General features: G+C 50.8%; 35 protein-coding genes (2 of these 35 running past the window's edge). 16 read left to right on the forward strand and 19 right to left on the reverse strand.

Features of this window, described 5'->3' with window-relative positions; genetic code table 11:
- The 6 genes from EXU85_RS26425 to EXU85_RS26450 form a co-directional block, all read left to right on the forward strand.
- Positions 1-1,524: the 3' portion of a TonB-dependent receptor gene (locus tag EXU85_RS26425; protein WP_142774962.1), read on the forward strand. The gene continues 768 nt to the left of window position 1, outside the view; the window shows 1,524 of its 2,292 coding nt (coding positions 769-2,292); its start codon lies off the left edge, out of view; it ends in the stop codon at positions 1,522-1,524.
- 156 nt (positions 1,525-1,680) lie between these two features.
- Positions 1,681-3,048, forward strand: a complete 1,368-nt coding sequence (locus EXU85_RS26430; protein WP_246859253.1) for an HmuY family protein — start codon at positions 1,681-1,683, stop codon at positions 3,046-3,048.
- Positions 3,049-3,059: 11 nt separating this feature from the next.
- Entirely contained in the window at positions 3,060-3,935 is an 876-nt protein-coding gene (locus tag EXU85_RS26435; protein ID WP_142774964.1) for a hemin ABC transporter substrate-binding protein, read from the forward strand.
- Between the two features lie 5 nt (positions 3,936-3,940).
- The gene (locus tag EXU85_RS26440) at positions 3,941-5,041 is read left to right on the forward strand and encodes an iron ABC transporter permease (RefSeq protein ID WP_142774965.1); all 1,101 of its coding nucleotides are present in this window, start codon (positions 3,941-3,943) and stop codon (positions 5,039-5,041) included.
- Positions 5,042-5,227: 186 nt separating this feature from the next.
- On the forward strand, positions 5,228-6,025 hold the full coding sequence (locus EXU85_RS26445; RefSeq protein WP_142774966.1) for a heme ABC transporter ATP-binding protein: 798 nt from the start codon (positions 5,228-5,230) through the stop codon (positions 6,023-6,025).
- A gap of 20 nt (positions 6,026-6,045) precedes the next feature.
- Positions 6,046-7,071, forward strand: coding sequence for a hemin-degrading factor (locus tag EXU85_RS26450; protein WP_142774967.1), 1,026 nt, complete (start codon positions 6,046-6,048; stop codon positions 7,069-7,071).
- A 176-nt stretch (positions 7,072-7,247) separates the two neighbouring features.
- Here the strand turns inward: EXU85_RS26450 and EXU85_RS26455 are convergent, their stop codons facing one another.
- From EXU85_RS26455 to EXU85_RS26540, 18 genes are all read right to left on the reverse strand, one after another.
- Complete coding sequence (locus EXU85_RS26455; RefSeq protein WP_210422409.1) at positions 7,248-7,442, reverse strand: hypothetical protein; 195 nt, start codon at positions 7,440-7,442, stop codon at positions 7,248-7,250.
- Complete coding sequence (locus EXU85_RS26460) at positions 7,435-8,646, reverse strand: PepSY domain-containing protein (RefSeq protein WP_142774969.1); 1,212 nt, start codon at positions 8,644-8,646, stop codon at positions 7,435-7,437. Before EXU85_RS26460 ends, EXU85_RS26455 begins: the two co-directional genes overlap by 8 nt.
- Before the next feature lie 68 nt (positions 8,647-8,714).
- Complete coding sequence (locus EXU85_RS26465; protein ID WP_142774970.1) at positions 8,715-11,144, reverse strand: TonB-dependent receptor; 2,430 nt, start codon at positions 11,142-11,144, stop codon at positions 8,715-8,717.
- Positions 11,145-11,355: 211 nt separating this feature from the next.
- Complete coding sequence (locus EXU85_RS26470) at positions 11,356-12,213, reverse strand: FHA domain-containing protein (RefSeq protein ID WP_142774971.1); 858 nt, start codon at positions 12,211-12,213, stop codon at positions 11,356-11,358.
- Positions 12,214-12,431: 218 nt separating this feature from the next.
- The gene (locus EXU85_RS26475; protein WP_142774972.1) at positions 12,432-16,412 is read right to left on the reverse strand and encodes an FtsW/RodA/SpoVE family cell cycle protein; all 3,981 of its coding nucleotides are present in this window, start codon (positions 16,410-16,412) and stop codon (positions 12,432-12,434) included.
- A 185-nt stretch (positions 16,413-16,597) separates the two neighbouring features.
- Positions 16,598-17,878, reverse strand: a complete 1,281-nt coding sequence (locus EXU85_RS26480) for a serine/threonine-protein kinase (RefSeq protein ID WP_142774973.1) — start codon at positions 17,876-17,878, stop codon at positions 16,598-16,600.
- Positions 17,879-18,003: 125 nt separating this feature from the next.
- Positions 18,004-19,557, reverse strand: a complete 1,554-nt coding sequence (locus EXU85_RS26485) for a serine/threonine-protein kinase (RefSeq protein WP_142774974.1) — start codon at positions 19,555-19,557, stop codon at positions 18,004-18,006.
- Between the two features lie 2 nt (positions 19,558-19,559).
- Positions 19,560-21,008 (reverse strand): PP2C family serine/threonine-protein phosphatase, encoded by a 1,449-nt coding sequence (locus tag EXU85_RS26490; protein ID WP_142774975.1) that lies wholly within the window; start codon positions 21,006-21,008, stop codon positions 19,560-19,562.
- Between the two features lie 190 nt (positions 21,009-21,198).
- Positions 21,199-22,200 (reverse strand): FHA domain-containing protein, encoded by a 1,002-nt coding sequence (locus EXU85_RS26495; protein ID WP_142774976.1) that lies wholly within the window; start codon positions 22,198-22,200, stop codon positions 21,199-21,201.
- A 158-nt stretch (positions 22,201-22,358) separates the two neighbouring features.
- Positions 22,359-26,690 carry a T9SS type A sorting domain-containing protein gene (locus EXU85_RS26500; protein ID WP_142774977.1) on the reverse strand — a complete coding sequence of 1,444 codons (4,332 nt, stop codon included), beginning with the start codon at positions 26,688-26,690 and terminating at the stop codon, positions 22,359-22,361.
- Positions 26,690-30,982: a T9SS type A sorting domain-containing protein gene (locus tag EXU85_RS26505; RefSeq protein ID WP_168207873.1), complete on the reverse strand. Its 4,293-nt coding sequence runs from the start codon at positions 30,980-30,982 to the stop codon at positions 26,690-26,692. Before EXU85_RS26505 ends, EXU85_RS26500 begins: the two co-directional genes overlap by 1 nt.
- Positions 30,983-31,224: 242 nt before the next feature.
- Positions 31,225-33,300, reverse strand: a complete 2,076-nt coding sequence (locus EXU85_RS26510) for an alpha-galactosidase (protein WP_142774979.1) — start codon at positions 33,298-33,300, stop codon at positions 31,225-31,227.
- Between the two features lie 286 nt (positions 33,301-33,586).
- A complete protein-coding gene (locus EXU85_RS26515; RefSeq protein WP_142774980.1) occupies positions 33,587-35,038 on the reverse strand; it encodes a RagB/SusD family nutrient uptake outer membrane protein in 1,452 nt (483 codons plus the stop codon).
- A 12-nt stretch (positions 35,039-35,050) separates the two neighbouring features.
- Positions 35,051-38,551, reverse strand: a complete 3,501-nt coding sequence (locus EXU85_RS26520) for a TonB-dependent receptor (RefSeq protein WP_246859254.1) — start codon at positions 38,549-38,551, stop codon at positions 35,051-35,053.
- A 34-nt stretch (positions 38,552-38,585) separates the two neighbouring features.
- Positions 38,586-39,689 carry a FecR family protein gene (locus tag EXU85_RS26525; RefSeq protein WP_142774981.1) on the reverse strand — a complete coding sequence of 368 codons (1,104 nt, stop codon included), beginning with the start codon at positions 39,687-39,689 and terminating at the stop codon, positions 38,586-38,588.
- Between the two features lie 118 nt (positions 39,690-39,807).
- Complete coding sequence (locus EXU85_RS26530; RefSeq protein WP_142774982.1) at positions 39,808-40,407, reverse strand: RNA polymerase sigma factor; 600 nt, start codon at positions 40,405-40,407, stop codon at positions 39,808-39,810.
- Positions 40,408-40,558: 151 nt separating this feature from the next.
- Entirely contained in the window at positions 40,559-41,392 is an 834-nt protein-coding gene (locus tag EXU85_RS26535) for an IS982 family transposase (RefSeq protein ID WP_142772998.1), read from the reverse strand.
- Positions 41,393-41,516: 124 nt separating this feature from the next.
- A complete protein-coding gene (locus EXU85_RS26540; protein WP_142774983.1) occupies positions 41,517-42,992 on the reverse strand; it encodes a M48 family metalloprotease in 1,476 nt (491 codons plus the stop codon).
- Positions 42,993-43,472: 480 nt separating this feature from the next.
- On the opposite strand from EXU85_RS26540, the gene EXU85_RS26545 reads away from it, so the two are divergent.
- From EXU85_RS26545 to EXU85_RS26570, 6 genes are all read left to right on the forward strand, one after another.
- A complete protein-coding gene (locus tag EXU85_RS26545) occupies positions 43,473-44,141 on the forward strand; it encodes an RNA polymerase sigma factor (RefSeq protein WP_142774984.1) in 669 nt (222 codons plus the stop codon).
- A gap of 49 nt (positions 44,142-44,190) precedes the next feature.
- Positions 44,191-45,195, forward strand: coding sequence for a FecR domain-containing protein (locus EXU85_RS26550; RefSeq protein ID WP_142774985.1), 1,005 nt, complete (start codon positions 44,191-44,193; stop codon positions 45,193-45,195).
- Positions 45,196-45,226: 31 nt separating this feature from the next.
- On the forward strand, positions 45,227-48,610 hold the full coding sequence (locus EXU85_RS26555; protein WP_142774986.1) for a SusC/RagA family TonB-linked outer membrane protein: 3,384 nt from the start codon (positions 45,227-45,229) through the stop codon (positions 48,608-48,610).
- A gap of 39 nt (positions 48,611-48,649) precedes the next feature.
- Positions 48,650-50,314: a RagB/SusD family nutrient uptake outer membrane protein gene (locus EXU85_RS26560; protein WP_142774987.1), complete on the forward strand. Its 1,665-nt coding sequence runs from the start codon at positions 48,650-48,652 to the stop codon at positions 50,312-50,314.
- 220 nt (positions 50,315-50,534) lie between these two features.
- A complete protein-coding gene (locus tag EXU85_RS26565) occupies positions 50,535-52,295 on the forward strand; it encodes an FAD-dependent oxidoreductase (protein ID WP_142774988.1) in 1,761 nt (586 codons plus the stop codon).
- A gap of 95 nt (positions 52,296-52,390) precedes the next feature.
- Complete coding sequence (locus EXU85_RS26570) at positions 52,391-54,391, forward strand: FAD-dependent oxidoreductase (RefSeq protein WP_142774989.1); 2,001 nt, start codon at positions 52,391-52,393, stop codon at positions 54,389-54,391.
- Between the two features lie 184 nt (positions 54,392-54,575).
- Here EXU85_RS26570 and EXU85_RS26575 read toward each other — a convergent pair whose 3' ends face one another.
- Positions 54,576-54,932: a helix-turn-helix domain-containing protein gene (locus EXU85_RS26575; RefSeq protein WP_142774990.1), complete on the reverse strand. Its 357-nt coding sequence runs from the start codon at positions 54,930-54,932 to the stop codon at positions 54,576-54,578.
- Positions 54,933-55,036: 104 nt separating this feature from the next.
- On the opposite strand from EXU85_RS26575, the gene EXU85_RS26580 reads away from it, so the two are divergent.
- From EXU85_RS26580 to EXU85_RS26595, 4 genes are all read left to right on the forward strand, one after another.
- On the forward strand, positions 55,037-55,447 hold the full coding sequence (locus EXU85_RS26580) for a DoxX family protein (protein WP_142774991.1): 411 nt from the start codon (positions 55,037-55,039) through the stop codon (positions 55,445-55,447).
- A gap of 70 nt (positions 55,448-55,517) precedes the next feature.
- Positions 55,518-56,150, forward strand: a complete 633-nt coding sequence (locus tag EXU85_RS26585) for a cupin domain-containing protein (RefSeq protein WP_246859255.1) — start codon at positions 55,518-55,520, stop codon at positions 56,148-56,150.
- A gap of 84 nt (positions 56,151-56,234) precedes the next feature.
- Positions 56,235-57,278, forward strand: a complete 1,044-nt coding sequence (locus EXU85_RS26590) for a cupin domain-containing protein (RefSeq protein ID WP_142774992.1) — start codon at positions 56,235-56,237, stop codon at positions 57,276-57,278.
- A gap of 19 nt (positions 57,279-57,297) precedes the next feature.
- Positions 57,298-57,671: the start of an alpha/beta hydrolase gene (locus tag EXU85_RS26595; protein ID WP_142774993.1), read on the forward strand. 442 nt of this gene lie beyond the right edge of the window; 374 of the gene's 816 nt are visible here — the first part of the coding sequence; its start codon is at positions 57,298-57,300; its stop codon lies beyond the right edge, outside the window.

Below are 57,671 nucleotides of genomic sequence, written 5' to 3' on the forward strand. Positions count from 1 at the left end.
GCTGGCTCAGACTATAATCTATTGACCAAGCAAGGTGTTCACCTGCAAAATGTAGGGGCCACCTGGCAAAAGAACGGCTGGAACGTATCGGCTGGCGTGACCAACAATACCTTTGGGGGCTGGCAGGGGCTATCGGAAGGACGCGTAAATGACTGGTTACCCAAAGATCAATTGTTTGGTCATGGCAAATTCGGTTACCGGTCAGCAAGAGCTAACGTGTACTATCGGCTGGATGCCCTGAAGGAAAATCTGCTCAGTCAGGGAGCCGAAAATGTTAACACAAATCAGGCGCGTGACCAGAAATACATCACCAACCGCTATGTACATCAGCTACAGGGCGACTGGAAAGTAAACGACCGATTCCAGCTTACCGGGCAGGCTTCTTACACGGATTACCAGCGCCGGACACAAACCACAATTCTGGATGTAAGCACGGGCTTACGCACCCTATCGCTCGGTACGGGTGAACAGGATGTATCGAAATTTACGAGTCAGACATACCGGGCCACTACTCAATACACGGCATCATCGGCATTTTCCCTGCAATCTGGCATCGACATCAACCTGGATGGAGCGTCTGGTGCCCGGATTTCAGGATCACCTACCATTAACGACTATGCGCTTTTCGTTTCGTCAACCATCAGCCCTACGGCCCGCATCAGTATTCGTCCGGGTTTGCGTTTCATCAGGAACTCGGTCTACGACGCGCCACCGGTCATTCCGTCCCTTAACGCCAAATTCGCACTGACCAGCAAGCTTGACCTTCGGGTAGCCTATGCTCGTGGCTTTCGCTCCCCCGCCCTGCGCGAATTGTATTTCAACTTTTTCGACGCCAGCCATTCGATTCGCGGGAATCCGGATCTGAAAGCCGAGACCTCCAACAGTTTTAACGGATCGCTGGCGCTGCAAACCAGTTCGAAAGTCAAATCGACACTCGGCTTTTTCTACAACGACTTCAATAACCTGATCAGCTACGGTGTCGATCCAACGAACCCGAGTATCTCGATGACCATCAACATCGACAAATTCAAAACGACGGGTGCCACCCTGGAGAACGTCTTTACCTGGAAAGATCTGCAAGCTACCGTGGGGTTCTCCTACATCGGTCGTTACAATAGCCTGCTGTCCGACACCACGGCTTATGGCTCGTTACCCACGTTTATCTGGTCGCCGGAGGTCAATACGAACCTGACGTACAGCCTGAAAAAGATTGGTACGAAACTGAGCGTTTTCTACAAATACACCGGCAAACGACCCAGCTACACCGCTACGGTAACCGCCGACAATCAGGTATCGGCCACCTTGACGGAGATCGCGGCTTTCCATTGGGCTGATGCTACGCTCACGAAAACGCTCAATAAATTCCTGATCCTCAACGCGGGTGTTAAAAACCTGCTCAACATTACCCGCCTGGCCAATACCTCAACCGATACAGGCAGTGCGCACAGTACGGCTGGGCCTGTGCCCTACAGTTATGGGCGTTCTTATTTCCTTGGGATCAGCTTTCAATGGTATAAAAACTAAATAATGAATAATGAATAATGACAAAACACTGACTATCAGACATTATCCATCCTCCATTATACATTATTCATTATAAATCAGCTTTGCCAACAAACCTCCTCCATGTTTTTTAATCCTTCAAATTCCAACAATCAAATGAAAAGAGTCTTCATAATCATGTTCGCCCTAGCGGTAAGTACACTGAATGCCTGTAAAGAATCCGATCCCCCACTTCCAGACAATTTAGTGCAATTCGAAAGCGCGGAACAGGGTCTGGATGCAGCCACTAAAGAAGCGACCATTAAACTCAAACTATCACGGGCGGTTGATGCCGCTACACCCGTAACCATACAAGTGACGCCTACGGGCATTGCCAGTGGAACCCAGTTCACGACAACACCAGCGCTAACCTCGAATACATTGTCTCTGACAGTGCCAGCGGGTGCCAGCGAAACCTCCTTTAAACTGACCAAAGCCGACAATATTTTTCTCTCCGGCACGGAAACCATTGCATTCGCCATAGCCTCGGCAGGTAGCCCGGTTTTGGTTGGAACGACGAAACAGCTGACGGTTAAGTTCACCTCCATTGTATCGGCGGGCACGACACTGACGCTGGATGGTGGAACGGGGGGCTCCAGTGCCATCAATGCCGTATTCGTCGATTTGAGCAACAATACCCAAAACGCGGTGAAGCGCGCAAGCTGGGATTTAGGCTTCTCTTCGGGCACTGACTTCCGGGTTATTATCAACAATATGACTGGTGCGGCTGCCATTGCCCTGACCAAAACCGATCTGACACAGGTAACGGCTGCCGATACCGTTGGTCTTGTACTGAGCACAAGTGATTTCAGTCCAGCCGGATTGAAATTGATAGACGATGTATCGGGGGATCTGACGAAAACAGTAATTCCGGCTATCTCGGCTACCGACGCTGACAACAAAGTGTACATTCTTAACCGGGGTACAGGTGGTGCAACACCCGCCAAAGGTTGGATAAAGCTCAGAGTATTGCGGAATGGCACCACGGGTTATACGCTTCAGTATGCAGGGATTAAAGAAACGACGTTCAAGACCGTTTCAATCACGAAAGACGCGGCCTATAATTTTAACTACGTATCGTTTGATACCGGAGCGGCTGTAGCCGTTGAACCGGCCAAAGCCAAGTGGGATATTGAATGGACCGGCGGCATCTACCTAACCAGCGATGGCACCAACAACATCCCCTACTACTTCTCCGATCAGGTCTATATCAACTTTCTGGCGGGTGTAACAGCGGCCGAAGTACTGACCAGTACAGTTACGTATGATGCGTATGTCGAAACCAATATTGCAACAACCACCTTCAAAAGCGATCGCTCTGTCATTGGGTCAAACTGGCGGGCAACTACGGGAACACCCATCGGCGTAAAAACCGACCGGTTCTACGTGATTAAGGATGCTGCGGGCAACGTTTACAAACTGAAATTCATCAGCTTCATCTCCAACGATGGTGGCGTACGGGGCAACCCGAAATTCGAATTCAAACTGGTTAAACAAGGTAGCTAATCAAGATAATCATGACGAAATCAATCCTATCCACAACGGGGCTTATGTGCCTTTTGTGGAGCCTGCTGATCGGAAATCATCCGATATATGCAGCCAAACCGCCTAAAGAGGAACCGGTTCGTATTGTGTCACTTGATGGCACAGTCAGTGAAATTCTGTGCGAATTAGGCTTACAATCCCATTTGATCGGGGTCGATGTAACGAGTACGTATCCCGAATTGCTGAAAAGCCTGCCGAAAGTGGGCCATAACCGCAGCATTTCGGCCGAAGGCGTTATTTCGCTAAAGCCAACGCTTGTACTCACGACCCAAACTGCGGGAACGAAACCAGAAGTGATCGACCAGATTAAAGCTGCGGGCATCAAGGTTATTTCGTTCCAGCAGGAATACAGTGTTGCCGGAGCTAAAAAACTGATTCAGGATGTAGCCACTACCTGCCAGGTTGGTTCGAAAGCCAAGTCAATACTCAAAAAACTGGACGCCGATCTGGCGCAGGTCAGGAAGGCACCAACCAGCCCAAAAGTGCTCTTTATTTACGCTCGGGGTACGGGTACCATGATGGTATCGGGCCGGGGCACGCAGGTTGCCAAAATGATTGAACTGGCGGGCGGTGTCAATGCCACACCTGACTTCGAGAATTACAAACCCCTCACCGCCGAAGCCCTGGTGACGGCCAATCCCGACGTGATTTTGCTGTTCGACAGTGGACTCGAAAGTCTGGGGGGTAACGAAGGCTTATTGAAAGTGCAGGGTATTGCCCAAACGAATGCGGGCAAAAACGGCTGGATCATCGATATGGATGGCCATTTGCTGAGCGGCTTTTCACCCCGTTTAGGAAAAGCATTACAGGAGTTAGCGCAGAAACTTACCCAAAAACCCAAAGCGTAAGCAGCATGACCAGCACCACGATCGATCCGCCAGAAACACTAAAGCTAACCCAGAAATCAGTGCTGAGAACAACCCTCAATCCGTGGTTGCTGCCTACGCTGATTGCCGTATTGGTGGTAACGGTTATCCTGTCGGTAGGGATTGGTGCCGTGCAGGTAACGCCCTATGAAATCGGGCTCATTCTCCGCAAGGCGTTGGGAGAATCGGTGGACGTAGATGGGACGAAAGAGGCCATTCTGCTGGTCATTCGGTTGCCCCGCGTCTGTCTGGCTGTGCTGATCGGTGCAGGATTGGCCATCTCTGGAGCCGCTATCCAGGGGTTGTTCCGGAATCCCCTTGCCGACCCCGGTCTGATTGGGATTTCGGCAGGCGCTTCACTGGCCGCAGTCACAATGATTGTGCTGGAAGTGAAATTCTTCCAAACCCTCACGGGTGTGTTGGGCATGTATGCGTTGTCGGTGGTGGCGTTTGCGGGGGCCTGTGTAACGGCTTTTTTCGTGTACCGGATTGCCCGCATGGCGGGTAAAGACCTAATCACAACCATGTTGCTAACAGGTATTGCCATCAACGCACTGTCGGGCGCGTTAACCGGCATTATGACCTATCTGGCGACCGATGAACAACTTCGCAACATTACGTTCTGGAGTCTGGGTAGTCTGGGAGGGGCCAGCTGGACATCGGTACTGGGAATTTTACCCTTTACGGTTGTGGCGTTAGCGGGTATTCCACGCCTGGCAAAGTCCCTCAATCTGCTGGCTCTGGGCGAGAGTCAGGCCAGTATGCTGGGGGTGAATTTAAAAAGCGTCAAACGACAGGTCATTATTTTCGCCACAATGGCCGTGGGTACATCGGTAGCGGTTGCGGGCATCATTGGTTTCGTTGGGTTGGTCATTCCGCACCTGATCCGGATGGGCGTCGGTTCCGACCACCGCCGGGTACTAACCGGCTCAGCTTTAGGTGGTGCCATCGTACTGACGTTAGCGGATTCGCTCGCCCGAACGCTGGTTGCCCCGGCAGAACTGCCCATTGGCATCTTGACTGCGCTGGTCGGAACACCCGTTTTCTTATGGATTTTGTTTCGGGACAGACGCAGGACAGGTGCTTAACTTATCATGACTCACGTTCTCGCTTGGCTGTGCCGAGTGAGGACTATTAGTTCAAGGGCCTCTGGCCCGTGTGATAAAAAATAATCTCTAAAACGGGCCAGAGGCCCTTGAACCAATACCCCTCACTCGGCACAGCCAAGCGAGAACATAGAAGCACATAGGGAAGGCACTTAACGTATCACGACTATGCTAGAGGTCAACAATTTGTCGTATCGAATTCGGAATCGGAAACTGCTCGATGGGGTTTCGTTCCAGGCTAAACCGGGTGAATTGCTGGCCATCGTTGGGGCAAATGGCGCGGGGAAATCAACCTTGCTCAAGTTGTGCACCCGTGAACTAACGGCTTCGGAAGGTGGAATCCAGCTCTACAGCCGGGCGATTAATACATATTCCGAAAAAGAGCTTTCCCTGTTTCGGGCGGTATTGCCGCAACAGAACTCGGTGGTGTTTCCGTTTCTGGTCAGCGAGTTAGTCCTGATGGGTCGGTATCCTCATTTCGAGTTTCATCCGTCTGAACAGGATTATCTGATTGCCGAAATGGCGCTTAAAAAAGTGGGTATGTGGGCGTTTGCCAGCCGCATTTTCACGACCTTATCGGGTGGGGAACAACAGCGGGTACAATTGGCGCGGGTGCTGGCCCAAATCTGGGATGTGGAGCAGGGAATTCTATTTTTAGATGAACCCACCACCGGTCTCGATCTGCTGCATCAGCAGCAGATGCTGGAACTCGCCCGTGAATTCACCCAACGAGGCTTTTGCGTCGTCGTGATTTTGCACGACCTGAATCTGGCCGCACAGTATGCCGATCAGATCATTATGCTACGGGCCGGTCAGGTGGAAGCCGCCGGGACACCCCGAGATGTTATCACGGAGGCCACAATTCTCCGCGTATTCAACTTGAAAGTATGGCTCCTTTCACATCCCGAAATGGACTGCCCTATGGTAGTCCCTCAACATCACCAATTCTCTGACAATCAACTTTAACATTAACAGATCAATACGCCATGACAACAACACAAAGTCTCAAAGAACGCTGGGCTGCGTTCAACCTGGAAAATCCAAAAACCAGAATCCGCGATGCGGCAAAACAACTGGGCGTCAGTGAAGCTGAACTCCTACAAACGCAGGTTGGCGAAACGGTGCAGCGACTGGACGGTGATTTTCGCGACTTACTGAAAGGGGTGACAACCCTGGGCCATGTGATGGCGCTGACCCGTAATGACAACATCGTTCACGAACGCAAGGGCGTCTACGAAAAAGTATCCTTCAACGATCAGACAGGACTCGTTCTCGGGCCAGACATTGATCTGCGCCTGTTTATGTCGCACTGGCATTTTGGGTTTGCAGTCGATGAAAACGGCCGGAAGAGCCTTCAGTTCTTTGATCTGGATGGCACCGCTGTGCATAAGATCTATCTGACGGATAAATCCGACACTGCTGCCTATGATGCCTTGGTTCAAAAATACCTGGCGGTTGACCAGACGAGCCCGATTGTTACGGTAGCCTACCCCGAAAAAGAAGCCGGTATATCCGACGCGGACGTTGACGTACAGGCATTTCAGGAAGCCTGGTTGGCGATGGAAGATACGCACCAGTTTTTCGGCCTTCTGCGCAAACACAAACTCGAACGGGAACAGGGACTTCGGCTGGCTCCTGAAGGGTACGCGCAGTTGATATCGGCAGAGCAACTACAAAAGCTATTCGAAACCGTGGCTGAACGGGCGCTCCCCATCATGATTTTTGCCTCAAGCCCAGGGTGCATTCAGATTCATACCGGGCCGGTTAAGAAGTTAGTCACCACAGGTCCCTGGTACAATGTACTAGACCCCGAGTTCAACATGCATTTGCGTTTAGATCAGGTTCACCATATCTGGGTAACCCGCAAACCAACGAAAGATGGTATCGTAACGGGACTCGATTTATTCGATAGCGAGGGCAACAATATTGCGTTAGTATTCGGGAAACGTAAACCGGGCGTTCCTGAACTAAAAGAGTGGCAGGAAGCTGTAAGCGAAGTGGTTAGCGCATAGCACACTCCCTGTATTTTGTGATGTTTTTGTGGTGTCAGATGCTTTCATCTGACACTTTTAGGTTTCTCAAAACCTACTAACACTAGGTTTTGAGAATCGCAACCGGTACGCCGGGGCGGGCGAACCGTCCTAAGTTGTCGGTTATCAGTAACCGACATCACGGCATGCTATATCGGTTACCGAACTCGCTCCTTTTTAGGGCCCGTTGGTTTGATCACAAACCGGGCAATTACAAGGAGTGGAATACCGAGGGTGAGCCAGGAAAGCGCATCCCAACTACCGTCGCCGACCAGGGCCGATATAAGCCCGACGAGGCTGCTGATTCCCAGTAAAATAGGTATTGTCCAGGTATGTCCGAATGGCTTAGTCACGGTAGTCTCCCTCCTGGGCATTTAGGGTTAAAATTTCGGTTTCCTCCAACTGCTGACTGGTTTTAGCCGTTTTGGTTTTCTCCATACGCGCCATCTGCGCTTTGGTGGCTTTGTTTCGGGCAAACCACAAATACAGCCCACTGATCAGGACCACAATCGTGATGATATCGAATATAGCCCAGATGATTTTCAGGGGCAGTCCGCCGTAATCGCCGAAGTGCAGCGGTTGCGAAAGAAATACGGCATTGACGTACCAGGGCATACTTCGCATATCGGTTAATTTGCCCGTTTTAGCGTCAATCAGAGCCGGTTTAGCCAGCCGTTCGGTTAGGGGTGTGCTCCCTTTCATAAAAACGGCGTAGTGGTGCTGACTGGAATATAAGGTGCCCGGATAGGCCACAAACGAGGGTTCCATATCGGGAGCGGCTTGCTGGGCCACCTTAAGCGCCTGATCGAGCGGGCTCAATTTACCTTCTAACGGAGCGGCATCTTTGTAGGGAGCGACCATCTCGGCGAGTTGCCCCTGCTGCCATAGTCCCTGTACCACTTCGGCCAGGGTGTTTACTACCCCCGTGAAGCCAACAACCGTGGCCCAGACGACTGTTACCACGCCAAGCAGGTTATGCAAATCGAGCCACTTCAGCCGGGTTGATTTTTCAGTGCGGACCATCCCGAAATTAAACCGACGCATGATCGGACTGTAGAGCATGAGTCCAGACACAATCGCGACCACAAACAAAAGCCCCATCAGACCAAGAAATAGCTCCCCCTTGAGCCCCATGAACATATTGATGTGCAGTTGCAGCATCACGTACATAAAGCCTTCCTGCAACTTGGGCACCTCCAATACGCGAGCCGTCCGGTTATCAAAAATCACCAGCTTATAGTTATCCGCCGGAGCGGTCATCGAATCCGACAACGTAAAAGTGGTGGTATTGGGCTCGTGCTCGTCCCAGTACACAAAGCGGATAACATTTTTTGGAAATTTCTGACGAACCGTTTCCGCCAGTCGCTCCAGTGGTACAGATGGCGTTCCCGCGGGCATGGCTGGAGCCAGCGGGGGCTTGCCTTCCAGCCGCTCAATCTCTTCCGTAAAAATTAGCGGCAAGCCTGTCAGGCAGAGCATGAGCAGGAACGCCGTGCAGATCAGACTTGTCCATTTGTGGATTTGAAACCAGGTTTTGACTTGTTTGGCGGTACTCATACTGACAGGTGATATAGGCTAAACGAACGAATTAAGCCCCCGGCATGTGCTTACCGGGGGCTACTTTTCTAGAATTTATACGCAACACTGCCCACAAAGCTCCGCAGTTTCTGCGCGTTCATGGTGGTATAGCCAATCCAGTAGTGCTGGTTGGTCAGGTTATCTACTTTAGCCGCCAGCCGGAATTTCCGTCGGTCGTAAAAGGCCGATGCATTCAGAACGGTATACGCAGGCAGGATGAATTCACCTAAACTGACACTATTCTGAATCTTGTTGTCGCTGGCGTAGTTACCACCAAACCCAAAACCAAGGCCTTTGACCAGGTAATCCGGCAATCGGTAGCTGAGCCACAGGTTCGCCCGTACCGGCGAGGAAGCCGTACTTGGCCGGCGACCATTCACATCCGCGTCTGCATTGGTCAGCTTCGAATCGTTGTAGGAAAAACCGGCTACGACATTGAAACCGGTAAACGGATTGGCAATAACGTCCACCTCAACTCCACGGCTCAACTGAGTCCCATCCTGTGTCTGCGCAAAACGAGCGGCTGCCAGTGGATTAGGATCGGTGCGGAGCAGGTTCTTCACCTGAATATCATAATAGCTGACAGTTGTGCTCAGTCGCCCACCGAAAGCATTCAGTTTCACCCCCGCTTCGAACTGGTTGGCCTGTTCAAGCTTGGCGAATCGTTGCGTCAGGCTATCGACTGCCGTTACGTCGTAGGCATTGTAAATACCCTGGTTATTGAAACTGTTCTGGTAGTTCGCGAAGACTGACACCTTGTCTTTAATCGGTTGATACACCAGACCCAATTTGGGCGAGAACGCCGTTTGGTTATAGCCAGCCACTTCGGAACCAACCAGGCCGCCCTTATTATGGAAATCATCGACCCGTAAAGCGGCCAGGATGCTGAGTTTGTCGGTCAGGTTCAGCACGTCGGAAACAAAGGCGCTATAGGTATCCCGAATTCCGGTAAGGGGATAATTAAAATCAGGGGCTTTGCTGGCATACAGAGCGGCCATAGCTGCCCCGTTGAATTTGCTGTAATCGTATCCCGTTGTAAGGGGCACCGTATCGTAGGTACTGCCGTAGAACAACTGGTTCGCGTTAGTGTGCAGGTAATCCAGGCCCACAACGATCCGGTTACGCAGGCCACCCAGTTGGAAATCGCCGTTGAACAGTTGCTGAACTTCGAACACATCGTTGGTACTGTTCCGGGTCGATTGATCGGCGCGTACGAGTAGGTTTGACCCTAACGTCTTTCCATCCGGAATGATGTAGAAGTAAGGGCCATTCCCGTTCGAGTAGCTGTGACTCGAACTGAAATTAGTCGATGACGTAAATGAAGGTGAGATACGGTAGTTGACCTGACCAAACAGGTTCGTACTGCGTGACTTCTGCGATAGACCGCTACCCATGTAGGAGTTGCGGTAATCGACGTTCAACTGATCGGCACGGGTAGCACCGAGCGTATAGCCGGGCACATAGAAAAAGAAATTCTGCTCAACCACATTCTCGATCCGATAAATCTCGGCATCGAGCAAAATCGACAACCGCTCGGTGGGTTTAATTAACAAACTGGGGGCCAGCGCAAAACTCTTATTGAAGCCTTCGGTCTGAAACGTTCCTTCGTGACTGGCGGCTGAGTTAAGGCGCAGGAGTATGTTACGGCTTTTGTTGAGGGGCGCATTCACATCCACGCTCACCCGCTGGAAATCGTAGTTACCACCCGAAACGGCGACTTCGCCCCCGAATGTTTCATAGGGCTTCTTGGTCACCCGATTGACCAGGCCACCGTAGGAGGTTAACGCACTTCCGAACAAGGTCGCCGAAGGGCCTTTGATCACTTCTAGTTTTTCCAGATTGACGGCGTCGATACTGCTCGTGACGTTTCCGGCTAATCCATTGCGAAGCTGGCTTTGCACGTAGAACCCACGGGTGTTGTAATACGCGCCACCATCGCCGGAACGGCCCGTAGCGTTCCACATCTTCTGTAGACCAGGCGCATTTCGCATGGCATCATCCACCGTAAAAATGACCTGTTCGGTCAGCAATTCCTTGCCAATCGTATTGTATACCTGCGGATTTTCCAGGTTTTTTAAGGGCATCTTGGAAACATAGTCGCTGGACGACCGCGAAAAGCGGTTCGTGCGGCTGCCGTTTACGATCACCTCATTCAACTGAGCGGCATTTTCCTGTAAGGTAAAATCGATCGTTATCGGTTGTGCATCCTGTACCGTAACGGTTTGTTCGGTCGTTTTCAGACCCACCGCCGACACCTGAATCTGATAGGTACCTACTTTAATGTGGCTGATCGTAAAATCACCTTTGGCATTGGTGACGGCTCCTTGTCCTTTTCCTTTCAGGCTGACCGTAACAGCCTCCGCCGGATTCCCATCCGAGGTTTGTACATGGCCCCGAATAATTGCCGTTTGTTGAGCCAGAGCGGGCAATGTGGTTAACAAAAATAGGAGTCTAAGTAGAGATTTCGTTGTATTCATTTGCACTAAACTATTTAGATTTATTCTAAAGAGTTGCAAAAGAACAACAGAATCCGATCAGATAAAAATTATTTTTATTAATTCTAAATAAAAACCCTTCCATATCTACCTAAATGGAAGGGCAATTGCTGTAGTACCGACCGGGACGGTCGGGCGTGTATACAACGGCTTCCCATCCGACTGGGACGGTCGGTGCTACAAAAAATCAATCTTAGAGCAGCTCAAACAACAGCATCACTTCGCCCCCCAACTCAATCTGGTCTCCGCTTTGGAGTGGGTAGCTCATACCCGCAATATCAGCCCGCTCCATCGTATCGTTCGGATGGATGAGTTTCGTTTTATTGCCTCCGGCGGGTAGTCCGCCCGGGTCGACAAGGAGGGCGTACCGTCTTTGAACCATATCATAGCGGATCGTTGCATGCGCCCGGCTCACAGCGCCATTGCCAGCCCCTTTTTGAGAGTCGAAACCAGGATCATCGTCATTCAATAGGACAATATCGTTGGTCCGAACCCGTCCCGATGCCGTTTGAGTCGTATGCCCGCGACCGATGCAGAAGGTGGTCTGTTGAGCTGAATCGAGGATATACTCAGTCTGCTCCATCTGGCCGACCAGGGCAACGATTCTGGCTAAACGTGGTGAACTTTCCGGCTTCGACTTATCGACGACGACCAGCCCCAAACTCCCTTCCCGATAGGTGCTTTCGGGCAAGTCGTCCGTAAAAAAGGCATAGTCGAACTGCCAGTTTTTAGGAAGCGTAATGTAATTATCGGCCAGTTGGCGACTTAGTTCAGCCTGAAACTTCCCCGGCTGATTTGTCCATAAAGCGACCCGGTACAACTCTTCGTCCTCAGGGCTGGTGCCTAAAATAGACAACCGAAGTCCCACAGGCGCGGTATCCGGCTCATTCTGATAAGCCCGAAGCTTACTCACCACAAACCGTATGACCTGTTCCCGCAGCTGAGCAGCGGGCGGAGGACCGGTTGGGGTTGGGGTAACAGGAGATGACTCACTGCGTTCATTCGCAGGCGTAAACCCAAATAAGTTCTTGACCTTTTCTAATAAGCTCATGGTAAGTTGGTTTAAAAGCTGTTTAAACTTTTAGTTTTCTAGCTAGGATTTGCGCGATTTTTGTCATTCCGACTTTAGGAGGAATCTCAAGCTTGACTATTACGGAAGCTTGAGATTCCTTCTAAAGTCGGAATGACAAAAATCGATTTAGTATCAATAGAAATTAGAAAGTTTGAACAGCTTCTTAATGTAGCGTGGATATCCCACCCGCGCTACGGTTAAAAGCTACCCAAATAATTCCGCTGTTTTAAAATGGGCGCTACTACAGTGTTCGCTAAGTTGACCGCATCGGCAGAGGATTCGCCCAGCTCGATCCGCACCGTAACTACGGTATGCGAACGGCCATCGGGTGTAGGGGCGAAAAATACGTACCAGCCATCGTTCCGCTGAACGCCCTGCACGATCCGTTCGGGGGTGCCGGTTTTACCCGCCACCCGCGCTACACTAATCTTACTCCGCCCCGCCGATGGATTCGACTGTTCGATCATAAACTCCTCTAACTGCTCCGCATAATCAGGCCGACGGGCAATGGGTTTCCCTGCACTGATCGACTTGAGTTTCCCGCCCAGATCCAACACGTAACGCGACGGCTGCAAGACACCTCGGTTAGCAATGGCACCCGCCATTCGGCCCAGGGCTGCAGGAGTTGTAGTCAGTTGCCCCTGCCCCCATGCCAAGCCCGAGAACTCACTCCGGTAGCGTCGTGGATACTGCGTGCTCTGGTACAACTTCCGACGAACGACAAACGAAGAATCACGCCAGTGCTGCCGAATCTGAACACGTTCGGCGTCGGTATGGGTGTCCGAAAAAGAGTAGCCACCAATCAGATCGACGTTCATGCCCGTGGCCAGATAGAGATCGGCCAGTTCGTTATCCAATGCATTATCGTTCGCCGTTCGGATAAAATAGACGTTGCTCGACCGAACAATCGCCTTCCGCATATCGACCAGTTCTCCACAGGGTTCCGATTCCCGCGTGCCTCGGCGAATGATCTCCTGACACGAAATCGGGTAGCGAACCGCCGAGGCCGACGAGCCCAGTTTATTAAACGCAGCCATCGCCGTCAGAATCTTAGCCGTCGAGCCGGGCGCCGTTGGATAGGTCATACCCAGATCGCGTTCGGTTACCAGGTAGGGTAGTTCCAGCCGATCCCGATCCGAGAGCAACATGACTTCGGGCGTTTTAAGGTTCGGTAACGGGTGAATCGCCGACGCCAGCACATCGCCCGAAGCCGCGTCCAGCACCACTACCGAAAGGCGTTTGTTGTTATATTTAGATTGGGCCAGTGCCTTCTGCAACGTCACTTGTAGCTCGGCATTTACGCTTAGGTGGAGATCACGATTTTTAGCTTTCCGTTCGGCAACTTCGCGACTGTCGATCCCGGCCCGCAAGGCCGGAGCGAGTTCGCTGTAATCATAAACGGATAGCGTACGCGTTTGCTGAACCGTCGGACTGAACCGATCGGCCTGGTAATCGGTGGCTACAAGGGTCGTTTTACGCGGGCGACTGTTAAATCCCCGCAACTCGCTGAAGTGTGTAGCCTCGGCATAATAGCCATTGCTTTGCCCCCAGAAAAGTTGCGTATTCAAATCGCCGATCCAGAAAAACAGGTGTTCACCGAAGGGGTAATAGCGTTGAAGCCGCTTTTGGGTGAGCGTTTGAAGCTGATCAGCAGTCAGGCCACTTTGCCGAAGCCGTGCTGACTGCTGCGTAACCAGTTCGGGCGAGCTTGTTGCCAGCACAAGGCCGTTCCGGTCGTAGACGGTGCCTGCTGCCAGCACACGGGTCAGCCGCTCGATTCGGGGATTGTAGCTGTACACAGGATCGCCGTTGCGGGTCACTACCCGCGCGGGCCGTACAATATACTCGCTGCCCTTCCAGCCAACAATCGGCAACAAGCGACCAATCAAAACCACTACGCCGATCAGAAATCCGGCAATACCGGCCATCAGCACCACATAGTAGTTCTTCTCCAGGTATTGCCGTTGCTCTGGCTGCCCCGGCCGATGCGCCACACTGAATACAACGCCCATCGCCATTAAATTGATAATCAGCGAGATTTTTCCGTAACTCAGAAACGGCACGCTAATTCCCGTTAAGGGCAACAACCCAATAGAACCACTGGCGATGATCAGGAATTGAACGCCTGTCGCAATGGCGATACCTGCCACCAAGAAAAAACTGAACGGCTGCCCAGCCCGCCGGGCGTGCAACAAGGTCCGGTGCAATAGTATGCCCATGAGCAGAAAAACGACCACTACACCCAATCCGCCCAGTTCTTCGCCCACGCTGGGTAAAATCATGTCGGTATGGGCGGCTGGCATGGCATTGGCATACCCTTTTCCAAGCCCCTGTCCCGTCCAGCCACCAGCGGCCAATGCCCAGAAACTGTGCGCCAGATGATCGCCCCCATATACATCGTTATTCCAGGGATTGAGCCACATGGCTTTCCGGTCGGCCAGACGGCTCCCCACGAACGGCAACTGATCGCCAAAGGCGAACATCGCGATCACCAGCAGGAGCAATACGGGGGCTTCGGTCAATAAAGCGGCCCAGCCCAGTCCGGTTCGCGAACGAGCCTCGCCCTGCCAATACATATACCCGACCAGCACGACTAAACTGAGCAGTGTTGCGATCCAGCCGGGTAATAGCCAGAGTGCGATGCCATAGCCGAGACCTGTTGCCAGGGTCAGGGGCAGGTTTCCCCGAGCGATGCTGTAAAACAGCAAAAACGTAAAGCAGACAACCAGCGACGGCCCCATATCGCCCAGCAGGAGGTAAAGCAGCATGAGCAACCCCGCTCCGGCCAATGCCCCAAAGCTCACCCGAAAGCGCCAGCGAAGATCGGGCAGTTGCCTGATTTGCTGCTCATTCGCGGCAAAGAACCCCGCAAAGAAAATCAGCAGCAGGTATTTAGTAATCTCGCTGGGTTGAAATGTCAGGCCCAGGATGGACAGGTTCACCCGTACACCACTGCCCTCCGGCCCCGAACCGGCGAGCAAGGTCAGCGTAGCCAGACCAACAGCCAATACCAGCCATGTCCAGCCCGAAAGCCGGACGGAAGCCCGGTTACGGAACGTGAACAGCCAGTCAAACCGCCAGTCGGCATAAAAGCGACCGATATTCAGTTGCGATAAAATCGTCATCCCCGTCAGACCAAGCGCAATCCCTTGCAAGGTTTGCCAGGCGTAAAGCATATCCTGCAAGGGGTCCTGAATGGCCAGAAGTGTCAGCACCGATATACCCGTCAGTAGCATTAGGATGGGCAATAGCAACGGATCGGGTTGAAAGCGACGGATGTCCCAAACACCCTGCACGGCCCAGAACGCCAGCATAAACAGCACCAAAACCGCCCAGAACTGCATTGTAAACGCAGCTGGCGTGCGAACGGCAAACGCATGATCGGTCTTGAGCTGCCCGTACACCGTTGAGCCAATGAGCCGCAACTGATGCCGACGGGCGTTAAAGGTATAATTCTGATCACTGGTCAGATGGCTCGTTCCCCGGCGGCTACCAAATTCGAAACCGGGCTTAAGCGGTACAACGCTATAACCGGATCCACTCGGCAGACCTGTGAAGGAAAACTGCCCATCGGCATCCGTTCGGGCGTAGGTGAACCGGTCAGCGAGTGTATCGGGTTGGGCGGTGGCAGGATGGCGTTTAAGCTGCACCAGTACATCTGCCATCGGTTTTTCGTCACGCATAACCCGGCCCGAAATTTCCTCCGTTCCGCTTCCTGCGCTAACAGACGATGGGTATGCTTTGGGATTGTTTAGCTCGCGAACATACAGCACCGAGTCGAAACCCATTTGCTGACGGGACAACTGCAACCGACTCTGGAAATCGCCCCCCCCAATCCGACTACGCCAGGGAATGGGTGCCAGCACCGAAAACAGCCGTTTGTTTAGTCCTCCCAAATTATCGGGCGCGCCGTTTTGCCGAAGCTTGGTCGCCATTGAATCGGCGACCAATGCCCTGTCTTTCGGGTCGCTATAATAATTGCCGCTATTGAGTAATCGCTGGATTGCCGCTGATTTCAAACCAGCGTTGAGCGTCAACGCCTGACCATTGGCAAAAGCTTCTTTGGCCTGGCTCAGTGCAGGCAACAGGTTCATATACAGCCGCCCAAACAGCAGTAGTAACAGAACCGATGCGCCTACTAAATACAATCGCCCGGACGGGACGGAGGTTACTTTCATGTGTTGGTGGTATTCAACCCTTGAAGTTAATCCCAACTGTGATGTCAGTTTCTTAAAACTGACAAGCGAGGACGGTTCGCCGTTGCGATTCTCAAAACCTCGTTAAGTTGACAGCCTGTCAGATAGGTTTTAAGAAACTGACACCACACAGGTTGACCGGCTCCAGGGAATTTAATTTGCATTATTTAAAACGTCCTCGTCGTATCAACAGCCGCATTCGATGAATCGGGTACAGTTACCGGCGTGTCCGGTATGGGTTCCGAATTACGTTCTGTTGTGGTCGAATCGGTGGTGTTTTCCATTGGGTAGTCTGATGAGGTTTCTGTCGTGTCTTCTGTCATCGTGTCGGTAGTCGACGAATCTGGCATTGTTAACGTCGAATCTGCTACTATCTGGGCTTTTTTGTTGGCTTCGTCCTGGTGGTTCTTGTACAGAATAGCCAGCCCAATCAGTAAGGTCACGATAAAGCAGGCCAGCCCGATCGTCCAACCGTTCGATCGTTGCTCAGGTTCGTCATCAGGTAGCGGGGCAACGGGTGCCACCGGCCTCGGTGCCTGTATCGGGGCCGCCATCGTCCGCGACGAAACGGGTGCCCGACGGTCCATAGATCGACCAACCTGTAATTGCTCCACATTCGCCTGCCCCAGCAGAAACACGAGTTCGTTGACATCACTCAGTCGTTCGGCTGGATTTTTGGCTAACGTCCATTCCAGAATCGTATCCAGACTTGGCGGCAGGTTGTTTCCCGAAGGCAATTGCAGAGCCGGCGGTGGTGTTCGCAGCACATGGCCCATGAACGTGGCGATTCCGGCACTGTCGGTCATCGAAAACGGCACTCTCCCCGACAGGCATTCATACAAAACGACGCCCAGCGAATAATAATCCGTGGCCTCATCGACTCCCCGTGGATTGTCGAACTGCTCGGGCGACGCATATTCGTAGGTCATCAGCGATTGACCCGTCATCGTTTGCGACTGTTCGCGAATGCGGGCAACGCCAAAGTCTGTCAGCAGAAAATGAAGTTCGCCACTGGGCAGCGGCCGGAAGAGAATATTCTCGGGTTTGATGTCACGATGAATAATACCCCGTGCGTGAATTGCCTTAAAGGCTTCGGCCATTTGCAGGCCCAGTCGAATCGTATTGGGTACATTCAGATACCCCTGTTCGCCCAGTAGCGTACGCAGGTTTCCACCCTCGACCCATTCCATAACGATAAACGGCATGGGCATATCCAACTGCACCTCCCGCACACGCACCACGTTCGGATGCTGGATGTCGGTCATTAGTTGCGATTCGAGTCGAAACCGCCGGAGCGTATCGGCATCCGTATTGAGCGTAAAGTGTTTAATGGCCACCAAATCGCCCGTTGCCAGATGGCGTGCCTTCAGGACACGAGCGTTCGAGCGGCCCAGCTCACCGATAATTTCGTAACCCGGAAAATGCGTATTGACGCTTACGGTTGGCATGAGTCAATGAATGATATAGAACGCTGATTGTTATGATTGTTAAGATGGAATATGATTTTCTGCATTCGTCAACTAGTATTAGATGAAAATTCAAAACAATCTTAATAATCATACTAATCTGCGTTCTATTGTGTTGAATCAGCAGTCATAAGTGAATCCAACGATGGAGCAAACTGATGCTCGACAATTTTGTACGTAAGTTTAGTACCCCGGTCGCTGTTGGGTGCGGTCTCGATTAACGACGATTTTGGCCCGATGTCACGGAAATACACTTTCTCCGATTTATACAGACCTCCGCTTTCCTTGTAATAATTCACCTTAACGGCCACCGACGAAAACGTGACCTGACTCGGGTTCGTCAGTTGAAGTTGTACGTTTTTGATGCCCCCAAATAAACCAACCCGGTAATCGTTTACTTTAACCGTCAGCCCCTCAACGGCGGCAAGAGCCTCCTGCCGGAGTTGTTCCCTTTGTATGGCTTCCTCCGCTTCCCGTTGATGGATGGCAGTCTCTTCGTTCAAATCAGGTCGCCCAGACGTATCGGCATTGGTTATTGGTGTATCGGCAAGCGCCGTAGGATTTCTGGCTTTCTGGTTGAGAATGGCGTAATACAGGCCAATGCCTCCAAGCAACAGGACAACGACAAGCAAAGGCCAGTTTATGCCCGCCCGTGTGGGTTTACGGGGACCTCGGCTCGGTACAGACGTAACCACGGGTGCCTCCTCCGGAACAGCGTTTACAACCTCAACCTCGTTTTGTACGGGTTCACTGATTACTACGGCCTTCATTGGTTCTGGAGTTGAAGGCCGTGTAGAGGTGGCACGATTAGCCTGCAAATAGTTCAGTTCGGCCTGTTTGAGCAACCAGGTTAACTCATCCGGATCGCTGAGTCGGTCAGCGGCTTTCTTTTGCAATAAGCCCTGAAGCAACTCGGCGAACGCGCTAAGGTACTGTTCGGTGGTGGTGATCGTCAGCGCGGGTGGGGCTTCCGTCAGCACTTTATTCATGAAGGTTACGATGCCGGTATGGTCGTCTAACGTAAAGGGTACGCTTCCATGCAGGCATTCATACAGGACCACCCCCAGCGAGTAATAATCCGTTGCGACGCCCACGCCTTTCGGATCGTTGAACTGCTCGGGCGATGCATATTCGTAGGTCATCAATGATTGGCCCGTCATCGTATTCGAATGCTCGTGCAGGCGCGCCACACCGAAATCAGTCAATAGAAAGTGGAGTTCACCACTGGGCAAGGGCCGGAAGAGAATATTCTCGGGCTTAATATCGCGGTGAACGATGCCCTGCGGGTGAATCGCCTTAAACGCACTGGCCATTTGCAGGCCCAGGCGAATGGTAGTTGGCACGTCAAGCTGGCCCTGCCCGGCAATGAGCTGGTGCAGGTTGCCGCCCTCAATCAGCTCCATGACAACATAGGGCAATTCAGCCTCCAGTTGTACCTCCCGCACCTTCACCACATTGGGATGAGCAATGCTGGTCATGATAGCCGATTCCCGCTGAAACCGCCGGAGGGTTTCGGCATCGGTGTTGAGGGCAAAATGCTTTATCGCCACCAGATCGCCCGTTGCCAGATGACGTGCCTTGAGAATGCGCGCGTTACTGCGACCCAATTCACTCAGCACTTCGTAACCCGGAAACCGCGTGTCAAATCGAATCGTGGACATTACTAGTGTAGTGTTTTTTTGGTTGAATCAGGCTGCTTTTGTACCGAAATCGTAACAACGGCGTTGCGGAAGGTATCCTGCCGAACAGTCGCGTTAATGGGCAGCCCCACGTTTGTAAAGTACACGTTCGAGAGCTGTACCTTCGTATCCCGGGTTGTCTCGATACCCGTCCGGAACCCATTGATCACGATATTTTCCAGCTGCACAGTGCCTGATCGGGTAATTTGAAACGCTACGGATGCCTGTGCCGAATCGGCGGGCATCAGGACCGTCAGCCGGGCATTGCCCAGGACACGTTGCAGCGAATCGGTGAATAGCAATGGCCTGGTAAGCCGGAACGTATCGGCGGGCAACACCAGCCGGTGGTCTTTACTTCGGTAGGCGATTTGTAGCAATGAATCGAGTTTGGAAAGCGTTTCCGTTACTGCCGATGTCGCATTAGGTTGGCTACTGATGGGCAGGCTATCAACCACGGACCTGTCGGATTGGCTGGCTGGTTGATATTGATACCACACAATTGCCGCAATCAACCCGATGGCTACCACACCAAACAGCGCCCATAATCCAGTCGAACTACGCTTAACCGGTTTTGTTGCAACCGACGCTGTTTTGTTGGCCTCAGACGTAACGGGAACGGCGGGCAGTTTCGGCGCGGGTGCCTTTTCGGGGCTGGCAGATGTGATCGACTGGTCGGGGGCTGGCGCGTTGTTTCGGGCGAGCACGACGGTAATATTATCGTTGCCCCCCTGTTCATTAGCCAGTCGAATCAAGGCGGTTATCTGGTCATCAAGGCTTATTTTTTGATCCAGAATCGCTTTGATCTGCGCCTGCGTGATCATATCCGTCAGGCCGTCACTACAGAGCAGCAACTGATCGCCCGGTAGAAAATCGGTCTCCCCCGACTCCAGAAAATCAGGATCATCGACCCGGTGTTCTGTGGAGCCAACATCCCGCAAAATTTCGTTCCGGCGCGGGTGTTGCATGGCTTCGGCCTCGGTTAGTTCCTGGGCATCTTCCCGAACACCAACCAGCGAGTGATCGTAGGTAAGTTTTTCGAGAACTCCCTGCCGATACCGATACAAACGGGTATCGCCTACATGAACGAAATACAACTTCCCCGACTGGCTATCTGCAACAGCGGTGGTCAGAACGCAACACATCTGCGCTAATCGCAACTCCTGCTGCCGCTGCGTATTGATTTGATTATTGGCGAACACGACCGCTTCGCGTAACATCGACAAGGGGTTGCCGTTGGGCGTGGCCATGTATTGCTCGATCGACTCCTTCGCAATAGCCGCAGCCCGGTCGCCACCGGCATAACCGCCAACGCCATCGATCACCGCCAGCAACGCGCTGCTCTCTGCCCAAATCGTTGAGCAGACAAAGGTGTCCTGATTATCCTTTCGGCGCTGACCCACATCGGTCTGACCGGCAATTAGTAATGAATTCATTCAGTTCTTTTTGACAGGATTAACAGGATGTACAGGATTGGCTTTGTCACAGAAAATCCTGTACATCCGACACGTCGGCCCGTCTGTTAATTCTGTCTACTATATTATCGAGGTAAATCCTGAAAATGTTTCAAGACCATAAACACGACGAACAGGAATAGTACGAAAACAAGGAGCGCATCGATCATGGCTAGGCAGTCCGTTGAAAGTGTAGCGTAACCATACTATTGAGCAGAATCTGGGCCTTGTCGGGTAAGGTATACCACTGCGGACTGGCGGGTTCACTACGGGGAATAAGCTGTTCATTCACGCGGGTTTCATTTCGGCTGAATGACGCGAGTTGAAAGCTCTCCGTTGCATCGTCATACCGAATGCGGGCGTGTGGGTTCGAAACGTAGGCCGACTCCAGAAGCAGGTAATTTGGGAAATGCTGATTATCGGCTTCTTTCCGCGCCACCACAATCTCCCGGTCGCGCATCAGGTACGAATCCTCTCTGTTTAACTCGGCAATGTAATAGTTGATCTCGGCCAGTCCGGCGGCAAGGCTACGCGGTAAAACCGTCGCGTTTCGGGTGGCGGAGCCCGGCATGGGTGGCCGTTCGCTCAGGGCGGGCGACGAATCAAATTTAAACTTTACCACAAACGCACCCGGCTCACGGAAGTCGATATGCTGAAACATGTTCAGGTCAACATCTACTTTTTCATAGCGGTTGGTTTGCTTTACCCGGCGGGTTACGTGTAGTTTATCCGGCGACTGGCGCTGTTCATTGCCAGGCAGAATACCCGTCAGGGCACCCACAACGTAGACATCTGTCGGGCTGACGTCTTCTCCACCAAACTCCCGGCCACCGCCAAACTTAACGAACCAGCTTGAGGCCACCGGCGCTACCCGTTCATACTGCCCTTTCTGCGACTCGATAATGGCTTTAAAGGATTTCACGGCTTCATCGACAATAACCGGAAAGGCATTCTGGCGCTCCTCGTAGGTGTCCGGATGCAGGATAACCAGAAAGTGCGCATTGAACAGCATACTTGTCCCAACCGATTCCCGATGGATGGAGTCCTCGAAGGAAGCCACCAACTCATCCAGAATCCGTTTGTTGGTCACCGTAGCCACAGGGCGGGTTTGAGGTTGGCTGGCGGGTACCAGTAAATTGCCTAATTTATGAAGCCAGTTGGGCTGATCGGCCATGAGAGAACGTGACTAGGTGGTTGCTACACCCTTAAACGATAAATTTCAGCGTTTTCTTTTGGCCGTCGTTAAGTTGTGAGCAACTGAGCCTGTTTATTAACTCAACAGACACTAACGAACTCAGGAAAGGCTTTTTTTTATTGTGTTGCCCGTGCATATCATTGTTTCACAATGCGGCTTTCCCAAACTCCCTTGTCCGTTTCACATCGAATCAGGTAAACTCCGGCAGGCCAGGATTGCGTAGTTAATTCAAGGTTGCCGGTGGCCTGGGGTGGTCCAGCTACACGCATGACAACAACGCCTTGCATAGTAATCACCTGTACGGTTCGCATCTGAATGGATTGATCGTACCGAATGTTTAAAACAGACGCTACCGGATTGGGCATCAACTGTATTGCTGGTTCAGTAGCTGGCTGGCTAAGGGCGGTTAGTAAGCCAACTTGAACAGATGCTGGCGTGCCAAGAGTACCTATTCCACAGGAATTCGAAACACTTACCAGGCGATAGGTGGTAAAGCGATTTGGAAATACATTGTGGATGAGAGGGCTACGACTGGTTGCTAAATAAACTGTTTGTAAGGAATCAGTTAGTCTTATGGACCAGGGAGCGCTTCCCGTCAGATTAATAGTCAGACTAACAGGCTTACCAGACTCGAAATAAGGAGGGCCACTCAGCGTTGCTCCCGCTGGGGAACGAACTGCAATAGGAAAAGGACTGGCTGAGCTTACTACATTTGTTTCGAGTACCCGAACACGTAGCCGGTACGTGTTGCCGGATGGCGTATTCAGGGGAATCGTTGCGGTTAAGGAACTGGCCTCACCAACGGTTGGTATATCCTGAAATGATAAACCCAGGGGATCTGACAACTGAACACGATAAGTTTGTGATCCTCCGCTTGATCCGCGAATAGTAAGTGGCACACGCACCTTCTCGCCGGCACAAATGCTCGTCAGAAAAAATCCAGCCAGGGATAGAGTAACTGAGCTAGGTGGCAATACATCTACAATTGCACTACCGGATACTTGTCCGCTTCCGCAGGCGTTTTGCACTGATTTCAGCGTAAACGTAGTTGACTGACTGGGTTGAACCACAATATTTATGTCACCCTCCTCAGTCGAGTTGCCAGTCTGCCCAGTCGATAATTCGTATTGATAAGGGCCTCCACCTGACAAGTTTAGTCGGATATAGGTTACCTCACCACTATTAATGATTGTATTACCCTGTAAACTAGCCACTGCGGGTTGCACAATCCGAATTGATTCAACATTACTAAACACATTATCCGGGCGCGTACTAATCACTTTGATGTAGTATGGGGTTCCGGCCAATAAATCCGCCGGGAGCCTAACCTGTAGCGGGCCAGTTATTGAGTCGAAGCGAGCCAGTTCACGGTCATCCGATTTTAGGGCTGCCTCAGAAGAGGTACTCAACAGGATGCGTAGCTGATTGCCAGAGTCAAAATCGCCGGAGCTAACTGCCGTTAGCGACAGTAGATTACCGGGACAAATACCCGTTGTATACGTATTAACGATCCGCAGGTTGATTTTTGCTTTGACCGTTACGGTTACCTGCCCGGCCGATGTTCCATAGCCACATTGATTAAACGCCGTTCGTAGGCTATAGGTCGTTTTATGTTGGGGTGTTACGCCGATTGATCGAACGGTTTCATCACTATCGTTATCATTGGAAAACTGCTGATCCACTTCGCTATCTCCCTCACTAGCATACGAACGATTGTCTATATAAGCAAAAAAAGGCGCACTTCCTTTGGCCCCAATTCTCAGTTGAACAGCACCTTGAGCTGGATCATACACAGTTTCGCCAGCGGCTGATAAGGTAACCGCCACGGTTCGACGCATATACACCTGCACCGGCGCTACCCCGCCAACTACATCCTTGTTTTTAGACACAACCCGGATGTAGTACGAATTATTGGGCATTGAGCTACCACCGAGTCGGATATTGGAATGTTGAAGCGTATCGGGTAAGCGGACAAGCAACTCGCCCGGATAAGGGGATGGCAGCGAAGGAATATCATAAAAACCACCGGTTCGTCTACGGCTTATCTGAACTGAAAACGCGGCATCTGCTGGCGCGTTCCCCTTCGTTGTAAAGGGCACATTTAGGAGGCTGCCCGCACACAGGACGCCAAGGTCCTTTAAATTTGTCGTGATGCTGAAGGGTCGAACAAACAGCGTATCCGTTGATCGGATAGTGCCAGCACCACAACCATTTTGAACCGACTCCAGGTAGTAGTTGCCAGGTGCGGAAATCTCTATATTGGGAAAGTTGTTGTTTTCATAACGAAAGATCTTCCGAAAATCTCTTCCATTGGTAAAAGTTATGTCAAAAGGTTGGCCACCTGAAACGCCCAGATTCATAGGATATTCAATCTGCTCGTAAAGCAGGGGAACAGTTCTCCCATTTGGGTAGTAGGACGCAACAGCTGGCTTTTGCACCGAAAACCGTTCCGGTTCACTTACTGCCAGTGGGTCGGTGGTCACGATCCGAATAAATGTTTCGGGAAGCGCATCCTTGCCCAGGGTTATCTGTATAGGGCTTTGAGAACCTGAGCCAATCGTCTGCTGTACAACAAACCGACTGGTCATGTAATCGAACGTACCCAACTCAACTGAATAGACTGTTGCTGCCGTTGATGTACCGGTTACATCAAATGCAATACTGGCACTGGTTCCAACGCATCCCGATTTGGGATTGGAATCGCTGAGTCGGATGCGAAGCGGGTTCGGATTATCGTACTGAATGGGCTGTTGACTGACAACACCTATACCACAAACGTTGGACATGCTTAAGACACTGAAGGTGGATGTTGGATAACCTTTCAGCGGCAGGATATACCCAAATGCACTCGCTGGTGGCATGGCAATATCAGTTCGTCCGTCGTTCAGTCTGAACGTAACGGGAATGGTTCCGCTAAAAACCAGCCGCAGTGATTTCTGACCGTTCGACTCATCGATCTGAAACGTCGTCAGCCGAGGAGCCGTCTGAACCGAAAGCGTATTCCAATCAGAAGGTGATAACAGATCAGTGCCTTCAATACGAAATTTAGTTTGGCCCGATATAATCGTTGGTATCACAAGGCGTAATACTCCGGCTGAAAGTGAGGCTGGAACCAACAGCGTATCTAATCGGTAAGGCCATTCCTGCTGCCCATAGGCTATTCGCACTGAAAGGCGATTGGTTGCCGGTATCGTACCCCCAATTGTTACGGGCACTTGCCATTCTGTACCTGCACAAGCGGTTAAATTATCCGGCGAACTGATTTTCAGCCCTGGCCCTACCTGCACCGTAACCGCTCCCGTTGCAGGCCCGCTGCCACAACCAGTTGAAAACGATTGGACTCGGTACGTGGTGGTCTGCATAGGTGAAACGGTATACGAAAACCGGTTCTCAATGACCTCATTCGGATTATATAGGTAATCCCATTGCTGCTGATCCAACACGGTCCCATCGCTTAATGTAATCGCAATGGGATCTTTACCGGTTGCCACCATTGGCAATTCTGCCGTGGCCCCCCACATGATGTTAATGGTGCTGTTTGTGAGCTGAATAGCTGGCTTTCTGCGTACCACCACGAAGCCATTCAACCGACTGACCACGTTAGGTTTATCTGCGATAACGGTGAGATAATAATAGTCAGATGGAGGTATCGATTCTGGCATTACGGCCGTCAGCCCATTGGGTGTCGCTTCGGCCGGAAACTGGGCGGCCAAACTATCCTGATACGTACGCACCTGAATGGTAAAATGGTTACCCGTTTCAAACGATCCGCTGGTCGAATACGCGATATTGAATTGACTACCCGCGCATACCTGGGCGGGTAGCACCGACAGCAGCCGAAGTCCAACCGGGCTAACGCGCACAGCCGCTGCTCCGCTGCCAATGCCATTACCACACGCCTCTGTCGTAACCGAAGCAATGGTGTAGGTAGTACTCTGGGCTGCTCGGACTAAATAGTTGCGGGTAGTTTTCGGAGGAACATAGTTAAGCCAACTAAGTGGAATAATTGTGCCATCGTTCAAGGTGATTTTAGCATCAGCGGGTCCACTGTACGTGTATTCAATGGGTATTGGCTCAAACGGCCCTACTACGTCTTTCTGAACGGCCCGGATGCTGGCCGTTGGCCTTGGGGCTATCAGGAAGGGCTGACTGAGAGGAGAGGTCAACGCCGGATTCGACGAACGGAGCGTCATTCGGTACTCACCGGGTGGAATGTCATCTGGATATCGCAACTGAAGCCCGAAATCGGAAACCGCCGTAGCGGATAGTTCCCGGCTAACGATACCATTGGTGCTTTCTAGTTTGATGACAAACTGATTATCGGAAGCAAATTTAACGCCATTGGCCCCAAAATCGGCGGACACCAATGCGCCTGGACAGTTGCTCCGTCTCGGATTTATGTAAATCGACTGAGCATAGCCATTGCTAATCGACAGAAGGCTAAAAAAGGCCAATAAAAATCTAACCATCAGTATTTTATCAGGCGATACGTCAATGTTGTTTGATTAACATTAACCCGAAGAAAATACATACCAACGGGTAAATCATGAACGGGCAGCGAGGCTGCTTTAGCGGGCTGGTACGTTTTACGGCGAATAAGCCGACCATCTGTAGACCAAAGCTCAATTTCCAGTGGCACTATAGGTAAGTTTTCGATAAAAATGTCCTCACTTACCGGATTAGGGAAAACCTGAATGGAAAGTCCGGTGGGTTCTATAGCGGTTATCAGCTCTAACCGTACAATACCAGTACCCTGGATGAGGCCAGGGCCGCAGTCATTCTTAACGCCCAATAGCCTAAACGTGGCGGGCAATGAACCAGCTGGCAGGCTTACAATTGTTACAGGCTCAGTGACCTGCCAAATTCTGGTAGCGCTCCCATCCTGCCCCAGCGTTACCGAAACCGGTACAGAGCCGGTCACACTAAGCGTGAGATTGGCAGGTTTACCGGGAGCGGTGAACGGCGGCCCTAGAATTGATCCTGTTGTTTTTTCCAGAATCGTTACCGGCGACAGCATTACGGAACTGGCAACTGTCGGATCAGAATTCGTAACCCGGAAGCGATAATTAATACCAGTCGGTAAACCCATAGGCAACACGGCTCGCAATGGGCTGGTCTGGCCAATCGTGGGCACAGGAGCGTATTGATCACCGTTTCGGTCGGAAAGCTGGACTGTCAGCGTACTGGTAGCGATTCCCGCTGCCGTATAGTCAATCAGTACCGTATCGCCCCCGCACAGCCTACCGCTTACCCGGTCCGTTGTAATGAACCTGGAGCTTGTCGGGTTGACCGAAATCGTTAGTGAACCGCTAACGAAACCAGCACCACACACATTACTGGCAGAAGCAAGCCTGTATGTACCACTCTGGCTGGGTGTTAATTCAATGACGGGTGCTCCTGTTTGCCACATACCAACAGACCCGTTAGACAGACTGTAGTTTATCGGAAACGTTCCGCTAACCACTGGTTTGATAACAAGTTTCTGACCAGCATTGATCACAAGATTACCCGTCAGTTGGGCCGTTACAGGAGCGGCTATGCGTAGGGGTACCGATGTGCTCAGTTGAGGGTCAGCCGACCGAAGCCGCAAAGTATAATCACCCGGCAATAAATCTGTGGGCAGTGTAAGCGAGAGCGTTTCCTCACGGGCGGTTGTACGGCTTAGTTCCCGACTGGAATTATCCGCGCTAACGAGTTCGGCCACAACGTTTATGCCATTACTCCAGTCGCCGGTGGTGTTATAGGCAACGGCCAATGTTTTCCCGGCGCAGGTCAGTTGCTGCAAACCGGGTGTAGGTGTGGTTATGTTGAGCGTTGGCCGTACGGAGACCGTCGCTTCTCCGGATACAGTTCCGTAACCACAGCCATTACGCACAAACGCCAATGAATACGTTGTTTTGTGACGGGGAACCATAATGTACAAGGTTCCATTGGGATCCGTAACACTGTCAAAGTAAGTACCCGAATAGTCTGGTTCATAATTACGAATGCCGTAGGTCGTGAAATTGTCGGCATTGGTTACGCTTACCAGTATGGTTACGGTTGGGTCGGCAACGGGCGAACTGCCTGGCTTGAGGGCGATCGTTGCCGTTGGCGGTTCAAAAACTCGAAAGAAAGGTGATGTCTGACTAATGATGCCCGTCTTCCGACCAACAACACGTACCTGGTAGTTACCATAGGGATTAGCCGTAAATGAATCGGGCAAACGTCCTACCAGCGGGTTACTGGTCGAGGTTAACGATAACGTTTCAAACGGAGCACTGTTTCCCCTGGAAACCTGGAGATCAAAGACTTCGTCGGCCGGTACACTCCCGATTGTAGCGTACGGCACAGAGAGTAGTCCGTTTCGGCAAGTGGCTACCTTTTGCTCCAGCGTTGTTGTGGCATAGTTGCCCGGATTGCTTGGTGTCGTAATATAGAGCCGATACGGTACCACAGTTATCGTTCGTTCATCGGAGAGGGCCGTTGTGCCACAGGCATTCGTAATCGATTTCAGCCGGTAGGTCGTTGTTTTATCGGGTTTAACCGGTATAGCCACCATTCCATCGAGATTAGGCCAACCAGCGTCATAAGCAGTAACCGGGTAGGAGTCTCCGTCAGCCGTCAGCAACGTGTAAGGCCTACCTCCCTTTGCGCCTACTGATAGCGTTGCCGATTCACCGGCAATGATTTCTGTGGAACCTGGAGAGATGGAGGCAGTCGGCTTTTTATGAATCGTTAAAAATACGTCCCGACTGGTCAACGCTACGTTTTCGGCTTCTATCCGCAGGGAATACGTACTTGCTTCTACATCGGGCAGTACGACTGTTATTGGACTTTTCAGGGCCCGGCCAATGACCACAGGTACAACTGAATTGGACCCGTAAATACTATATCCATATAGGGTTACGCGATAGCGAACGGAGTCGGCAATGGCGCCTGTAGTCTGAAAAGGGATTGAAATAGATTCCCCCGCACAGAAGATTCGATCTGGCAGGGCATCCACTAATATCTGTCGATTCTCAGCCTGTTTGATAACCACTTGTTTAGACTTATCTGAAAACCGACGCGTACCACATTTATTACTGACTTCCGTAAGCATATAAGTCGTGCTTTGCGTTGGCATATCGCCAAACACAGCGTAAGGGTAATCACTCGAATTAGGCAATTGATTGGCGGGGAATCGCCATTGTCGACTACCTTCGGCCACACTGATTGTTATGGGCAGGTTACTTTTCGCATCGACCATAATCCGAATTGGCTCCGGTTTGTTAAGGGTTGATGGATACCCTACATCCCACCTATCAGCACCCAGTTGCGTAAACAAGTTGATATTAGCCAGCACGGGTACATAACCAATCGCAAAGCGGCTGGGGCTGATGGTACTAACAATGGCAGGATTCTGCGTTACCACGCGTACATCCGAGCTAACGTAATACGTACCGTCTAATCCTGGCGATACACCAAGCGACTGACTTGTCAGCGTAGCCACTACGGTGTCTTTCTGCAAAACAGCAGGTAAGGAAATCCCTCCAATCTGTACCTGAAACGTAGTCTGCGCCGTAAATTGGGCATTGGTCTGTATGGGAACACGAATAGTCTGGTCAATACAGGGACGCTCATCCGCCAGTTTACCGGCAATGATACCGTTTGTAACCTCCACCCGCACCGTACCTGTAGTTTTTACAGGGCCACAGGCGCCTGTTGCAGAGCGGATAGTGTACGTAGTGGATACACTGGGCTTTACAACTACTTCGTACTGTCCGGTCACTGGCTGATAGGCACCTGGCTTATACTCCAATTGTGTACCCTCACTTAGCGTACACTGCACATTTTGTCCCGTTAATCGAACCACTAATGTTGCGGTTTCTCCAAAGCGAATGGCTTTCACATCCGTTTCCAGTATTGCCGATGGGGTTGGATACACTGAAAGCGCACGGCCACTATAAAGCCCACCTAATGGGCTGCTCACTAAGGCGGGAGATGTTGATACGAGCCGGATATAATTTCCCCAGCCTTCAGGTATACTGGCTGGTAGGGTAATCTCCAGCGGACTCCGATCACCTTTTGTTGGCAAGTCAACGTAGTCACCTTTTTCATTCGTGACCTGTACCGTAAATCGGTTTCCACTGTCAAACGTACCATTGGCACTAAAACCGATCTGCACTGTTGCAGCAGGGCATGGTGCTTCTGGCGCAATGGTGGTTAGCTGTAGACCGAAAGGAGTCACAGTAACGGTTTGCTGACCAAACGTGGTGCCTTCTCCACAGGCGTTTTCAACTTTAGTTACCCGATACGTAGTCGTTTTAGTACCCGGATAGGCAACGAAGGAGGCAGCTTTGTCTTTACTAAGCATCAGACTATCATTGATTGTAACCCGATACGGATTGTAAGCGGTTATATCCGAGCCAAAAAGCTGAATGGGAATCGTAACACTTTCATAGGGCGCAACTGTCAGCGGACGCTCAACAATTCGAGCAGTTGGCTTGCGCTGGGGATAAAAATAGGTACTGGCAATCCCTATCGTTTTCGGGTTCGACGCCAGCACACGTAGCCGATAAGCACCTGGCAGAATTGTGTCTGGTAAGGTAATTTCAAGGGTAGGTGCATTACCCTTCGTCGGAAGATCCTGATAAGTTAGGGCAGTTGCACTACCGCCAATAAGCTGTATAGTGAAGACATTATCGGCGCCATATGTGCCCGTGGTTGTGATTGGTACCTGGATGGCCGTTCCACCACATGTTCCATTATAAGGCGGCTGCACAATATTGACACTGTTCACTTGAGCACAGACTGTAACACGGCTACCAACTAACCATAAAAAAAAGCAAAAACGTCTTAGTAAAAATTTCCCCATACTATTCACATTGTGTGCAGACATAAAAACTGCTAAAACCTATACTACTCAAAAATCACACATAGTACGTATTTTTTCTCCTAAAACGTATATTAAATTACAGAAAGAATATTTATTTATACACCCAAAATATCTCTTAGGGACAAATATAGCACCACTTTCCCTATTCAATTCACCAACTGATAGCGATAAAAACCGTAGCTCAATGCCTTTGGCAGGGTAAATCGCGCATGTCCGGTCGAATCTATTTTCAGCTTAACGGTTTTCCCTTGCCCCATTAGGTGGGTAAACTGATACGTTCCCGGTGGCACATCAGTGAGTTTCAGCCGGGCCGTATTGGATTTGTTTTTCTCCCGGAACACCAGTACATAGCCTGTTGCCTTCTGATCCAGAATGGATTGAAAACCCGTCCAGCTTGTTCCCGACGGCTCATCACCGATCGGAAAAATCTGGCCACTATGCCACTCCTGCCACTGGTTCTTATAGGCTTTAATCAAGTCAGCAATGGCAAACGCTTCGGCAGGCAGGTTTCGAGCCTCCATCCAGGCCAGTGATTGGGCAGGTATGGTACTGGCAAATAGGTAGTCGAAGGAATAGTGCGTCGGACTGAAGTTATCCCCTTTCGGGTAGCGATCCTGATTCCGCCATTTATTCAGAAACTCAATCTGTAACCGCTGGGGTGGTACATACCGGGCCAGCATCCATAAATTTCGCAGCGTGTAATGCGGGTAGTAATTAGCCCAGTCGGTGTAGCGGTTCTCTAAAAACAGGTTGCCGTATTCATAAAAGTAATGATAGCCAAACCGCCGACCAGCCGTTACATCCAGGTTAAATACGGCTTCGCCATGTGTGCTGGCCATAACGGTATCCAGCATTTTCCGGAAATTAATTTCGGCCTGCTTATCGGCAATTCGAACGCCATCAATTTTCCACATGCGGATCCCATACGTATTGTATTGATCGATCATGACCTGGGCATCGCGATCCCAATACTTGAAACTACTATCCACACTCGGGTTAAACCATGTGGATAGGGTAATACCCTGTTTTTTACCCGCTTCCATAATCTGGCTAAAGCCCATCGGGAATTTCTTTGGGTCTGGCAACCAATAGTCGGGTTTGCGCCAGATGTCTTTAAAGCTACCGCCCTGGAAGGCCGAATTGGCACTTTTCCCCTGTTGCCAACCATCGTCGAGCTGAAAATGAGTGATGCCCAGCTTAGCGCCTAATTCCAATTCCCGGAGAACAAATGACTCGTTAATGTTCTTATCCTGGCCCCGGTCGCCCCAGGTATTGAGCAAAATCATTTCATCCCGATTTGGCTTGCGCACCCGCAAATTTTGCTGATAGGTACGTAAAGCAGCCAATTGCCCCTGTTCGCCACCCGAACTAACCCCCAGCACCAGACTATAGCCTCGCACCCACTCATCCGGTCGTAAATCGCCGGGGCCCATTCCAACACCTGCGGCACGAGCCTCGCCAATTTTCAACGAGAAATCGAAGCCCGGATAGGCCAGTTGTACACCCGACACAGGCGCTTCCTTGAGCCAGAACAGACCTGCATCGGTTCCGACTTCGTTCAGAAACAGCAAGTTTCCACGCATCCGTACTTCCTGTCGATACGCTAACCGGCTATATTCCTGAACGAGTGTATTGTTCTGGTCGGTGGCGTCGAAAAACTCGACCGATTTCCCTTTCCAATGTGGCCCCGGCAACGCCAGTCGGTCAATAACAACCGTGTTTGATTCCCCCTCTTTTTGAGCCGCCTGCGATTCGATATTCCGTAAATCATAGGCTTGCTGAACCTGCTCCTGCCAACCCGATGCGCTGCCTTTCAGGTAATAATCGCAGGCAATAGCGGGGCAGTTCGGGTAGATCCGAAAGACGCGCTTCACCCATACGGTACCTAGTGCAACGAGTACTTCAGCTTCCAGATGCGCCGGTGTACTGGGCGTTTCAGCCAGCGTTTTAACCGTGAACTCACCACGTGCCGGATCGCCGGTTTTAGCGGGCAAAGCAAAATCTACGCCCTTGCTGGCCAGCCCCCATGTCTTGCCCGTTCGTTTATCGGTAATGGATAACGAGCTAAGATTCCCGTTATGAAACAGGTACGTTCGCTGGATCAGCGAATTACCCAGAATCAAGGTATCTCCTTTGCGGATGGCCTGACAGTTACTGAGATCAGACTGGCTCTGGCTGGTCAGGCAAATGAACCAGAAGAAAATGAAGAGTAATGGTTTCATAACTACTGTAAATTCGGGATTAACCACGTGCCCCCAACGTTCCTGCTTGGCTTACCGTTCTCCCCGTTCTCGCTTGGCTTGCCGACCGGGCTGGCGTACCAGTGAGGACTATTTTTTAAACGGCCTCTGGCCGGTATTGATTTTCGACAAAAACGGGCCAGAGGCCCTTGAAATGATATCCCTCACTCGGCGAAGCCAAGCGAGAACGGAGACGGGTCAACGCATCAGGCAAATAAAAAGGGAACAGACAGAAGTTGTTCCCTTTTTATTGAATAGAATCTTAGAATTAATACCCTGGGTTTTGCTGAATTTTTGCCTTGTTGATATCAATCTGGCTTTGCGGAATTGGATCGACCAGATTGTTCTCGGTGAGCACGTTCACCAATCGAATTTGATCTTTTTTGCTGTTCAGAACCGGAATAGCGCGATCCGTCCGGACAAGGTCGTACCAGCGTTGACCTTCAAACGCAAACTCAACCCGACGTTCCTGCTCCATAGCTAAGCGGAATGCCTGCTGAGTAGGAATATCGGCCGCCGTTTTACTGGCCAGCCCCGCGCGGTTCCGAATCCTGTTCAGGTTGGCAAGCGCATCGCCAGACGCTTGATAGCCAACTTCGTTCAGGCTTTCCGCGTACATCAGCAGAACGTCGGCATAACGAATGACCGGAATGTTGTTCCCGTTATCGCCATTGGTAGCGGGTGTATCGTAATATTTTTTTACGAAGTTGTAGGGAATCGTCTGGCCGCTGGCGTTCACGTAGGATGTAGCCAGTGAAACAGCTTTCCGCACATCGCCTGCTTCGTACGCATTTACCATATCGGCGCTGGGTTGGTTGTTTCCTCCGCCCCCAAAGGCAATGACTGCATTCCCGGAGTTTTCGGGCGCAAATGAATTAGGCCAGGAATTACCTTCGCCCGATCCACCCGATTTGAACTGCACATCAAACACCGATTCCTTATTGTTTTTGTTGCTCACTTTAAATACATCGGCATAACTCGGCAAAATGTCATAGATGCCCAGGTCGATCACTTCTTTGAGTTTGGCGGCTGCCTGAGCGTATTTCTTTTCGGTCAGGTACACTTTTCCGAGCAGCGCTTTGGCCGCACCCTTTGTGGCGCGCCCAATCTCAGCCGGTGCGTACGAAACGGGCAATACCCCTTCGGCATCGGTCAGGTCTTTCTCAATCTGCGCATACACATCAGCTTTCGGTGATCGCCCATAATCGTAACCTTCATCAGGATTGGAAACGGATTTCAATATCAACGGCACATCGCCGAAGGTGCGCACCAGGTTGAAATATACCAGTGCCCGGAGGAATTTTGTCTCGGCTATGTAGCGATTTTTCAGTGTCTCATCCATCTTGACCCCACCAATTTTGTCCAGAATCGTGTTGAAGCGGGCAATTGCGGTGTAGCTGTCATTCCAGCGTCCGGAAATAAATGGGTTGGTCGTTCGGATATAAAACCGGTCGAACTCATCCTGATCGGTTACGGAGCCGGAAGCCGGTGGCACCGTATTGTCAGAGGCCACATCGCCAAAAACATAGCTGTTTCCAAACACACCACCCGATTGCAGCGACGCATAGGCACCGTTCACGGCATTCTTGAAGTCGTCGGCAGTTTGGTAAAAGTTGTCGGCAGTGGCCGATGAAATTGGTTTTAAGTCCAGAAATTCTTTGCTGCATGAGCTAAGGAACAGACTCACCAACAGGGATATATATACTTTAGATGCTTTCATTGTTTTCGTTGTTTAGAAACCCAGGTTAAGACCAACGGTGAATGTTTTTGCTAATGGATAATAGCCGTAGTCAACTCCACCGGTTAATGGGCCTTCGTAATTACTCACTTCGGGGTTGTAGTTCAGGTATTTTGTCCAGGTGTGCAGATTCTGGGCCGATACATACACCCGAGCCTGCTGAATTTTGGCTTTATTCAACAAGGCTTTTGGTAACTGGTAGCCTAAGCTGATGTTCTGAATACGCAGGTACGAACCATCTTCAACCCAGCGCGACGAAACGGCGTTGTTGTTTCCCGTTGTGCGGGCATTGGCGCGGGGTGTTACGCCATCGCCCGGGTTACTCTCCGACCGCCAGCGGGTCAGTACCGTTGTGATCTGATTGGCATTCCCTTCCAGATTCTCGAAGAAGCGACGACTCAGGTTCAGCACCTGTCCGCCCTGCGTGCCCTGAAGGGCGATATTCAGGTCAAACCCTTTGTAGCTGAAGCTGTTGGTCATGCTGTAAATGAATTTGGGCTGGTTGTTCCCAATAATGGTCCGGTCGTCGGCCGTGATTTTACCATCGCCATTTACATCTTCGAATTTCACATCGCCCGGTTTGGCCGTTGCATCGTGCGGATAGCTGTTCAGATCGGCCTGGCTTTGAAAAATGCCGATTTGTTTGTAGCCGTAAAAACTGCCGATGGGTGATCCAATCTGGGTAATGTTCGTCTGATCCACACCACTATTGCTCCGAATGGGATCGCCTGTGGGTCCGAGTGCCAGTACTTTGTTCCGGTTAAACGACAGATTCGCGCTGGTATTCCACACAAAAGCACCGGTAATGTTGCGCGTATTGAGGGCAAACTCCCAGCCTTTGTTTTCCATCTTACCAATGTTTTTCACCGCCGAAGAAAAGCCCGTTACGGTTGGCACATTCACCGACAACAGCAGGTCTTTGGTAATTCGCTGGTAATAGTCGACGATCAGGTAGATCCGGTTGTTGAGCAAACCCAGGTCAATACCTGCGTCAAACTGCTGGCTCTTTTCCCAACCTAATTTGCTGTTCCCCAGCGAACCAGGGGCTAATCCGTTAGCCAGTGCGTTATTATAACTGTAGTTATCAGATCGGAGCGTAGCCGCATAAGGATAAAAATCGTTGCCAAACGCATTATTGCCGGAGAATCCATACGCAACCCGAAGTTTACCTTCCGATAAGGCGCGAATTCCTTTCATAAAACTTTCTTCGGTAAAGCGCCAGCCTAATGAGCCAGCGGGGAACGTACCCCAGCGATTTTCGGGCCCGAAGATGGACGAGCCATCCCGACGCACAGACACATTGGCCAGATACCGGCTTTTATAATTGTAATTCAGACGGGCAAAATAAGACGTCGAGGCATTGGCCCGTGCACTAGATGTAATGGTAGAGGTGGTTCCATTGGCACTGGCATTCAGCGTTTCAACAACATCATTGGCGTACGAGCTACCCGTTCCTAAGCTGTACTGATATTGGTAACGAGTGGATTCCATACCAACCAGCACATCCAGATTATGGGCGTCATTAAAGGTTTTGCTGTACGTCAGGGTTTGGTTAAACAACCAGCTCAGGCCCTGCTCCGACTCCGCTCTACCCGTGGCGGCATTGGGGGGCAGCAACTGGTTAAGTGGAATGCGGGAGGTCCGGTACCCGTTCCGACGATACCCTGTGTAATTGATATTTCCCGATGCCCGGTATTTGAAAGCCTTCAGGAAACTGTATTCCACATAGGTGTTAGCCAGCAGGTTGGTTTGCTGATACTGACTATGGTTTTCGGTGATGTTGGCAATTGGGTTCGTGATACCCGGATAGTTGTAGGGCGCGGCCAGTTCGGTTTGTGACGAATAGGTCGTTCCATCGGCCGCATAAATGGGGGCCATCGGCATAGCCGACAAAGCAGCATTGATGATCCCGTTATTGGCCCAGTGTCCTTCGGCCGTAACTTCCTGCTGCTGCTTGAACGATGGGTTAATGTTCAAACCCACCCGCAACTCAGGCGTGATATTGACATCGACATTGGCCCGCAACGTGTACCGGTCGAGGGTCGAGCCCTTAATGATTCCGTCCTGTTTGAGGTAGCCACCGCTAATCAGATAACGAGCTTTATCAGTACCGCCCGATACGCCAAGCTGGTAGTTACTGATCTTGGCCTTTCTGAAAATCATGTCCTGGTAGTTATTGTAGGGCAGATTCGCAACTCGGGTCGGGTCATCGAAGTTAAACCAGTCATACAGGTCACCTCTCGGGTAACGATAACGCAGGTAAGACGTTGGCCGAACACTGTTTGGATCATTGATACTGGCACCCGGTACATTTTCGATGTAGGCTGTGTTCGATGATTCCTTACCAAATTCAGCAAACTGCTGAGAATTGAGCAGATCAAGCTTTTTGGTCACCTGCTGAAACCCGGTGTACACGTCCAGGTTGACATTGGTTTTGCCGTTTTTACCGCGTTTGGTCGTGACCAGAATGACGCCGTTAGACCCCTTGGAACCGTAAATAGCGGCCGAGGAGGCATCTTTCAGGACATCGATACTTTCGATATCGTTACTATTGAGCAGGCTAAATACATTGGCATCCACAATGTTTCCATCCACAACAATCAGCGGTGAATTGCCCGCGCTAATAGAGCCAAACCCTCTGACCTTGATGGCGGGCGTGCTGCCAGGTGTACCGTTATTCTGTTGCACAACAACACCGGCAATTTTTCCCTGGAGGGCCGTTGCTGCGTTTGATACGGGCATATCTCTTAATTCGGACATCGGCACCGACGCAATAGCCGCCGTTACCGCTTCCCGTTTCTGGGTGCCGTAGCCCACCACCACCACTTCATTCAGCGTTTTATTGTCGTTCACCAGCTTGACGGATAGCTGATTACTATTTCCCAGCGGCACCTCCTGGCTCTGGTAGCCAACAAAGCTAAACACCAGAACAGGCGTTCCTTCTTCAGGAACGGTCAGTCGATATTGGCCCTGGGCATCGGTTGTGGTACCGCGCTGGCTGCCTTTCACCACGACACTCACGCCGGGTAGTCCCTCACCGGTATCGTCGGTAACGGTTCCGGTAACGATGCGGTCGGCGGTTACGCTCATTGGCACCTGACTGGTCTTGAGAGGCTGGATCATTTCCGGACCGGCCGAGTTCAGCAGAATACGCTTGCCCGTTAGCTGATAGCTCAGCTGGAGTGGACGCAGGAGTTTTTCAAGTACTGCCGACAGTCGTTCGTTGGCAACGTTTAGGGATACTTTTCGCTTGGCCTGAATAAGCTTGTCGCTGTACATAAATTCAACATCGGCCTCGCGCTCAATGGTTTTCAGGATATTTTTGATGGTCACATCCTCCAGTTGCAGGCTAATCTGGCGATCTAATGGCGATTGGGCATCAACGGTTGTGGCATACGTCATGCCCGCAAAAAGCAGCAGGAGTATGCAGCCCTGAACGAGCGGAGTTTTCATAAAGACCAGAGCAAGCGTTCGTAAAGGTCTAGTTCGTTTCATAGAATTGATTGTGAGTAAAAGGTAAAAAATAGCGTTAGTAACACCCGGGGGCGCTAATAACAATTTGAGCATCAACGATTTGATAAGAGGCTTTTATGGTTTGGCAAATCAGGTTAAGTTTCTCCAGCAGCGGTTCATCCTGAAATTTTGCCGTTATCGTACACTGTTTCAGTAGTTGTTCATCGAAGACGATATCGATCCCGTAAGCCTCTTCCAGTTGGGCAAAAACCTTGGTGACGGAGGTTTCGTCGTAGACAAACACGTCGTTTGCAAAGCGGTGCCTGATAATGGTTGGATCGGGCATAATGGTCCGATGGAAATTACCTTCCTGACGATTAAAAACTACCTGCTGGTTGGGCGTCAGGACAAGGCCGGGCACATCGCTGTTCACTTCTTTTTCAGCACGCTGCCAATCGCTTCGGGCAAAAACAGACACCCGCCCCGTACGAACAGCGACCTGCACATTGGCCTGATTTTCGAAGGCTTTAACCGTGAAGCTGGTCCCTAGAACGCGGGTAACCACTTCGTTGGCATGGACATAAAACGGCTGTAGCGGATTTTTCTGAACGTTAAAAAATGCTTCGCCGGTTAAATAAACCTCCCGTTTAGCCCCCATAAAGTGCTCACTGAAACTAATCCGGCTGGCAGGCTGAAGCAGTACCAGACTACCATCAGGCAGCGGCACCGACAAGGGCGCATTGGTGGTATTTATTTTTTCAATAAGAGCAACTGGCGACGACTTAATCAGCTGTGTATAGATGGGTTGTTCAACTGGCTTACGAAATACCCAAACCGACCAGCCAAGGCCTGCCGTCAGCACGAGCATGGCCGCCACTCGCGCCCACCACATAAACTGGCTGGTGGAAGGCGAGCCCAGCGTGCGCCGTTGATGCGTCTGTGCCCGAATCTGGTAAACCTGATTCTGTACTTCCTCTTCTGAAATATCCCGGTACGGTTTTACATCCAGACCAACAATAAGTAGCCTCGCCTGCTGAGCGATTTCCTGTTTATCCGGATGCCTGTGAAGCCAATCCTGCCAGAATTTCCATTCCTCCGGGGGGCTTTCCTGCCGCGCCCATCGGTTGAATGACTCATCTAACAAAAAATCGTCGAGTTGAAAATCCTGGTAGTTTTTCATGAAGGAATAAGCTAAAACCTAGCCTCTAGTACCAACATGCAGTCGCCCTACCAATCCTACTGGAAAGAATGTGTGTTTTTTTGAAAAAATAGCACTGGAGAGTGGGAATCCCTGATAATCAGGAATGCGCAGTCACAACATCGAGTAACGCCAGGAAGAAAGCCATATCGCCCTGCCAGGTAGTCCGCAGTTTTTGAAGAGCCTCGTGCAGAATATTGTACACCGATTGGCGGTTGAGAGACATGACCTCCGCAATCTGCTCGTGGGTCAGGTTCTGGTAGAACTTAAGAAAAATGACTTCTTTTTGCCGACGGGAAAGCTTATTGAGCAGTGCTTCCAGTTGCTGAACCTGATCGCGGGAAACTTCCTGGGTAATAAGTTGAGCCTCGATGGAGAATTCTACTTCAAAGAAATAATTTTCCTCCAGAGCTTCCCAGTTGGAACCCCATTTGGCCCGCCCCCTGAAGATCCGGCGACGAAGCGATTTAAGCAGATAGAACTTCACAAACTCCGTTTCGTTAACGGTATTCCGGCGTTGCCAGAGTTCAACGAACACATCCTGAATACAATCTTTAACGTACTCATCGTCAGCATCCAGGCGGATACCGTAGCGAAAAAGTGTTTGATAATAGCGCTGAACAAGCTGGTCAAAAGCAATGGTATCGCCCGTTCGGAAACGTTGCCAAAGTACGGTATCATCCACTAGGTCGGCTTTCATGGGCAGGCTGTATGCACTTTTACCGGAAGCAAAATACGAATGAATCTACTCTAAAAATAAGTGAGTAATCAAGCCACATTAAGTAAGATTAGAGTCTGTTGATTCTAGTACAATAGAATTAGACGTTCTTATAATTAATCTAAGTTGTATGTCACAAGTTTGTTTCGAGGGTATAGGCTATCAAAAACAACACGATTTTAATAAGGAAACCGGCTTCAGTAACGGCATGAATTTTCTTAGGAAATCGCATCGTAATCTGGCTAAAGGCCTGCTCAATCCGTTGGCGAAGTTGCTTTTTGTAAGCAGCTTCCCAAGCTTGATCGGGGCGTTGGCTATTACTTTTTCGTTGTATTCTTAAATTAACCTCCTCACCCTCAGCATACAAATCCTCTTGCTCGTAATCGGTGTAGCCCGAGTCCCCATAGACTTCGCTACCTGCTGGCAACGTCAAATGCATCATCTGAAGCGCCGTCACATCCACATACGAACCCGGCAGAATAAAAAACTGAACCGGTTGCTTGTCGCGGGTGGTGATGAGTTGAACACGAAAGCCAAAAAAGAATCGACGCTTCGACGCAATCTTCCCTCGATATTCCTCCCCTTTGACTAACCGCGATCGGCCAATGCGGATGTTGTCACAAACTGCCACAGGAAACGAATCGATCAGGTATTCTCCGCTCAGATTGAGTGCTTTGAAAAAATCAGCCAGATAGTAGAACAAGGCACTCAGTGTGGTCGCCAGGCGGTGAAGACGACGATTGAACGCCGATTTCTCAAGCATGACAATACCTTGCTTATCAGCCATGTAGAGCATAGCCGAGGCTTGATTGCCACCAAAGAAAGGGGCCGATATGATGGCGGTTGTCAACACGATACTGTCGCTAACTTTAGGAGTTGTCTGGGGTTTTACACTCCCCTGATTTTTGCCCACTTCGATGAAATAATCATCCAAAAAGCAATAAATTGCCACTACTTTCTCAGACATAGCTGGTTAGATTTACCTCTGTTTTCGCACTTCAAAGGTAGTCTGGCTTGTGCTATGTCTGTTTTTTTAAGGGGTTTGCCTATCAAATCAATCGCCTTTCATACAACTTAGATTAATTAATCATCTATCGGCTAATAACCTTAACCAAAGCGCCCCTTTTTACCCGATCATCGGCTTTGAGCCCATTTAATATACCGGCCTCTTCGACTCGATTAGCAGGCATTCCCAAAGCGGTTACCACTTCACGAAAGGAACCATCGCGGGGAGACGATTTTACCACTATACGTTCTGCCTTGCGATTGAGTTTATCAGGATCGGAGAGCGAGCGGAAATTTTCGGCTACCTGTTTAAACGTACTAAAACTGCTGTTGAAATCGGCACCAGTCGCCAATCCATGCAGTGCATAAACGGCATTGTTATACTGAATCAGCCAAGTGCCAATCTGGAGTGCCGTTTTAGGGTCTTGTTGCTGTTGCTGCCCCTGCTGCTGTTGTTGCTGTTGCCGTGAAATGAGTACATAAGCCGGATTGCCGTTAATTGTGGTTTTACTAGTTTCCAGTACGTTCAGGCTTAGTTCTTTTACTAAATTCTGAGCAGCCTCGTCGAGTGAGTTCCCTTTCGCCAGCATTAGAATCATCGCGGATTTTCCATCTTTAGCCGCCATTTGGAACTGGCTTGGTGAATTTTGAGACTGCCAGCTGTTGGGTACAGGAAATTGAAACCGTAGTTCAGGATGATAAAAATATCCGTTTTCAACAAAACCCTGCTTAGGATCTTCACCATACATAATGCCATCAATCAGTCGCAGATATCGGTCGCGATCTACCTGGTAAGAAGCTGGATTCTTGGCCTGGTAGTCTTTTGCCAGTTCATGTACACGCGTGAAGCGATTACCAGGATCGGGGTGAGTCGACATGAACTGAGGTATGGCCTGACCTGAGTTGTCGGAAAGGCGTTTAAGCGTTCCAAAAAAATCAGCCATCTGGTGTGCATCATAGCCAATCTTACTGGAGTATTCTACCCCGAGTTTGTCGGACTCCGATTCGTGGTCGCGGCTGTATTTTAGGGATAAAAGGCCCAGTCCCTGTTGAAGTGCTTCGATATTTTCCCCAACAACCTGAGGAGCCAGTACGGCCCCGCCAATTAGCGCAATTGTACTGAGTAACTGGCTTTTCTGAGAACGGGCCGCGTGCTTGGCCGTTATATGACCGATTTCGTGGCCCAGTACACCGGCAAATTCAGCTTCATTATTGAAGTGAGCCAAAATACCACGCGTGAAATAAACATAGCCCCCCGGTACGGCAAAGGCATTAACAATCGGCGAATCAACGATGTAGAACTGGTAAGGAAGATCGGGCCGATGCGAAACTTTGGCCATTGCTTTTCCTTTTTCGTTCATAAAAGCCTGAAGGTTTTTGTCTTCATATAAACCCATCGTGGCAATAACCGACGGGTGCGATTCTTTACCAATGGCAATTTCCTGCTCGGTCGACATCAGACTTATTTCGCGCTTCCCTGTAACAGGATTACGAGCGCAGGCAAAACCAAATAAGAGTGCAATGAAAATAATAAGTTGTCTGAAATTTGTGAGTGTACACATGGTAGGAAATATAGAAACGTGTAGAGCGTCGTTCCACCTAAAAGGTCAACCAGATCGTCGCTAAATCCAATATAAACACAAGATAGACCTCTATTTGTTTTAATGTCATTTTAATAATGAAGCTATTTAACCGTTGGTAATGTTTAAATTTTTCAAAAACGATGTACAATACACTTTTAGACTGTAGTACCAACCGTCTTGGTTGGACGGGAAATAAGTAGCTTCACTAATGATTGGAACGGCTAATAGTTCGTAAAAAAAATACCCACATTTTCAAGGGAGACAAGGCCGTTTTAAGCGCTTTGCGGCTGGTACACCTGTTACTCATGCCCTAGTTTACCGACCAGCCTATTGAATTAGAAGCTGCTATTTTTTGCAATGGGAGCCCTTTTTAAAAGAAATTCGCTATTTTTTCAAAAAGACACTACGGGTAAAATTGTCCAATTAAGTCTTTGATTCGTTTTAGCATTTTTCGAGTCAATGGCTATCTTTACAGTAGTGTCTTCTACCCCTTCACCCGACCCCTGGACTTCGCCATCCCTAAACGGAGAAAAGCCCATGTCGACGGTATACGATTCAGAACTTTTCCTGCGAAAAGCGTTTGAACAGGAGCCCCGTAAGGGATTTGAGTTACTGTTTCGCCAGTATTATACGCCTTTATGCAGCCACGCCGTCCGGTTTGTGTATTCGCGCCAACTGGCCGAAGATCTGGTCAGTGAGGTATTTTATCAGTTCTACCGCACAGAGGCTTATCGAAAAGTACGCTCCTCCTTCATCAGTTATCTGTTCACGGCCGTTCGGAATGAAGCGTATACGCACCTGCGCAAAGAATTCGGCAAAACAGACTCCATCGACTCCACTACCGAGAACCATTTACAGGGAAGCCAGCCCCAGCCCGATTCGGAAGTTCACTTCAATAACCTCTACCTGGCCGTTACGGAGGCCATTAACCATTTGCCCGCCCAATGTCGCCGGGTGTTTCTGCTGAGTCGGTTCGAGAACAAAAAGTACGACGAGATCGCTGCTGAATTGCAGATTTCGCCCCGAACCGTTGAAGTCCACATTTCCAAGGCGCTGAAACACCTGCGCCAGACCCTGCGCGACGAATGGACCCTGCTGCTGTGCCTTCTCAATCTTTTTTTCCAGTGAACTAAGGGGAAATACAGCTTTCGGAGTCTCTCGTCCAAATTCCACGACTATGAACCATTCGCTTTCAAAACAGAACCTGTTCGCCTATCTGGCTGGGCAGGCCACTCCCCTCGAACGACAACTGGTGGAGGAATGGCTGAAAAATCCGGCCAATACCGAAACCTTCCATACCTGGCTGCTTGAATGGGAAATGCGCTCCCTGCAATTCATACCGGATCAGGAAGCAGCTTTTGACAAACTAACTAAACGCCTGGAGCAGGCCGACGCGCCGGAACCGGTTGAACCGGCTGCACCGACCCGGCAACTGCCCGTTCAGGTATGGGGATGGAAGCCTTACCTGGTGGCAGCAACGGTCTTACTGGCGCTGAGTCTGGCCTTCAGTCCCGTACGAAACAAGCTACTCTACCAGACCTACCAGACCGTTTCGGGTCAGATGCAGGCGATCCGGCTCGACGATGGAACCGACGTTACCCTGAAACCCAACTCATCGCTTCGGGTGCCCCGCTTTGGGTTTCAGCGCGATATCCGACAGGTGACGCTAACGGGAGAAGGCCGTTTTTCAGTAACACACAAGCCCGATCATCAGCGCTTTGTCGTTAAAACATCCGATCAGTTTCAGGTCGAAGTGCTGGGTACCGAGTTCACGGTGTATGCCCGAAAACAGGGGACGAATGTAGTACTGGACCGGGGTAAAATTCGGATCGATTATAAAACCGCTACGCAAAAAAAGCAGGTGGTCATGAAACCCGGCGAGATGGTTACGCTGAGTGAGCAGGGAACCATTCAATTACGGAAACTAGCTCCCGTCAAGAGCCTTATCGCCCAAAAAGAAACCCTGTTTCTATTCCGAAATACGTCGTTGTGGGAGGCCTGTTACCTGATTGGTGAACATTTTGGGCTTAAAGTCGAAATTACGGATGACTCGCTGGCCCACCGGACCTTCTCCGGCAATTTTCGGGCTCGCTCAGCCAATGAACTGCTGGATCTACTAACAGCAACGTCCAACCTCCGCATCGATTCTACCGGCAATACCCTCCTCCTGAAAGAAAACTAATTAGTCCTACTCTTTTTTACCATTAACCTCAATGAAGAAAACTGTACACCGCCTGGGTTTACTGGCTGTTTTATTGACGGGCTATCCCGTAAGTAGCTTTTGTCAGACGCTCGCATCGGCTCAGGTACTGCCACGCTCGGGGAGCCGAAACGCACAGACCCAACTCAAAACCGTTTTACTCGATTTGCAGCGGCATTACCGAGCCGAAATTGTTTTTGAAGACCAGATCATGGTGGGGAAAATTGTCGCCACCGATGCATTGAACCTGAACCTGTCGCTGGAGAAAAACCTGAACCAGTTGCTAAAAAATACAGGCTTACGGGTTCGAAAAATCCGGAAAGACACCTACGTGATTACCGAAGCCCGACGCGAAAAATCAACGGTCTCAAACCGGGAAGCAGACCCCACAGAATCCAGTACGCCACCTACGGCAACCGACACCCGAACAACCCTGACGGTACCAGAGCAAGCGGTGTCGCACCTGGCGAACGTGGCCGACCTCAGCGTGGCAGGCACCGTAACCGACGAATCCGGAGCGGTCTTGCCGGGGGTGAGCGTTATCGTGAAAGGAACAACCCGGGGTACCACAACCGACAGCAAAGGGTTTTACCAGGTAAATGTGCCCGATCAGACTGCCGTGCTGGTGTTCAGTTTTGTCGGATACCTGTCGCAGGAAGTAACGGTTGGCAATCGAACAACCCTCGGCATCAAGCTCGAAACCGATACCAAAGCGTTGTCGGAAGTGGTGGTTGTGGGCTACGGAACCCAGAAAAAAGTGAACCTGACGGGGGCCGTATCGTCCGTTTCCAGTGAGGAGATCACGCGCCGTCCCGTTGGGCAAACGTCGTCCGCGCTACAGGGGTTGATGCCGGGGGTAACGGTCACACAACGATCAGGCCGACCCGGTGCCGATGGCGGCTCCATCCGGATTCGGGGTATTGGCACTTTGGGGACAGCTGATCCATTGGTACTCATCGACAACATCGAAGGCTCGATGAACAGCATCGACCCGAATCTGATCGAATCAGTTTCTGTCCTGAAAGACGCGGCTTCAGCTTCGATTTATGGATCACGGGCGGCCAATGGAGTCATTCTGATCACCACCAAACGGGCAAAAGGAAGCAAGATTTCCGTCAACTACAACAATTACATCGGCTGGCAAACGCCTACCAATTTACCCAAAATGGCCAACGCCATCGACCATATGCTGCTGACTAACGAAGCGTATGTAAATGTGGGCCGTTCGCCCTTGTATTCCGACGATTTAATTCAGAAATACCGGACCATAGGGGCAACTAACCGTGATTTATATCCCGACACCGACTGGCAAAAGGCCGTATTAACGGGCTCAGGTCTGCAACAAAGCCATTTTCTGAGTGTCAATGGCGGGAGCGATAAAATCCGCTTTTTGACCTCAGTGGGCTATTTTGATCAGAAAGGAGTTATTGAAAATTCTACCTACAGGCGCTATACGCTTCGGAATAACGCGGATATTCAGTTCTCTAAAAAATTCAGTGCCCGCCTTGATCTTCAGCTTGTGGCCGCTACAACGGTTGAACCGGGCAGGGGCGCGGAAGAGGTATTCCACTGGATGAACCGGATTCCAGCCAACCAGATTGGCATTAATTCAAACGGCACCTGGGGCGATGGCTGGAACGGCGACAATCCAATTGCGATTGCGCGCGATGGAGGCACCAAAAAGAACAATAGTCCCTACGCCTTTCTGAATGCAGCCCTGGTGTATAAACCGGCACCCTGGCTAACGGCCGAAGTGGCCTACGCTCCGAAATATGCCCTGTCGATCGACAAGAATTTTAACAAAGCCGTTCAGACCTACAAACCCGACGGTACGCTCAGTTTCCTGGCACCTGCGAAAAGTACACTGACCGAAGGCGACAGCCGCTCGTTGTACACGACCTTACGCGGAACCTTAACGTTTGATAAAGCCTACGGCGATCACGGCTTGAAAGTACTAGCCGGTTTCTCCCGGGAAGATTTCCGCAATGATTACACAACCGCGTACCGGGAAGGCTTTTTATTGCCCGACTATCAGGTCCTGAATGCCGGAGCGGCCGACATTCAACGGACTACCGGCGGAGCCTCCGAATGGGCGTTACAGTCCGCATTCGGGCGGATTAACTATGATTACAAACAGAAATATCTGGTAGAAGCCAATGCCCGATACGATGGATCGTCCCGTTTTGCCAAAGGGCACAAATACGGCTTTTTCCCTTCGGTATCGGCAGGCTGGCGGATTTCTCAGGAGTCGTTCATGCAGCCGCTGACGAATATCGTGAACGAGTTTAAACTGCGGGCATCCTGGGGTCAGCTTGGGAATCAGTTAATTGGTAATTATCCCTTTATGTCGTCGCTGCAATTCGGTTCGTATACGTTCAACAAACAGATTGTCAATGTAGTAGCGCTCAACACGCTGGCGAATGCGGATATTTCCTGGGAAACTACCGAAATGACCGATGTGGGGCTGGATATGACCCTGTTTTCCAACTTGTCGATTACGGCCGATTATTACTCCAAACGTACGAGAGATATTCTGCTGACGCTGGATATCCCGGCGATTATCGGGCTAGGAGCACCTTCCCAAAACGCGGGTATCGTTGATAACAAAGGCTGGGAATTGGGCATCAATTACAAAGGGGCAGCCAATACGTTTCGGTATGATGTAGGATTCAATATTTCGGACGTAAAAAATACGGTAGTCGATTTACGGGGCGTAAACCTGACTGGCCTGACCGTTAACCGGGAAGGCTATCCCATCAATTCGTTATACGGCCTACAATCGGAAGGCTATTTTCAGACGACCGACGAAGTTGCCGGTCATGCCCAGCAGTTTGGCGTAATCAAACCCGGCGATCTCAAGTACAAAGATCAGAACGGCGATGGCATTATTAATAACGATGATAACGTCGTATTTGGCAGCACCATTCCCCGTTTCACCTACGGAACAACCCTAAATGGCTACTACAAAGGCTTTAGCTTAAACATTGTGCTACAGGGTGTTGGCAAAGCCGATGGTTATCTGAATGAGCAGGGCATCATGCCATTTTTCCTGGGCGGTACGGTGCAGGAACAGCACAAAGACCACTGGACTCCGGAGAATACGAATGCGGCATTTCCCCGCCTGGCGTTCAGCGAAGCCAACAACGAGAAGAACTCCAGTTTCTGGATGCGAAATGCCGCTTACCTGCGCCTGAAAAACATTCAGCTGGGCTACACGCTCCCGACAGCGCTGACCCAACGGGCTGGTATCAAAACCGCCAGGGTATTTGCCAACGGCCAGAACCTGCTCACCTGGGATAAATTCTGGGATGGCTACGATGTCGAATCACCGGTGGGTACAGGACGCAGTTATCCGCAGGTCAAAATGATCAGCTTTGGCATCGACGTTAGCTTCTAAAACCGGCTGTCCTAAACCTTTTTTAACGAAATCATCACAATGAAAAAAATACACTACTTGCTTTTGTGCGCTTGCCTGCTGCTGAGCACAACCTCCTGCGAGGACTACCTGGAACGCTATCCGCTGGAAGGCCCCGCCGATCAGTCGTATTTTGCCAACGCCAGCGAGTTGGAACTAGCCGTCAATGGCTGCTACAAAGGCATGACCTTCTCCCCCAGCGATGGCATGTCGACTCAGCTTTTGCTCGACGACTGCACCGATATTGGCTGGGACCGGAACAATAGCACCTTACAGCAGATCGGCAAAGGCAGCCACGATAGCAACAACGGTTTTTCGAAATCGGTCTGGACCGAATCCTATAAAATTATTGGTCGCTGTAATTTCATTCTGGATAATATAAAGAAGCTGGATGGCAAAATGGACGCGGTTCTGTACGCCCGTTATCAGGCCGAAGCCCGTTTTGTGCGTGCCTATATGTATGGGTACCTGATCGAGTTATTTGGTGGTGTTCCGCTGGTTACTAAAACGTTGGGCTTATCCGATGCGCAGGTTCCGAAGAGTACTAAAACCGAATGCGCGACTTTTGTCCTGAATGAACTGGACGAAGCGGCCAAAGCTTTACCCACCAGCTACGACGCTAAGAACACAGGCCGGGCTACCAAAGGGGCAGCGTTGGCAGCCAAAGCCCGGACGGCTTTATACAACGAAAAATGGGAGGTTGCCTCTACAGCCGCCAAAGCCGTAATGGATCTGAATATCAACAAACTGCACCCAAATTACGGCGAGTTGTTTTCGTACAAAGGGCAAACCTCCAGTGAAATTATGTTTGCGTTGCAGTATCTGAAAGGAACGCTGACCCACAGCACACCCCAAAATTTCCTGTCGCGAAATGCGCAGGGAGCCTCCAACAAAGTGCCGGGACAAACGCTGATCGACTCCTATGAGTGTGCGGACGGGCTATCGATTGACAAATCGCCCCTATACAATCCTAAAGATCCGTTCAAAAACCGCGATCCACGACTGGACTTTACGGTAGCCGTACCGGGTTCCAACTATTTCAACTTCAAGTTCGAAACCCACAAAGACAGCGTTAAAACGATCAATTACGCCACCGGCGCACGGGTCGACAATCAGGATGCCATTCACGCGTTTGCCACCTATACCGGCTATTGCTGGCGGAAATACACCGACCTGACCGATAAGGACGACCGGAGCAATTCAGAAATCAATACCATTCTGATCCGATATGCCGAAGTGTTATTGATCTACGCCGAAGCTAAAATCGAAGCCAACCAGATCGATCAGTCGGTCTATGATGCCATCAATGCCGTGCGGCAACGGCCTACGGTGAACATGCCCGCCATCAAATCGGGCAAAAGTCAGGAGGAACTTCGATCAATTATCCGCAAGGAACGAAAGTATGAACTGGCCAATGAAGGCTTTCGCTTAATGGACATCCGTCGCTGGAAACTAGCGGACAAATTGCTGAACGGGAATTTCCTGGGCCGCATTCCGAAGGGATTACTGGCCACAGCACCGGTTATCGATGCCAATGGAACACCCGATTACAGCACGGTTCCCAATAAAGCCGACATGCGGGTAGTCGAAGTTCGCATTTTCAAACCCGAGCGGGACTATCTGTGGCCGATTCCGTATATCGAAACCGTGACCAACAAGGCCCTTGTACAAAACCCTGGCTATTAATAGATTCTGTGGATACTTAGCGTGGTGTCAGTTTTCCGTGGTGTCAGCGGGGCCGCCCGCGCGGTTCTTAAAACTGACATGCGAGGTTTCTCAAAACCGAGTGCAGTAACCAGCTTGACAGATTAGGTTTTAAGAAACCTAATCTGTCAGTTTTGAGAAACTGACACCACAAAGTGGTTAATAGATTTACTCAAGTACGTTAAATCTTCGTTGCCGTAAAATGCCCACAACCCGACGAAAATTCCTGAAACTGTCCAGCCTGAGCGGCCTTGCCCTCACTACAGGCCTCCCTGAATGGCAAGCAGGCCGAACAAGCCCACTCGCCGAAAACGAATATGATCTTATCATTGTGGGTGGTACGCCCGGCGGCATTATGGCAGCCGTGGCCGCTTCCCGGCTAGGCAAGAAATCACTGATTCTGGAGCGGACAGCCCACATCGGTGGGTTACCCGCCAACGGCCTGGGGGCTACGGATATTGCCACGCGGGGTGCCACCGGCGGGTTATTTATTGAGTTTGTCCAACGCATTAAAGCGCACTATGTCGAGAAATACGGTGCCGATTCGCAGCAGGCGAAGGACTGTTCGGATGGCTACCATTTCGAACCATCGGTAGCGGCCAAAATCTTCGATGGGTTCCTAAAAGACAGCCCCAATGCAACCGTCTTGACCATGCGCCAATTCGACTTTGAGCCTGAGAATCTGACGATTCAGAACAATCGGATTCAGGGCATTCGGGTAACGGATCGAAATACGAAAAAGACGGAAACCTACAAAGGGCGCTTTTTTATCGACGCCACCTACGAAGGCGATCTGATTGCGGCTGCGGGTGTACCGTTTTTTCTGGGACGCGAAGGCAAATCCGATTATAACGAAGTCGGTGCCGGACGAGTCTATAAATACTGGGCAGGGTCGGAAGGGCCAGGTTCAACATTCCAGGGCGATAACGCCGTCCAATCCTACAACTACCGCCTTTGTGTGACCAACGACCCGAAAATTCGGGTCAAGATCCAGAAACCGGCTCGGTACAATCGCGAGGAGTATGTGTCGATGATTGGTGATGTGACAACGGGGAATTACACCGGTGTGACCATGATGAAAGTGACCGATGCCCAGAAGGCTGAAAATCTGCGCCGGGCCAAAGGCGGATTGCCGCCCGACGTACCCGGTATGCCCAAAGGCATTGCCTGGCTAACGAACATGGTCAAACTCCCCAATGGCAAAAACGACGGCAACAACCAGCACCATTCGTTTCTTTCGACCGATTTGCCGGAAGAAAACTGGCCCTATCCAACCTCTGGCTGGGAATGGCGCGACCGCTTTGCCCAACGGCTTCGGGAGTATACCGAAGGCCTGTTCTACTTCGCACAGAACGACCCCGAACTACCGGACTGGTTCCGGAAAGAATGTTCCGAATGGGGTTGGGCCAAGGATGAATACACCGACAATGGCCATTTTCCCCGGCAGCTTTACGTTCGGGAAGGCCGCCGGATGAAGGGTAAATACATCTTCAAAGCGCAGGATGCCCAACCCGTCAAACCCGGCGAACGTCCCCCCCTCCACGCCGATAGCATCACGGCCAGCCACTACGCCCTTGATTCGCACGCGGTTCGAAAGCGGGAAGCAGGCCGGATTCATCTGGATGGGTTCATCAGTTATCCGTCCGCCGTGTACACCGTTCCATTCCGGGTAATTGTGCCCGATTCGCCATTGGAAAATCTGCTGGCTCCGGTTCCGGCATCGGCCACGCACATTGGTTTCTCCACACTTCGGATGGAGCCTTGCTGGATGGCGCTGGGTCAGGCCGCTGGAACGGCTGCGGCCCTGTGCGTACAAAAATCGCAATCGGTGCATGCGTTAGCCGTTCCCGAATTGCAAAAAGCGCTGCTTCAGCAAAAAGCAATTCTGGTCTATACAAAAGGCATGACAACTACCGATCCGAATTTCGACGCCAACCAGTTGGCTGCCTTACATGGGAAATGAGTTATTGGCTATTGGTTATTAGTCGTTCGACAAATCTCTAATAATCAGCAATTAATAGCCAATAATGAATCACTAATAACCAGTAACCAATAACTATGCGATACGCACTCACCCTTTGTCTTAGCCTCTTACTAACATATTCAACTAGTGCCCAGCAGCAGGTCGACATCTGCGTATATGGTGGCACATCGGGCGGGGTCATAGCGGCTTATACCGCCCGGAAAGCCGGGAAAACCGTGCTCCTGATCGAACCCGGCAAGCACCTGGGGGGCATGACCTCCGGCGGGTTGGGCCTGACGGACATTGGCAATAAATACGCCATTACGGGCATCTCCCGCGATTATTACCGACGCATTGGCCAACATTACGGTAAGTTTGAACAGTGGATCTTTGAGCCGCATGTTGCCGAAGATCTGTTCAAGGATTACGTCAGGCGCGGCAATGTCGACGTATTGTTTTCTCACCGGCTGTCGAGCGTAAAGAAAACCAGTGGACAGATTCAGGAAATCGTTCTGGAAAATTCAGACAAACCGTCGGCCAAACGGACTATTCGGGCCAGAATGTTTATCGACTGTTCGTACGAAGGTGATCTGATGGCCAAAGCCGGAGTTTCCTATACGGTTGGCCGGGAGGATAACTCTAAATACAACGAAACCATCAGTGGGGTGCAGTTGATGACCGGCCACCAGCTTCCCGATGGGATCGACCCCTACAAAACGCCCGGCAATCCGGCATCGGGTCTGGTTTGGGGCGTCAGTCCGGCAAAGCTGGAGCCTAATGGAACGGGCGATGGAAAGGCCCAGGCCTACAATTATCGTATTTGTCTCTCGTCTGATCCAGCCAATCAGGTCCCGATCACGCGTCCGGCGGGCTATGATTCCACCCGCTACGAATTGCTCGTACGCCTGATGGCGGCCCAGCCCCAGAAACAATCGCTCAATGACTATTTCATCTGGAGTGGCATGCCCAACAAAAAAACCGACATCAACAATCGGAATGGTTTTTCGACTGATATGATCGGGATGAATTATGCGTATCCTGATGGGAGCTACGACAAACGGGCACAAATCATCCGCGATCATGAGCTGTACACCAAGGGCTTACTGTATTTCGTCGGTCATGATTCCCGCGTACCCCAGGCGCTTCGGGAGCAAATGCTGAAGTGGGGTTACCCTAAAGATGAGTATACCGATACGGGCAACTGGTCATCGCAACTCTACATTCGGGAAGCACGTCGGATGGTAGGCGCTTATGTGATGACGCAAGCGAATTGCCAGGGGAAAGAAGTCGTGACAGACGGGGTTGGCATGGCGGCTTATACGATGGATTCGCACAATATTCAGCGCATCGTGATCGAGAAAGACGGTAAGAAAATGGCCAAAAATGAGGGCAACGTGGAAGTTGGTGGATTTGGTCCGTACCCCATCTCCTACCGGGCGCTGATTCCCAAAGAAAGCGAATGTCGGAATTTGCTGGTGCCGGTTTGTTTATCGGCGTCGCACATTGCGTACGGGTCGATTCGGATGGAACCGGTGTTCATGGTGCTGGGCCAGTCGACAGCGTTGGCGGCAGTGATGGCAATCGACGCAAAAACCAGCGTGCAAAAAGTGGATATTGCGAAACTGCAACAGGAGCTAAAAGCCAACCCACTGGGTGATGGTAGCACGCCTGAAATTCTGGTCGATAATGAAAACCAGACCCTGACGACGGTAACCGGTCCGTGGCGCGTGGAGAGCAAAAGCAAAGGTGGGTACGGCCCTTCCTACCTGATTTATGAAGGTCAGGGGGGCGAAGCAGCTTCCGTCCGCTTTAAACCAGACATTGTAAAAGCGGGCAACTACAAGATTTACGCCTACTTCCCCCGATTAGCCAAAACGGCCTCCGAGTTGGGCATTACGGTATCGGACGGAAAAACGAGCAAATCCCATCCGATCAAACCCGCCGATATTGTTGTGGTTGGGCAAACATCCGGCGAATGGGTTTCGCTGGGCGAGTATACGCTACCTAAAGGCCAGACCTCATCGGTCGATATAGCCGTCAAGCAAGCCGATGGCCCGACAGTGGCCGATGCCGTTTTATTCGTTCCAGCGTTCTGACGTCTGGTTTATTTTCAATTAATGATAACGTGCTATTTTACAGGATCAGGTAGAATGGCGATTCTTACTTTACGATGTCAAGTTTGAACAGGATTATCAACCTCAAACCAGATAATGTACTCGATACTGAACTCCTGCGTACAAATGCCCAAAAAGTACCCCAGCATTTCAGTAGTATACGAATTCACTTCCCGAATAGCTGTTTACGGTGATTAACACCCCAGGCATGCAGTTCCATCATCACCCGTTTCAGCGTACGTGAATACTCCGTAGCGACATATTCAATTAAAACAGGCGAGCTGTCATGGACGATTCGCTGGATCAGCTGATGCTCCTCCATATCCTTCAATTCTTTGGAAAGAACCTTGGGATTGATTTTGGGAATACTTGCCTGTATTTCCGTAAAACGCCGGTTTCCCTGCATGACGGACGTCAGGATCAGCACTTTCCATTTGCCGCTTATCACATCCAGCGCATCACGGATGGGCAGCATCTGGCCAATACAATCAATAGTCTTTGTGTCACCCTCTGTTAAAATCATGCTGTCGCTTACGTTCAGGTAACTGCCGCATCGGCAGTCTGACTACTTTTTCAAAAGTAAAAGTACTGACCTTTGCCAGACCAACCAACTATGTATTAATCAGTATGGCAAGTCAGCAAACGCCCTCCAAAACTCTTTCTATTGCCTTGTGGATCGTCCAGGCACTACTGGCCCTCGTCTTCATCGGCACGGGATTAGTTAAGTTAGTAACCCCTGTTGCTACGGTGGCCAGGATGTGGCCATGGGCGGGCGAATACCCGAACCTGCTTCGGTTGACAGGCCTCTTCGATTTATTGGGCGGCATCGGTGTCGTTTTGCCCGCACTTACCCGTATCAGGCCAGGATTGACAGTACTGGCGGCATTGGGTTGCGCTGCACTCATGGGAAGCGCCATTGTCTTTCATGTATCTCGTGGAGAGGGGGCCAACACACCGTTCAACGTTGTCATGCTGGTACTTGCTCTTTTCGTTTTCTGGGGACGCCGGATGAAGGCCCCGATAAACACCCAGGACTGATTAAGACTAAGGGTTTGTGATTGATAAGGCGGCTTGACTGGCTACTTCTTCCGTTTCATCGAACTACGCATTGAGAATTGTTGCCGGAGGGATGACCTTTGAGCAGGTCAATAAACCCTCAAACACAACAAATACAATGGACTTTACGTACCCGCACACGATTAAGAACTGCATTGGAGAGCAGCTAATTTTCCAGAAAGTAGTGCATGAACCGGATGGCGACCGGCTACTCGTAGAAAATTTTGTGGCACCCGGCAGCGGCCCACCTATGCATGTGCATTGGCTACAGGATGAATGTCTGACGGTCGTTAGCGGACGGATCGGCTACCAGGTTGAAGGGCAAACCGAACAGTTTGCGGGAGAGGGAGAAACCGTTCTGTTCAAACGTGGTGTACCCCATCGCTTCTGGAACGCGGGTTCCCAAACCCTTCATTGCACAGGCTGGATCAATCCGGCCAACTCGGTCGTGTTCTACCTGTCGGCCATCTATGCGGCTCAGAACAAATCGGGGAAGGCACAGCCAGAAACCTTCGACGCGGCTTATCTGCTGACGCGCTATGCGAGTGAATATGACATGCGGGGAATCCCGGGTTTTGTCCGAAAAGTTATCATTCCACTAACCTATCAGATTGGCCGGGTGCTGGGTAAGTACGCACATTTCGAGGGTGCCCCGGAGCCATTGCGCGTCGGTGGCAATGGCTAAGAAGTAGTAGATTATGGCATTTGTTTGTTTAGCTACGTACGTAAATTGGCGATTGCCATACTGTCTTAATTTAGCCGAACACTAATGAGCAAATCCAACCCACCCGCCTATTTAGCACGAACCGGCGACAGCCAGAATGTACCATTTAATGGAGCCGAAGTTTCCCTGATTGCCTCCCGTAGTCAAACCGGAGAGTTGATTGAAGTGGCGGAGGTTTTAGCCCCGAAAGGCTTTAAGTTACCGGCCCATAAGCATACAAAAACGCATAAAAGTCTCTTTGTGCGATCGGGCGAATTACTCCTGTCTTTCCCGGATAAAACCTATCATCTCCGGGAAGGCGATTTTGGGCATATCCCTAAAGGGGTAGCTCACCAGATTGAATGCATCGCCCCGGCAACCAAAACGTTGTACTTTTCGGGGCCAGGTGGTTTGGTTTCGCTAGTCACCGAATTATCGCAACGAGAAAAAAACGGAGATGAGTCTGTCTTTACTGTTTCCTCAACCGTAGATTTTCAGCTGGTTAATGGCTTTGACCCTACGCTTCCCGTTGAGCAGGTTACTTCTGTAGAGCGACCCGATGGTCCCATACCCTACGTCATTCGGAAAGGCGGGGGCGAGCATTTGATCGTGGAAGATCAATTACAAACCTTTCTGGTCAGGCAAAACAATACGGAAGGTCAGTTTCTGGTTGTTTTAACCGAAGGGCCCAAAGGACACGCCATTATTCAGCACTATCATAAGCTCCATACCGAATGCTTTTTTTCGCTGGAAGGGAGTATGACCATGTGGAATGAAGGACAGACGGTATCACTGAATCCCGGTGATTTTTTGCATGTTCCCCCTTACACAAAGCACTCCTACCGGCTGGATAGTCCGTACACCAAATTTATTGGGATGTTGAGTCCGGGTTTGTTTGAGCCCTTCTTCGATGCCCTATGTACACCGTACCCGGCCCAAATCCTACCCGATAAACCGGGTCCTGCCCGTTTCGACCGACTATTAAAGACGTACGGTAGCCTGGATTTATATTTTGTGTCGCCCCCACCCGATAACTCCATGAATCCCCTACAGGCAACCATGGTTCGGTTTTCCTTTTGGCTGGCCGGTAAACTCGCATCAAAAAAATAAGGAAAGCGCTTAGCAACCAATGGAAAATCAGCCCTACCGACTCCATAAAGACCTCCCCTACCTGCCGAATGGTCATGAACGTCAACGCCTGGATTTATATCTGCCTCTGGCAGGAAGTTCATTTCCGCTGATCATCTGGTTCCATGGCGGGGGATTCGTTCGGGGTGCCAAAGAGCCCAGTCCGAAAAATCAGATTCCGTTAGACTACCTGGAAAAAGGGTTTGCCATAGCTGCCGTGGGCTATCGACTGAGTCCCGATACTCGTTTCCCGGGGGCGATTCATGATGCGAAGGCGGCCGTTAGCTGGTTAAGGCAACAGGCGGAGGTATACCAATTAGATAGCCAGCGATTTGTAGCCTGGGGGCATTCAGCGGGTGGTTACTTAAGCACGAT

It is taken from the genome of Spirosoma sp. KCTC 42546, from assembly GCF_006965485.1.
In the GTDB taxonomy this organism is placed as follows: domain Bacteria; phylum Bacteroidota; class Bacteroidia; order Cytophagales; family Spirosomataceae; genus Spirosoma.

Coding starts and splice junctions, on each gene's coding strand:
- EXU85_RS26445 (WP_142774966.1), top strand. CDS start 5,228: ATGCTAGAGGTCAACAATTTGTCGTATCGAATTCGGAATCGGAAACTG.
- EXU85_RS26450 (WP_142774967.1), top strand. CDS start 6,046: ATGACAACAACACAAAGTCTCAAAGAACGCTGGGCTGCGTTCAACCTG.
- EXU85_RS26535 (WP_142772998.1), bottom strand. CDS start 41,392: ATGTCTGAGAAAGTAGTGGCAATTTATTGCTTTTTGGATGATTATTTC.
- EXU85_RS26465 (WP_142774970.1), bottom strand. CDS start 11,144: ATGAATACAACGAAATCTCTACTTAGACTCCTATTTTTGTTAACCACA.
- EXU85_RS26490 (WP_142774975.1), bottom strand. CDS start 21,008: ATGAATTCATTACTAATTGCCGGTCAGACCGATGTGGGTCAGCGCCGA.
- EXU85_RS26565 (WP_142774988.1), top strand. CDS start 50,535: ATGCCCACAACCCGACGAAAATTCCTGAAACTGTCCAGCCTGAGCGGC.
- EXU85_RS26470 (WP_142774971.1), bottom strand. CDS start 12,213: ATGAGCTTATTAGAAAAGGTCAAGAACTTATTTGGGTTTACGCCTGCG.
- EXU85_RS26510 (WP_142774979.1), bottom strand. CDS start 33,300: ATGAAACCATTACTCTTCATTTTCTTCTGGTTCATTTGCCTGACCAGC.
- EXU85_RS26435 (WP_142774964.1), top strand. CDS start 3,060: ATGACGAAATCAATCCTATCCACAACGGGGCTTATGTGCCTTTTGTGG.
- EXU85_RS26480 (WP_142774973.1), bottom strand. CDS start 17,878: ATGCCAACCGTAAGCGTCAATACGCATTTTCCGGGTTACGAAATTATC.
- EXU85_RS26430 (WP_246859253.1), top strand. CDS start 1,681: ATGTTCGCCCTAGCGGTAAGTACACTGAATGCCTGTAAAGAATCCGAT.
- EXU85_RS26500 (WP_142774977.1), bottom strand. CDS start 26,690: ATGGTTAGATTTTTATTGGCCTTTTTTAGCCTTCTGTCGATTAGCAAT.
- EXU85_RS26460 (WP_142774969.1), bottom strand. CDS start 8,646: ATGAGTACCGCCAAACAAGTCAAAACCTGGTTTCAAATCCACAAATGG.
- EXU85_RS26485 (WP_142774974.1), bottom strand. CDS start 19,557: ATGTCCACGATTCGATTTGACACGCGGTTTCCGGGTTACGAAGTGCTG.
- EXU85_RS26530 (WP_142774982.1), bottom strand. CDS start 40,407: ATGAAAGCCGACCTAGTGGATGATACCGTACTTTGGCAACGTTTCCGA.
- EXU85_RS26515 (WP_142774980.1), bottom strand. CDS start 35,038: ATGAAAGCATCTAAAGTATATATATCCCTGTTGGTGAGTCTGTTCCTT.
- EXU85_RS26520 (WP_246859254.1), bottom strand. CDS start 38,551: ATGAAACGAACTAGACCTTTACGAACGCTTGCTCTGGTCTTTATGAAA.
- EXU85_RS26540 (WP_142774983.1), bottom strand. CDS start 42,992: ATGTGTACACTCACAAATTTCAGACAACTTATTATTTTCATTGCACTC.
- EXU85_RS26495 (WP_142774976.1), bottom strand. CDS start 22,200: ATGGCCGATCAGCCCAACTGGCTTCATAAATTAGGCAATTTACTGGTA.
- EXU85_RS26525 (WP_142774981.1), bottom strand. CDS start 39,689: ATGAAAAACTACCAGGATTTTCAACTCGACGATTTTTTGTTAGATGAG.
- EXU85_RS26575 (WP_142774990.1), bottom strand. CDS start 54,932: ATGATTTTAACAGAGGGTGACACAAAGACTATTGATTGTATTGGCCAG.
- EXU85_RS26580 (WP_142774991.1), top strand. CDS start 55,037: ATGGCAAGTCAGCAAACGCCCTCCAAAACTCTTTCTATTGCCTTGTGG.
- EXU85_RS26570 (WP_142774989.1), top strand. CDS start 52,391: ATGCGATACGCACTCACCCTTTGTCTTAGCCTCTTACTAACATATTCA.
- EXU85_RS26560 (WP_142774987.1), top strand. CDS start 48,650: ATGAAAAAAATACACTACTTGCTTTTGTGCGCTTGCCTGCTGCTGAGC.
- EXU85_RS26555 (WP_142774986.1), top strand. CDS start 45,227: ATGAAGAAAACTGTACACCGCCTGGGTTTACTGGCTGTTTTATTGACG.
- EXU85_RS26550 (WP_142774985.1), top strand. CDS start 44,191: ATGAACCATTCGCTTTCAAAACAGAACCTGTTCGCCTATCTGGCTGGG.
- EXU85_RS26475 (WP_142774972.1), bottom strand. CDS start 16,412: ATGAAAGTAACCTCCGTCCCGTCCGGGCGATTGTATTTAGTAGGCGCA.
- EXU85_RS26545 (WP_142774984.1), top strand. CDS start 43,473: ATGGCTATCTTTACAGTAGTGTCTTCTACCCCTTCACCCGACCCCTGG.
- EXU85_RS26590 (WP_142774992.1), top strand. CDS start 56,235: ATGAGCAAATCCAACCCACCCGCCTATTTAGCACGAACCGGCGACAGC.
- EXU85_RS26440 (WP_142774965.1), top strand. CDS start 3,941: ATGACCAGCACCACGATCGATCCGCCAGAAACACTAAAGCTAACCCAG.